Here is a 55276-nt window from a genome sequence, read left to right as displayed (position 1 = left end):
GCTCCAGCATGAAGGTTGAATCAGAACCGCAGTGATTTGGGAATCCCACGACTCCCATAAATCTCATCCCGCTCTAGAATTGCTCTGGTTCGGTTTTGGATGGCGACCTGATCGGGTTCTGGAAGAGAAATTCCGTGCAAGCCTCACCGGCAGATATCCTGACGAGCTCGAAATCGAACCGTTTCTTCAGGAAATCGATCACGGCCTGGTCTTCGGCAAACTCCATAGGCCAGCCGCCCAGCCAGTCGCGGATATCGGTCATGTAGCTCATGCCGCGACCTTTTTTCTTTTGGTGGATCTGCTTCACAAGCGAGGGCAGTTGAAGTGGATTGCGACCGAGCCCGAAGCGCCAGATGTACCAATATTCCATCCACCGCCTTTGACGAGGGTTGGCGCGGTTGTATCGCCGTTTCACGTCAAGCCAGAATTCCGCCGAAGGTTTCACCACATTCGACGAATAGAGAGCAATGAAGAAGAGACCGCCGGGCGCAACCGTGCGCACCGCATTTTCGATAGCTTGCCACATGGCACCTGTGTGGTGGAGTACGCCCCAGGAATAGACGAGATTCCAGGTGCCTAGCTTCTCCAGATAGTCGGCGTCGAGCACGTCGCCGCGTTCGACGGTCCAGTTCGGCGGGTCACCGGCCAATTGGCGCAGCTTGCCGGTTGTGCTTACCGAAAGCGGGTCAAAATCGAAGGAATGTATCCTATCCGCTTTTGCGTCCAAGGCGGCAAGCGAGTGCAGTCCGCTGCCGCTGCCGATATCGAGAAAGTCGAACCCTTCGAGGCTCTGTTTGCCGAGGAAGGACAAGAGCTTCTCCGCCGCCATCCGACGGCGTTCAGCCGAGTAGTGCTTGTCGATGAACGACGCCCAATTGGCTCCGAACTCGTATCGGTTCGATGATGGATTTCCTGCAAACGTCATTCTGCGGCTCGGTGCCCGGCTTCGATGATTTCCATCATATGAGCGGTAACTTTCTGAATATCATAGCGCTGTTCGGCAATCGATCGACTGTTCCTGGCCATGCATTCGGCTTCATTCGGGTTGTCGATCAGGCGGATCATAGCCTCCGCCAATGGGGCCGTGACACCGACCGGCACCAGCAGGCCGTTCACGCCGGGGACGATCGGCGCGCGACAACCCGGCGCATCTGTCGTGATCACCGGGCGCCCCATTGCCATAGCCTCCAGGACAGATCGCGACGTACCCTCGCGATAGGACGGAAGCACGAAGATACGCGAATCGGCGATCACTCGACGGACGTCTTCGACAGCCCCGTGATAGTGGATGGTTCCGTCCGCGACGGCTGCCTCAACTTCCGATACTGGAAATCCCGCGGGATTTGGATCCGTATCGCCGACCAGGTCGAAACGAGCTTCAGGTCGAATTGCCTTAACCAGCCTCGCCGCACCTAGATATTCGCCGAGGCCTTTGTCGCGAAGCAGGCGTGCGATCATAAGAAATCGCGGTTTCTCCGGTAATGGCACAACTTTGAATCGATCGAGGTCTACCCCTGAACCGTTGGCGACATTGGCTGGTGTGCGTCCGAGCAGTCCCAGACGACGGAAGTCATCTCGGTCATCGTCGTTCTGGAAGGTGGCCGTGGTGGCAACACGCAGGCTCGCGGCATAGAGAAGCCGGGCCACCGCATTGACCATCCTCCACCGTAGAGATTTGTGACGGTCCGTGAACGCATAGCCGAGGCCCGTGACAAGCGCGTGCCGGCGCGGTACCCCCGCAATCAGCGCCGCGGGCATGCCATAGACGATCGGCTTGATCGCGCAGGTCAGCACGGCCCGGGGTTTGAGCTCTCGTAGCTTCCTGTGAAGACGAAAAGCCAACAGCGTATCGCCGAATGGCGCAATAGCGGCACGCTCCATGGGCAATGGGTGAAAACGGATGCCGTTCTCGGTCAGCCAACCAACGGTCATGGCATCGACTGGCGCCAGGGCATGTACTTCGTATCCGGCTGTGCGCAACGCGAGCAGAAGATGTCCCCGCGTGGTTGCAAGGGATTTTGGTTCGCTCACGACAACAACGATACGATCCATATGGCGATACGTGCGTTGATCAAGCACTATTTTGAGTGGAGACTTCCCGCTTCGCAACTACACATCGTTGAATTCGCGTGCAGCCTGCCATACAAGCTCACTCATAAGCGACCTTGGGAAATCCGCGGATGTCCGAACGCATCGCCGTTATCGGCCTGGGATATGTCGGCCTGCCGGTAGCCGTCGCGTTTGGGAAGGTTTTCCCGGGCACGATTGCTTTCGATATCAGCGAACGCCGGATCGAGGAACTGCGTCGCGGTGTCGATCGCACGGGAGAGGTCGACACGGCGGCGCTCAAGGACTCCTCGATCGCGCTTACGACCGACCGGGAGATGTTGAAAGGCGCGACTTTCTTCATCGTTGCCGTGCCAACACCTATCGACATCAACCGTGCTCCCGATCTTGCGCCTTTGAAACTGGCATCCGAGCTTGTCGGCGAAGCGGTGAGCAAAGGCGCGGTCGTCGTTTTCGAATCGACGGTCTATCCAGGCGTGACCGAGGATTTTTGCGGGCCGATCATCGAGCATACGTCCGGCCTGCGGCACCCTCATGATTTCGCGCTCGGCTATTCGCCTGAAAGGGCAAACCCGGGCGATCGGGAACACTCGCTGCGACGGATCATCAAAGTCGTCTCCGGTGAGAACGCCGAGACGCTGGAGCGCGTGGCCGGCGTCTATGGCAGCATCATCGATGCCGGCGTCTACCGCGCACCGTCGATCAAGGTGGCCGAAGCAGCGAAGGTTATCGAGAACACGCAGCGCGACCTCAACATCGCGCTGATGAATGAACTGGCCATGATCTTCGCGCGGCTTGATATCCGGACGCAGGATGTCCTTGATGCCGCATCGACAAAATGGAACTTCCTTCCTTTCAAGCCGGGCTTCGTCGGCGGCCACTGCATCGGCGTCGATCCGTATTACCTGACTGCCAAAGCCGAGGCCGAAGGCTATCACCCGCAGATTATCCTCGCCGGCCGCCGCATCAATGACGGCATGGGAGCCTTCGTTGCCCAACAGGTCGTCAAACAGCTGATCCGCTCGGACATACCTGTCAAAGGGGCTTCAGTCGGCATTCTCGGACTGACCTTCAAGGAGGACGTGCCGGATTTGCGCAACAGCCGCGTTTTCGGCATGGTCAAGGAACTGAGGCAGTTCGGAATTGTCCCTAAAGTCCACGATCCCCTCGCCGATGCCGAATCCGCTCGACGCGACCATGGCGAAACGATCCTGCCGCTCGATGAGATAACTGATTTGCAGGCGCTTGTTTTGGCGGTACCTCACAAGGTTTATCTCACAAGCGAGAGAGCGCGTCTTTTTCAAATGATCAGGCCAGGAGGAACGCTGTTCGACATCAAGTCTGCTATCAAACCGCATGAAATTTCTGACAATCTAAAGTATTGGAGTCTGTAAGGCTCGGCCTGAATTTAACACTGGGATATACCGTGACATTAAGCAGGTCGATTCCGATCGCCGACGCAGCCTGCAAGAGTCAGGCGCGGCTCGACCGGCTGAACGCATTGGTTTGGGGACTTCTATCGAGCATCGGCCAAGGCTTCGGTCTTTCGGAAAGGACATGGTGGGAAGCTTATGAACGCGCGTTATGATTTCGGCCGCAACTGGTCCGAGCTTGCCGCGCGCTTCGAGGACGAGCATCTGGATCGGGCTTGCGAGGATCTTCGCCGCCTGGTGGGAGATCTGGAGGGGAAGACATTTCTGGACATGGGTTGCGGATCGGGCCTGCATTCAGCGGCCGCTCTTCGGCTGGGGGCAGCGAAGGTTCACGCCGTTGACTATGACGCGGGCTGTGTCGAAACAACCAAGGCCGTGCTTTCTCGCTTCGCGCCGGAAGCCGAATGGAGTGTGAAGCGAGCCGATATCCTCGACAGGGCGTCGCTTCCAACCGGAACATTCGACGTCGTCTATTCGTGGGGCGTCCTGCATCACACGGGAGACATGTGGGCGGCGATCAGCAACGCAGCCGGCCTCGTTGGTCACGGAGGAAGGTTTGGCATTGCGATCTACCTGAAGACACCCCTTTGCGGACTGTGGACAGTCGAAAAAAGGCTCTACTCCTCCCATCGGTGGCTACGGCCCCCGGTCAAAGCGCTATTTGTCTCGGCCTACATGTTGGCAAGGACGCTGCGCCATCGGGACACGATCTCATTTGTAAAGAGCTATCGCGCGCGCCGAGGCATGGAGTTCCTGGCGGATGTCGACGACTGGCTAGGCGGCTATCCCTATCAATCCACCACAGTCGAAGAGTTGGAGACGTCCGTCGAAAAACTTGGGTTTCGCACGAAGCAACGCTTCAATGTGGCGCCTGGAGTTGGCCTCTTCGGCACCGGCTGTGGTGAATGGTGTTTCGAGCGAATGAATTCATAGCGGCCGGTTTCCTCCTCTGATTTCGCGATAGAGAGAAGATCCGAGCCAGGTCATTGTGGAGCAGAAACGCCGGATGTGCGGTATCGTCGGCATTGTGGGTGGAGCAGCCGCGACCAGCAGCGGCCCGTTCAGCGTGCGCTGTATGGCGGACATGATCCGGCATCGCGGACCGGACGGCGACGGCGTCTGGACTGACGCCGAGGCCGGCGTTGCGCTCAGTCAACGCCGACTGTCGATCATCGACCTGTCGTCGGCCGGCGCGCAGCCGATGCTTTCGCATAGCGGTCGCCATGTCATCGTCTTCAATGGGGAAATCTACAATCACGGCGAGATGCGGACGCATCTCGATCGGGAATTCGGCGCTCATGCCTGGCGCGGCCATTCCGACACCGAGACCTTTCTGGCCGCGATCGAAGAGCTTGGAATAAAAAGGGCTCTCGAATTGGCCGTCGGCATGTTTGCTTTTGGGTTGTGGGACCGGCGGGAGAGAACGCTCATTCTCGGACGCGATCGCCTCGGGGAAAAGCCTTTATATTATGGCCGGATCGGCAAGGCCTTCGCGTTTGCTTCGGAACTCAAGGCCTTTCGACCGCTGCCGGATTGGCGCCCGGACATCGACCGGAATGCGCTGGCTTTGCTGATGCGCCACAACTACATCCCCGCCCCTTACTGCATTTACCAAGGCATTCGGAAATTGAGACCCGGCCACCTCCTCGTCCTTTCCGACCCGATGCGTGAGCCACACGTCGAGAGCTATTGGAGCGCCAGGGAAGTCGCTGAACAAGGCCAGCGCGATCCTTTTCAAGGGAGCCCCGAAGAGGCGGTCGACGAGGTCGAGCGTCATCTTCGCCGCGCGCTCGAAGGGCAGATGATCGCGGACGTTCCGCTCGGCGCCTTCCTCTCGGGCGGCATCGATTCTTCCGCCATCGTAGCGGTCATGCAGTCGATCAGTTCGCGACCGGTGCGGACCTTCACGATCGGATTTGACGAAGCGGGCTACAACGAGGCCGGCCATGCCCAGCAAGTAGCGCGCCACCTCGGCACCGACCATACGGAACTTTATCTCAGCGAGCGGGACGCGCTAGAGGTTGTGCCCCAACTGCCCGGCATTTATTGCGAGCCTTTCTCCGACTCCTCGCAAATCCCGACATTCCTCGTCTCCAAACTGGCGCGTGGCAGCGTTACCGTGGCTTTGTCGGGCGATGGCGGCGACGAGCTGTTCTCCGGCTACACGCGCTACGCACTCGCCGATGCGTTATGGAACAAGCTTTCCCGCATCCCGACGGGGCTGCGCCGCGCGTCGGCCAGCTTGGCGACACTGGCCTCGCCCGATCTCTACAACAATGTCGCGGGCGGGATCATGCCGCTTCTGCCGCAGCGCCTGCGCCGCGAGCGCGTCGGCGACAAGATCCACAAGGCGGCGTCGGTTCTTTCGCTGCGAACCATGGACGATGTCTACCGTCGCCTCTGCTCGCACTGGGAAGCGACCGAGATCATCCCGGACGCAGCCGAGCCGCCTACCATGCTGACGGGATTGGAGGCGCTTCCAGCGTTGCCGGGCAACGTCGAGCGGATGATGTACATTGATATGATGAGCTATTTGCCGGACGACATCCTGGTAAAGGTTGATCGCGCGGCAATGGCAGTCAGCCTCGAGACCCGCGTGCCACTGCTTGACCATCGCCTGATAAGCTTTGCACTTTCGCTACCGCTTCCCATCCTGCGAGCCGGCAGCCAGACAAAGTGGCCGCTCAGGCAACTGCTTTACCGACATGTTCCGAAGGCGCTTGTCGAACGTCCGAAAATGGGCTTCGGCGTGCCCATCGACGCCTGGTTGCGCGGCGCGCTTCGCGAATGGGCGGAGGCGCTGCTCGACGAACGTCGATTGCGGGAAGACGGTTTCTTTCGGCCCGAGGCAATCCGGCGCGCGTGGTCGGAACACCTCTCCGGACACCGTAACAACCAGTATCTGCTTTGGGACGTCTTGATGTTCCAATCCTGGCGGGAAGCAACCCAGGGAGCTTCATCGGCGGTCGCGGCCTGAACAGGCATCAGGGCCAGGGTTTTTTGCCTGTCCACTCATGCAGCCGGATGGCGAGCGAGACGGTTCCGCACTATCAGATACCTAAGCAAGCAGCTATACGGATTCGAGCACGGGGGCGAAGCACGGTGAGCAAGAATCGTTCGAACGATTCGCACGCGAGCCGGAAAATTGCGAAGCAAGGGCATTGGACGCGTTTACATCGCTGCGGCGCAACCTGACGGCAGAACGGGTCAACCGTTGGTTTTCGATCATCTGCTTCTTTTCGCCACCGGTGCTCGGGTCGGTGGTGAGCTTCGTATTTCATGGCGGAGCGCTCTGGTCGGTGGTGTTGCTGGTCGCCAAGCGACGCCGCTTGAACATCGACCGGCCGATGTTTGCCATGACCCTTGCGCTTTATGCCTATTGCGCGGCGATGGTCCTGGCGTCGATCGTCAACGGCACCCTGGGGGCCGATGTCACGCATTTCCTGCCGCTGATCACCTTGCTGGTGTTCCCGATCTCTTATTCGACCTGGAGCATCACCGACAAGGCGACGCTTGCACGCATTGCTGTGCTGGCCAGCGCGGCAGCGTGTGTCGGAGCGCTGGCGCTAACCATCGTCCAATATTATTGGATCGGGATGCTGAGAGCCGAAGGAGGGGCTGGAAATCCGATCGTGTTCGCGACGGTCACCTGCCTCGCCGTGATGATGTGCCTCGCGGGCGCCGTGTCGGGAATAGAGAAAGCCTGGAAGACACTCACCGTCGCCATACTCGCCGGCGCCGTGGCGACCGTCTATTCTGGCTCCCGCATGATCTGGGTGGCCTTGCTGATCGCCATTGCCGCCATCCTCGTGATCAATCGCCAGAGATTCACGCGATCGAATATGAGGCGGTTGCTGGTGATTGCGAGCGCTTGCTGCCTGCTCACCGCGGCAATCACGTCTCCAATCATCGTGGATCGCACTCATTTCCTGTTCGATGACTGGAAAGCTCTCGCCACCAAAGGTGACCATTCCACTCCGCTCGGACTGCGGGTTGGGCTCTGGGACATTGGGATCGATGCATTTCGCGAAGCACCATTTTTCGGCCACGGCATGTCCGCCAGCCGGGCGATTTCTCAGCAGGGTTTCAAAAAGCAATTTGGGGTGAGTCAGGGTTTCAACCATTTTCACAACGGCTTTCTGACAGCCTTGGTTCAGGCTGGACTTGTGGGCGCGTTATCATTGGCGGCGATCTTCATCATCGCGATCTGGAACGCGACGAAGGTCCTTCGCTTCAGTGCCGATCCGTTAGAGCGGTTCGGGGCGACCATGATAGTGGTCGCCGTCATAGTATACCTTGTTGGTGGGCTGACAGGCATCCTTGTCGGCCACGATATTCTGGATTCGACGCTGATGATCTTCCTGGTTTCAGGAACATACCTGGCTTGCGGACGAACAGTTTCGCCGATCAAAGGAGAGTCGGCCGACATAACCTCGATCGGCAGTACCGTCTCGGATATTCGGGGAGCCGGTTCCCCGTGAAACGTTCGTGACGGCTGGCACATTCCAGCAAGAGTGGGCGCTGTCTCAACTTCGGCCAGCATGCCGGATCATGCGCCGAAAGCTCATCGAGATATGGGCGCGCCTTATATGCCCGATCGACTCCCAGTCGCCGATCTCTGCCGCAGCCAGAACTTCCTCCATTTCACGCCGGAAGGCCGTGAACTCCTCCACCAAACCCAGTTGCGGCATCATCTTCAGGACGACACGCGCCACCTGGAAATATAATCTCTCACTGATCTCGCGCAGCGGCTGGTTCCCGGTCATGGCGGTCAGTTCCGAGAAGAAGTCCATGTTCAGCTGCAGGAAAGCGCGCTGATCTGGATTGAGCATATCGGAATCACAGCGCGCAATGAGCGCCCGGATCCGATCCAGGTCGGCCGCTGTTCGGGGGATCGGCGAAAGCTTGCCGACCAGAAGCGCCAATTCCAGGCGCAGGTGATAGACCTGCTGCAGTTCCTCGATATCGACATCGGTGACTATGGTGCCGACGCCGTGGACGGATTGAACCAGACCTTCGGATTCAAGGCGCGCCAGCACGCGGCGGACCGGCGTGCGGCTGATCTCGAATTCCTGGGCGAGTTCTTCCTCGGAGAGGCGGCTTCCCGGCGGGTAGTCGAGCAGGCAGATGCGGTCACGCAGGATCCGGTAGATGCGCTCGAACCGTTCCCGCGCCGAAAGCGGTCGTGGCGCCTCTGCGATCGCCGTGGTGGCCGAGGCATCCGTCTCCAGCGTCATCCAGCCTCCAGGACAGCGTGCAGGAACTGCCGCGTCCGCTCGTTCTTAGGGGCACCGAACAGTTCGCCTGGCGGTCCCTGCTCGCATATCTTGCCCTGGTAGAAGAAGCAGACGCGATCGGAAAATTCCTTGGCGAAGCCCATCTGGTGGGTGACCATGAGCATCGTCAAATCATGCTCGCGGCCGATCTGCCTTATCACCTGCAGCACTTCGCCGACAAGTTCCGGGTCGAGCGCGGAGGTCACCTCGTCGAACAGCATTATCTTGGGCCGCATCGCCAACGCCCTGGCGATGGCGACGCGCTGTTGCTGGCCACCGGAAAGCTGGGAAGGATAGTGATCCTTTTTCTGAGACAACCCGACCATGTCGAGAAGCTCGGCCGCCCGCGCCTCGGCATCCGCCCTTTTCATGCCAAGGACGGTTATCGGCGCCTCGATGCAATTGGCCATCGCGGTCATGTGCGGGAACAGATTGAAGGACTGGAACACCATGCCGATCTTCGCCCTGATGCGGCGAATGTGGGCAAGGTCGGCGGGAACCAGCGCGCCGTTTTTCTTCATATGCGTCAGCGGCTCGCCTTCGACCCAAATGACGCCGTCATTGATCGTCTCCAGCGTCATCAGCATGCGCAGCACGGTGGTCTTGCCGGAACCGGACGGACCGATGACGGAGACCTTCTCGCCGCGCGCGATTTCGAGGTTCAGGCCGTCGAGGACGGTCAACGCGCCGTAGCGTTTGGAAACATTGTCGAAGCGGACCATCGGTTGTTCCGTCATCGCGCGTTCCTCCGGTTGAGCAGGCGTTCAAGGGCACGAATAAGCGCGGCCGAAACCAGGCTCATCGCGAGGAAGAACAAGCCGACCAGCGTGATCGGTTCGGTGTAACGAAATGTCTCGGAGCCGATGATCTTGGCCGTCTGCATGAGTTCCAGCACGGCGATAGCCGAAAGCAGCGGCGTCTCCTTGAACAGCGCGACGAGATAGTTGCCGAGCGCCGGCACGATCGGCGGAATGGCCTGCGGGATGATGATGTCGCGAAAGGTCGTCCAAGACGAGAGATTGAGAGCGATCGAGGCTTCCCATTGGCCGCGATGGATGTTGTCGAAACCGGCGCGATAGACCTCGGAGCAATAGGCGGCGTAGTGGATGCCTATGGCGAGAACGCCAGCGGTGAAGGCGTCGAGCACGATGCCGAATTTCGGAAAGACGAAATAGAGAAAAAATATCTGGATGAGCAACGGCGTCGAGCGGATCAGCTCGACCAGCACCGAAATCGTCCAGCCCGTCCGTGGCACGGCGATGCGGACCACGGCCAAGACCAGACCGAGCGAAGCGGCGATGGCGAAACCGAGCAGTGTCGCCTCGATGGAGATGATTGCGGCGTGCGCCAGCACCGGTAGGATCTCGAGTGTAAAACCCCAATCCCAGATCATGTCGCCTTCCCCCTGGCGAGGCCGATCGAGGCCCGCTTTTCGAGAAGCCGCATGCCGATGGAGACGGTGAGCGACATGGCGAGATACATCAGCAGCACCAGCGTGAAGATCGGAATGGTCTTGAATGTATTCTGGTTCATCTGCTGCGCCTTGAAGGCGAGGTCCGACAGGGTGATCAACGACACCAGCGCGGTCGACTTCAGCAGTTCGATGAACAAATTGCCCCAGGGTGGGATCATGGCGATGAAGGCCTGCGGCAGGATGATCCGGCGCAGCATCTGCCCTCGGCTCATGTTGAGCGCCGTTCCCGCTTCCCACTGACCGCGCGCGACCGACTGGATGGCGCCGCGCACGCATTCGGATCCGTAGGCCCCGACATTCAGGCCGAGCGCCAGCACGGCAACGAGAAACGCGTCGAGCGTGACGCCGAATTGCGGCAGCACGAAAAACAGCCAGAACAGCTGCACCAGTGCCGAGGTTCCGCGAAAGATCTCGACATAGGCCGTCGCCAGCCATCTAAGCGGCGCGGGGCCGTACATGCGCGCCAACGCGGCGAGCACGCCCATGATAACCGCCAGCAGGCTGCCAAGAACGGCGATCTCGATTGTCAGGACAGCGCCCTGCAGCAGTCCCGGCAGGAACAGGCTGTATGTTGCCTGTGTCGCCAGCACGCCGATGACGGCGAGCGAGACGACCAGCATGGCAACAAGTGTGCGGATTCCCATCTGCTTCTCCGGAGAAAAAGAGGGCGGCGCGTTCACGCCGCCCAGCAGTTGGGAACTTTATTCGCCCTTGCAGAGCTGTGCAGTCGTCTTGTTCGGCAGATAGTCCTTGCCGAAGCCGAGCGGCTCGACCAGGGCGATGTGCTCGGGTGACCCGAGGAATTTCTTCAGTTCGGCGTTGAACGCTTTCTGCAGATCGGTGTCTTCCTTGCGGAAGCCGAAGCCGCCATGGCCTTTCACCGACTTGCCGGCGACTTCGCCGAAGGGCTTTGTCGATTCGACGCCATCGGCCTTCTTGGCCATGTCGGCGATGGACAGCGCGGTAAGCGCGGCCGCATCGGCGCGACCGGCCTGGACGGCGGCGACGAGACTGGATTGATCTGGCAAGGCGACGATTTGCCCCGGGGCGACACCGGCATCCTTGGCGTAGCCGCCCTCGACGGCGCCCGCCATCACGGCGAGCTTGAGGTCGGGATTGTCCTTGATGCTCGAATAATCCTTTATGCCTTTTGGATTGCCCTTCGCCACCAGCATGGCCTGGCCGATGCCATAAGATGGTTCGGAGAAATTGATCTCGGCGCAGCGCTTCGGATTGATGAACATGCCGGCCGCGATGATGTCGAAGCGTCCGGCTTTGAGACCGGGGATGAGCGAGCCGAATTCGGTCAGCACGCCGTCGACCTGCGGGATGCCCATCTTGGCAAGCACCGCTTTGGCGACTTCTGGCGCTTCGCCGGTCAGCTTGCCGTCAGGCGTCGCAAAACCGAACGGCGCCTCGTTGGCGAAGCCGACACGGATATAACCGTCCTTCTTGGCGCGTTCGAGGGTCGTTTCGGCCTGGGCCGGCAGCGCCGTGAACGCGGTCGCGACAAGTGCAAGGCAAGCAGCCGCCTTCATGGCCGTTCGACGAGATATCTGTGACATGAGCATGCATCCCCTTTTCTTTTTGACGATTGTCTTGCCCGGACGACGTTTCTCCTCCGTCGCAGCGAGTATGCAAGACGTATACAACTCATCTGGACATATCGCAAGACGCGCTGTACGAATCCTGGAAATAGATGATTATGATCGCACGTTCAGCCGAGATGGGCTGATAGTTGTGCACAATTACCCATGCTTGTCGGATTGACGTGGCGGTCAGGGGAACGAGTTTGAGCGGCTCAGGCAGCTTTACGAAGACGGAATATGCGCAGCGCCTGACCGGCGTGAAGCAGCGCATGGAGAAGGCCGGCTTCGATCTCATCGTCTGCCAGGATCCGGCGAACATGTGCTGGCTGACCGGCTATGACGGTTGGTCCTTCTATGTGCCGCAATGCGTGCTCGTCCATCTGGAAGAGGACAAGCCGATCTGGTTCGGCCGGGCGCAGGACGCCAGAAGCGCCCGCATGACCACCGGCTTGCCCGAACAAAACATCGTCCCGTTCTCGGAGCGGCTGGTGCAGCAGCCCGTCGAGCATCCCTATGACGAGCTCGCCGGTCTGATCCGGGCACGCGGTTGGGAACGGGCGCGGATCGGCGTCGAGATGGACGCGCACTACTACACGGCGCGCTGCCATGCCCATCTCGTAGCCGGCCTGCCCGCGGCGCGTTTCAGCAACAACCACGACCTCGTCAACTGGGCCCGGCTGGTGAAATCGGATGCCGAGCTGGCGCTGATCCGCGAAGCCGGCGCGATCTGCAGCAATGCCATGAACCGCGCTGTCGAAAAGATGCGGCCGGGCGTGCCGCAGAACCACGTGATTGCCGAGATCTATCATGCCCAGATCATGGGCGTGCCGGGCGCCGGCGGCGACTACGCCGCAATCTGCCCGCTGATGCAGGTGGGCGAAGGCACCAGCACACCACACCTGACCTGGTCGGACGCGCCACTTCCCGACACTGGGTTGGCAATCGTCGAAATCGCCGGCGTGCGACGGCGCTACCATGCGGCACTGACCCGGACGGTCCATTTCGGCAAGCCGCCGACCGCCCTCTCCGATATGGCCAAGGTGATCGTCGAAGGCGTCGATGCCGGCCTCGAACTGGCACGGCCCGGCAACACCGCCGAAGATGTCGAAGCCGCCTGGCAGGCGGTGCTGCGCAGAAATGGGCTGAAGAAGGAAAGTCGCGTCGGCTATCCCGTCGGCCTCGCCTATCCGCCGGATTGGGGCGAACGCACTGCGAGCCTGAGGCCCGGCGACAGGACCGAGTTGCGACCCGGCATGTGCTTCCACTTCATGGCCGGCGTCTGGCTCGAAGATTTCGGCGTCGCCATCTCCGAATCCTTCGTCGTTGCCGAAGGCGGCGGCGAGCGACTTTGCGACGTGACCCGCGACCTCATCATCATCGACTGAACCCGACACCAAAAGCCGGCAATCCAAGGATACAAAATGGACCGAAATCCTTTTTCCGAAGCAGAAATCGCCGGCCGCCTGTCGAAAGTTCGCACGGCGCTGGCCGGGCGCGGGCTCGACGCCGCCGTCTTTGCCTCGCCGGAAAATGTCTTCTATCTCACCGGGCTCGACCATTGGGGGTATTTCGCGCCGCACCTCCTGATCGTCCCACTCGACCATCAGCCGGTTTTGGTCACCCGGTCGATGGAGAAGGTGACGATCGAAAACCAGGTGAAGGCGGCAGAATTCCGCGGCCATTCCGACAGCGAGACGGCGGCCGATCTCGCCGCGCGCGTCATTTCCGAGCTTGGCCTGACCGGCAAGCGGATCGGGCTCGAACACTGGACCTCCGGGCTGAGCCATGGCCTCGCCTTGAAACTCGAGGCGCAGGCCGATGCCAAGTGGAGCGACGTTTCCGGGCTGGTCGACAGGATGCGGCTTGTGAAGAGTGCCGAGGAACAGGTGCTGATGCGTCGCGCCGCCAAGGTCACGGACGCCGCGGCAGGTGCCGCGATCGCGGCGATTTCCGACGGTGCCGCCGAGCAGGAGGTCGCCGCCCAATGTGTGGCGGCGATGATCCGCGCCGGCGGCCATGCCCCCGGCTTCGGCCCGTTCATCCGTCCCGCCGCCAGGCTTGGCGAAGAGCATACGACCTGGGGCGACGGACTCTATCGCGCCGGCGAGCCCGTATTCGTCGAACTCTCCGGCTGCGTCTCGCGCTATCACGCGCCACTCGGCCGGCTGGTCCGTATCGGCAGCATCAAGGACGAAGACGCGGCGATGGCCGAGGTCACAGCCAAGGCATTCGACGCCGTCGTCAAGGCGCTCGAGCCCGGTGTGAGGGCGCGCGACGTCTATGCTGCCTGGCAGGGCGTCGCCGATGAGGCCGGTCTTTCGCACTATCGCCGCCATCATTGCGGTTATCTGGTCGGCATCGGCCAGCCACCATCCTGGACCGGCGGCAATTCCGTGACCGGGCTGAGGCACGATTCCGATCTCGAGATCGAAACGGGAATGAGTTTCCATATCCTGTCCTGGTTGATGGGCACCGGCCGCGGCGACCATTTCATCTCAAATACCGTGCTGCTGGCCGATGCGGGCGCCGAAGTGCTGACGCGCACCCCGGCTGGCTCAATCGTTCGCTAGACCATCAGCATGGCACGCTATTCGGCGCTCTCGATTTTTCGCAACGGCCTGTCCGGCCACAAGAACTGGCAGCGCGCGTGGCGCGCTGCAGAGCCGAAGCCGGCTTATGACGTGATCATTGTCGGCGGTGGCGGACATGGGCTGGCCACGGCTTTCTATCTCGCCGAGAACCACGGCATCCGCAATGTCGCCGTGCTGGAGAAGGGCTATGTCGGCGGCGGGAATGTCGGCCGCAACACCACGGTGATCCGCTCCAATTATCTGCTCGACGGCAACACCCAGTTCTACGAATTCTCGGTCAAGCTGTGGGAAGGCTTGTCGCAGGCGCTGAATTTCAACGTCATGTTTTCGCAACGCGGCCAGATCGTCACCGCCCATTCGGCGGATCAACTCGACGCTTTCAGCCATCGTGCCAACGTCATGCGGCTGAACGGCATCGATGCCGACATACTCGACCGCGACGCGGTGCGACGGCTGGTTCCCTATCTGGATTTCTCCGAAACGGCGCGATTTCCGATATATGGCGCGATCCTGCAGGGCCGTGCCGGCACCGCCCGCCACGATGCCGTTGCCTGGGGCTATGCGCGTGCCGCCGACGGCCATGGCGTCGACATCATCCAGAACTGCGAGGTGACCGGTTTCGTCCGTGACGGCGAAAGGATCGTCGGCGTCGAAACGAGCAAGGGCCGGATCGGCGCCGGCAAAATCGGCCTCGCCGTGGCCGGCCATACCTCCGTGCTCGGACAGAAGGCAGGCCTGGAACTGCCGATCGAAAGCCACGTGCTGCAAGCATTCGTCACCGAGCCCCTGAAGCCGCTGGTCGACCATGTCGTCGCCTATGGCGCCGATCATTTCTATGTCAGTCAGTCCGACAAGGGTGGGCTTGTCTTCGGCGGCAATCTCGACGGTTACAATTCCTACGCCCAGCGCGGCAATCTCGGCGTCGTGCGCGAAGTGGCCGAGGCCGCGATCGCGCTGATGCCCTGCATCTCGCGCGTCCGGCTGCTGCGCCATTGGGGCGGCGTCATGGACATGACGCCCGACGCCAGCCCGATCATCTGCCCGACGCCGATCGACGGGCTCTATCTCAACGGCGGCTGGTGTTATGGCGGCTTCAAGGCGACGCCGGCCTCCGGCTGGTGCTTTGCGCACATGCTGGCGACCGGCAAACCGCATCCACTGATCGCCGCCTATGGGCTCGATCGTTTTCGCACCGGCCGCACGCTCGACGAGGCCGGCGCCGGTCCCTCGGCCTGGCTGCAATAGAGGGGGCGAAACAATGCTTCGCATCGAATGTCCGTGCTGTGGCCCGCGTGACCATGACGAGTTCCGCTATGGCGGCGACGCTTCCGCGGCGCGTCCGGCCCATGACGATCCCGATCCGGAAGCCTGGTATCGCCATGTCTATGTGCGGAAGAACCCGGCGGGGCTGCATCGCGAATTCTGGCAGCACGTCACCGGCTGCCGACAATGGCTGGTCGTCGAGCGCGACACCAGAAATCACGCCATCGCATCGGTCGGCTTCGCCAGGAAAATGCCCGCATGAACGAGAACCGGAAACGTTTGCCGGCCGGCGGGCGCATCGATCGCACGCAGCCGATCGACTTCAGCTTCGACGGCCGCACGCTGAACGGCTACCGAGGCGACACATTGGCATCGGCGCTGCTGGCCAACGGCGTCACACTCACAGGACGCAGTTTCAAATATCACCGGCCGCGCGGTATCTTCTCGGCCGGACCCGAAGAACCGAATGCGCTGGTCACGCTGGGTGCTGGTGGACGACGCGAACCGAACCTGCCGGCCACCACGCTTGAACTAACGGAAGGCATGGCTGTTGAAAGCCAGAACCGCTGGCCCTCGCTCGGCTTCGACCTGCAGAGCATCAACGGGCTGTTTGCGCCGTTCCTCTCCGCCGGCTTCTACTACAAGACCTTCATGGGGCCGACGCGGCGCGCCTGGATGTTCTATGAGCATTTCATCCGCCGGGCGGCAGGACTGGGCCGAGCCGGCACCGAGCCGGACCCAGACCGTTACGAGGTGCGTCACTTATTTGCCGACGTGGCGATCGTCGGCGGCGGCGCTGCCGGCCTCTCGGCGGCGCGCGCCGCAGCAATGGCCGGCGCAAGCGTTGCGCTGGTCGAGCAGGACTTCTTGCTCGGCGGTCAGCTTCTGTCGGAGCGTTCCGAAGACGAGGCGGCAGCCTGGCTGAAGGCGATCGAGACCGAACTGGCAGGACTGCCCAACGTCACCGTGCTGCGCAAGACGATGGCGTTCGGCACCTATGACGGCAACACCCTGGGGTTGATCGAACGAAACGATGATCCGGTCGCGGAAGGCGCTGCGCGGCAGGTGTTCACCATGCTTCGCGCGCGCTCCATCGTCTTTGCGGCCGGTGCCATCGAGCGCCCGCTGGTGTTCGCCAACAATGACCGGCCCGGTGTCATGCTGGCATCGGCCGCCCGGACCTACCTCAACCGCTTCGCCGTTCTGCCGGGGAGACGGATCCTGGTCGCTACCACCAATGACGGCGCCTATCGCGCCGCCTTCGATCTTGCCGCCGCCGGTGCGGACGTGACGGTCGCGGACCAGCGCGGCGACCCGCCCGCTGCTCTGGCCGCTGAAGCCAAGCGTTTGAACATAGCGATCCGATCCGGAACACCAATCGTCGATCTGCGTGGCGGCCATGCAGTGAAGGCAGCAAAGCTCGCCCGGCCAGGCGGCAATTCGGAAGTAGCCTGCGACATCGTCTGCGTGTCAGGCGGCTGGTCTCCGACTGTGCACCTCACCGCGCATCTCGGCGTCAAACCCGCTTATCGCGACGACATGGATTGCTTCATCCCCGGCAGCTTTCCGGCATGGCATTTTGGCGCCGGCTCGATAATGGGCCGCTTCTCGACCGCCGATGCCATCGAGGGCGGCCACCGCGCCGGCATCGATGCGGCAGCCTTCTGCGGAAAATCGGCGGCGCCAGCGGCCCCGGTTAGGCTCGATCTCGGTGAAACCGCTGCCAACGCGTTCCGCGCGATCCCCTTTTCGGGACGTGGAAAGGCCTTCGTCGATTTCCAGATGGATGTGACCGCCAAGGACATCGAGCTGGCGCATCGCGAGGGGTATGAATCGGTCGAGCACCTGAAGCGCTACACCACGCTCGGCATGGGCACAGACCAGGGCAAGACCAGCAATTTTGCCGCACTTTCGATCATGGCGGTGTTGCGCCAGGCGACCATCCCGCAAACCGGGACCACGACCTTCCGTCCGCCCTATGCGCCTGTTGCTATCGGCGCTCTCGCCGGTCGCGCCGTCGGCCACCATTTCAAGCCGTTTCGCCGTACGCCGATGCATGACTGGCACCTAGCCAACGATGCCGAGATGCTCGAAGTCGGGCTGTGGATGCGTCCGTATTTCTACCGCAGCGCCGGCCGCGACGTGAACGAAGCCTATGTCGCCGAGATGCGCATCGTGCGCGAAGCCGCAGGGCTGATGGACATCTCCACCCTCGGCAAGATCGACGTGCAAGGGCCGGACGCGGCCATTTTCCTCGACCGGGTCTATGCCAACGGCTTCGCCAAGCTGCCGGTTGGCCGCGCCCGCTACGGGGTCATGCTGCGCGACGATGGCATCGTCTTCGATGACGGCACCACGACGCGGTTGTCGGAAACCCGCTTCTTCATGACCACCTCGACCGCGAAGGCGGCCGATGTCCTGTCGCGGCTGGAATTCCTGCTCGATACCGCCTGGCCGGACCTGCGGGTCGCGGTCACCTCCGTCAGCGATGAATGGGCGGCGATGTCGGTCGCCGGACCGAGGAGCCGCGATATCCTCGCCGCTGCCTTTCCGAAGCTCGACATTTCGAACGACGCGCTGCCACATATGGGTTTCATCGAAGCGGAGTTCGAGGGACGGGCGTTGCGCATCATCCGCCTCAGCTATTCCGGCGAACGCGCCTACGAAATCTATGTCGGCGCCAGCAACGGCGAACAGATCTGGAGCCGCCTGCTGGAAGCCGGCGCGCCGTTCGGCCTCAAACCCTATGGGGTCGAGGCGCTTGGCGCGCTGCGCGTCGAGAAGGGCCACGTCGCCGGTCCAGAGATCGATGGCCGCACCACGCTCGACGACCTCGGCCTCGGCCGTATGGTCGGCAAACGTGCGGGATTCGTCGGCGACGTCCTGCGTCGCCGCACGGCGTTTGGGGCGCCTGACCGCCAGCGCCTTGTCGGGCTGGAATGCATCGAGGACGGCAAGCGCCTGCGCGGCGGCGCGATATTGTTCATGCCCGACGATACCGTCGCCGGGCATGGGCGCGGCCGGATAACTTCGGTGACCTTCAGTCCGGAACTTGGCCGCTATGTCGGCCTGGCGCTGCTTGCGGGCGACGCAGCGGTCGAGGGACGCGAAGTCCTCGCCGCCTATCCCATGAAGGCCGAAACCGTTCGCGCGCGCATCGTCTCGCCCGTCTTTCTGGATCCGAAGGGAGAACGGCTGCATGGTTGAGGTTTTGGCATTGAAAGATTTCAACCTGTCGATGGCTGATTGCCCGATCGTTCAGATCGAGAGTTGGGACGGGATGCTGACCCGGTTCGAAATGACCGTTTCACAGATGCTGGGTACCGCCCTACCCATCTCGGTCGGCGAAACGGCCCGCAATGCCGACACCCTCACCGTCCGGATCTCTCCCCGCCGTCTCTGGCTGATGAAAGAGGCAGGTGCAAAGCCATCCCCCCTGACAGTCGATCCCGGATTGGGCTGTTCGGTTGCTCTCGACGAGGGACGCGTACGCTTCAGGTTGAGCGGGGCGCGCGTCCTGGAAGCTCTCTCCAAATGCATCGCTGTCGACTGGCGCTCGCCAGCCTCAGCGTCAGGCCGCGCGTTCCAAACGGCCTTTCATCACGTGCCGGTGCTGGTATTGCGCACCACCGAGACTGGCTGCGACATGATTGTGCAGCGAAGCTTTGCGCGGAGCCTTGCCGACTGGATAGTGGACAACGCCGGTTAGCTGTCCTGACCTATGGTCTGCTCGACGGGATGGAAGATCGCCGTACCGATATTGCCGGCCTTGCGGGTAAGGTCTTCGTCGCTGTCATATTGCGTGCCGGGCAGCATCTCTTCGGGCACAAAACGTGCCACAAGGGGCGCGAGTGCCCGACATAACCCACCTGTTCAAGCGCAAACCGCGTGAACTTTCAGGCGGGCAGCGGCAGCGTGACCCGACGCGGGTCGAATTTATCCGGCCACGATGACTTGGCGAAGCCAGTCGCCCGCTGCTGTCGCGCGAAGCCCCAAATCACGTACGCTATCCATGTGGTTGCGCGCCTGGAGCACGCCTTTCGACACACTTAGGCCCTGCCCCGTCAGGCGGTCGGCAAACAGCCTGGCCTGCTGGTGAAAAGGGTCCGTCTCCCGCTCGCCGACCAACACCGTGACTTTTGTCCGGGACGAGAGGAATTTGCTCATCGGCGAAAATGCCTCAACTTCCGTGTCGGTCAGGCCTATCAAAGGCTCCAGGAAAGAATGCTGAAGGGGCTTCAAATCGTAGAGCCCGCCGAGCAGGAGTGCCGTCGACGGGGGATGTGCCGAATCCCCGTTGAACAAGAAGGTCGCCAGGTGCGCCCCGGCGGAATGGCCACTGACGCTTAGCCGACCGGCATCGCCGCCATGGTTGGCGATATTATCCAGCACCCACTGCCTCGCGCGCCGGACCTGGTCGACGATTGTCGCCATCCTGACGGCAGGCATCAGCGCATAGTCGATCACGACCGCGATTGCTCCTGCACTCGTCACCGTTTCGGCAATGTAGGAATAATCGCTTCTGGTGAACATGCGCCAGTAGCCGCCATGGATGAAGATGTGCACCGGGAGGCCCTTACGCGGCCCCTCCGGAAAGAACAGGTCGAGGCGTTCGGCCCCGTCCGGACCATAGGCGATGTCCGCCAGCATGGGCAGCGCTGCCCGCGTTGCGGCGCTGCGGGCGACGATATCGGCCACGATGTCATCGAAATCGGCAACGTGGTCGCGCGTGCGAAAAGGATCCTTCGACATGATGTCCGCTCAGAAAGTTACAGCGATGTATTTGGCCTCCATGAACTCGGCGATGCCGTGATGCTGGCCCCCTTCCCGCCCGAGGCCACTCTGCTTGACTCCGCCGAAAGGCGCGGCGGGATCCGACATCAGGCCGCGGTTGAGGCCGATCATGCCGGCCTCGATCTCCGAGGCCACCCGCATGCCGCGTGCCACATCACGCGTGTAGAGATAGGCGGCGAGACCGTATTCGGTGTCGTTGGCGTGGAGGATGGCTTGCGCCTCGCTCTCGAAGCGGGTGATGGGCGCTACCGGGCCAAAAATCTCCTCATGTGCCATATCGGCCTCCGGCGAGACTTCGGACAGGACCGTCGGAGGATAGAAAAAGCCATCTCCTTCGAGCACCGAGCCGCCGCACAGCACCTTGGCACCCCGGCTGACCGCGTCCTTGACCAGCCGGTCGATCTTGTCGACCGCCTTTTTGGTGATCATGGGTCCACATTCCGTTTCTGCCTTGGTCCCGGCGCCGATCTTGAGCGCAGCCATGCGCCGCGCAAGGCCGTCGGCGAACGCATCGTGGATGCCCGACTGGACGTAGATGCGGTTGGCGGCGGTACAGGCTTCGCCGGCATTGCGCATTTTGGCGATCATGGCGCCGTCGAGGGCCGCATCGAGGTCGGCATCGTCGAAAACGATGAAGGGCGCGTTGCCGCCAAGCTCCATGGAACAGGAAATCACATGTTTGGCGGCCTCGGCGAGCAAGGCCCGGCCGACCCCGGTCGAGCCGGTGAAGGAGAGCTTCCTGACGCGCGGATCGGCCAGCATGGCCGACGTCAGAGGGTCGGGCGTCGAGGTCGTCAGCACGTTCACGACGCCGTCCGGGACACCTGCTTCGCTATAGAGCGCGGCGAGTGCATAGGCGGTCAGCGGCGTCTCGCTGGCCGGTTTCAGAATGACCGTGCAGCCTGCCGCGAGGGCCGGTGCGATCTTGCGTGTCGCCATCGCGGCAGGGAAATTCCACGGCGTGATGAGGACGCAGATGCCGATCGGCTGATAGTCGACCACGATCCGGTTGGTTCCGGATGGAGCGGTGCCGAACTCGCCGGTGATACGAACAGCTTCCTCGGCGTTCCAGCGGAAGAATTCGGCTGCGTAAGCCACCTCGCCGCGCGCGTCGCGTAGGGCCTTGCCGTTTTCCAGCGAGATCAGCATGGCAAGCGTCTCCGACCGCTCGACCATCAGCTCGAAACAGCGCCTGAGAATCTCCGAGCGCTTGCGCGGCGCGGTCTCGCGCCACCCCTTGGCGGCCTTGGCCGCTGCTTCGACAGCGGCGGCGGCGTCCTCCAAGGTCGCATCGGGAACTGCCGCGATCACCGCGCCGGAGGATGGATCGGTGACCTCGACGAGCCCGCCGTCGGAAGACGGCAGCCATTGTCCGCCAATGTAGAGCCGGTGCGGAAAGCCCCGCACCTCGTAGAGATCCTGATCGAGTTGGGAGGCATTATAGGGAAGGTTCATCGTCTTGTTCCTGACGTTCACATGGCGCAGGCGTTGAGATCGCCGTCATAGGCCGCCTGGACAAGACGGCGCATGGCGGCGAGGTCGAATGGGCGCGGGTTGTTCTTGATCAGGCGATCGATGCCGAGCGCCTGCTCGGCGGTCCAGCCGAGCTTGTCAGCCGGAAGCCCCAGACCGGCCAGCGTCGGAGTGATGCCGATCGCCGCAAACAAGCGCCTGATCTCCTCGATGGTCGCGCCCGCCATTTCGTCAGCGCCACGACCGTTCGGATCGAGGCCAAGAGCAATCCCTATCTCGGCGATCTCCGCCGCGGCCACACGGCTGTTGTAGCTCATGACATAAGGCATCATCGTCGCCACCCCCAGCCCATGCGGCGTATGTGTGAGCGCGCCGGCCGGGTATTGCACCGCGTGCGCCGCCGCCGTGCCGGCGGTGCCGAAGGCGCAACCCGCCGCCAGCGCTCCCATCATCACGTCGGCGCGCGCCTCTGCGTCGCCGCCGTCAGTGCACGCCTTCTCCAGGCTGCGGCCGATCAGTTTGACGGCCAGCAGCGCGAAATGGTCGGTCAGCGGCGTCTTGCCGATGAAGACGTGGCGCTGCGGCAGGCTGAAGTCCCCGTCCCGGCGCATGGCCGTGAAGGCCTCGATCGCATGCGTGAGCGCGTCGGCGCCAGCGATCGCGGTCAGGCCCGGCGGACAGGTCATTGTCAGTTCGGGGTCGCATATGGCAACGGCGGCAATGAGATGGGGGCTCGATATCCCGACTTTGAGCGTCCGGTCCGGATCGGATATCACCGCGACTGGTGTCACCTCGGATCCTGTGCCCGCGGTGGTCGGCACGGCGATGAGCGGCAGCATCGGCCCCGGAACCTTGAACTCGCCGTAGTAGTCCTGGAGCTCGCCGCCATGGCTGATCAGCAAGGCGGCGCATTTGGCGAAATCGAGACAGCTGCCGCCGCCGATCCCGATCACCATATCGGGCCCAAAGCCCCGCGCTTCCTCGACGCAGACCGCCACCGAATCGCGCGGCACGTCCGGGAGGACACCGTCGTGAACCAGCACTTCGATCGACGCTGCCTGCAAGGATGCCATGACTTCGGCGGACACGGCCGTGCCGGCGAAACGCTCGTCGGTGCAGACCAGGGCGCGTCGGCCGTAGCGACCGGCCACGACCGGCAGTGCCTGGCGTTGGCCCTTTCCGAACAGAATTTCGCGCGGGAGCCGGAGGGCTGTGAGAAGGCTCATGACAGGCTGCATCCTCGAGGGGTGTCGGAGAAACTCACATTGCAAAATCCGCACCGAAGATCCTGAACTGAGGGGTGCCGATAAAATCGTATAGGATATCGTATTGCATCGGTCAAACCCTCGTGTTAGCAATCTCCCCTGTCGAGAGGCGAAAGAATGCAACCTGTCATTTTGAGCAATAATGATGAAGCACCCACGGGAGCGGGTCGCATCCACCGCGCGAGCAGCCTGGCCGAGGACGTCTACGAAGCCATCTTCGCGCAGCTGATGTCGCTGAAGATCGCACCCGGTTCACGCATCACCGTCGACAATCTGGTCAAGGAGTTCGACGTTTCCCATACGCCGATCCGCGAGGCGCTCGGGCGTCTCGAAGGCGAAGGCCTGGTTCTGAAGACGCATCTGATCGGATACCGCGCCGCACCGCAGATCACCCGGCGCCGTTTCGACGAATTGTACGAGATGCGTCTCCTGCTCGAACCGCACGGCGCGGCGAAGGCCGCTGCCGCGATGGACGAGGCCAAGCTCGGCACACTGCTGGAGGCAGCAGGCGTGATGTCGCGCCGCGAGGGCAAGGACGAGCGCCTGCGCTATTCAAATTTCGCCAGGCAGGACGCGATCTTCCACGACAAGATCATGGAATATGCCGAAAACGAGCTCATTCGCGAGACGCTGGGTTATCAACACACCCACTTCCACATATTCCGCCTGATGTACCACTCCCGCGTGACCGAGGAGGCGCTGGACGAACATGAGGCGATCCTGGCCGCGTTCGGCGCGGCCGATCCCGATGCCGCCGCCAAAGCAATGCGCGCCCACATCGAGCACTCGCGCGATCGCCTGCTGCCGGCCTTCGATTGAGGCGAAACCGATGTCCGCGCCGCTGACCACCAACGACAACGCCGAGGAACACTACTTCCCCGACTCTCCATCCTGAGGGCGGACAAAGCCAAGGCGGGGCGCAGCATGACTCGCTCAGCTTTTTTCACACGACAGAGGGACCGACTATGTCAGGCAAAAAAATATTGATGCTCACCGGCGAGTTCACCGAGGAGTACGAGATCTTCGTCTACCAGCAGGCGATGGAAGCCGTCGGTCACACCGTCCATGTGGTATGCCCGGACAAGAAGGCCGGAGACCTCATCAAGACCTCCCTGCACGACTTCGAGGGCGACCAGACATACACCGAAAAGCTCGGCCATTTTCAGGTGATCAACAAGACGTTTTCGGAGGCGGAAAAGCAGCTCGATCAATACCACGCCGTATACTGCGCTGGCGGCCGCGGCCCGGAATACATCCGCACCGACAAACGGGTGCAAGCCATGGTGCGCCACTTCCACGACACCCGGAAGCCGATTTTCACCATCTGCCATGGGGTCCAGATTCTGATTGCCGTGGACGGCGTCGTGCGCGGCAAGAAGGTAGGCGCGCTCGCCGCTTGCGAACCGGAAGTGACGTTGGCAGGCGGAACCTATGTCGACCTCTCGCCGACGGAGGCCTATGTCGATGGCACCATGGTTTCCGCAAAGGGCTGGACCGCTTTAGCCGCCTTCATTCGCGAATGCCTCAAGGTGCTCGGGACTGAAATCCGGCATAGCTGATAGCTACAGCATGTCGTGGCGAACAGAATTCGCCCGACCTGCTGTAAGCTTCTGATTTTATGCATGTCGTTATCCCGGAACCGAGGACACTTCCGGGCGACATGCATTAGACCGGCCTATTGCGAGATGCGCCGGCCCGCTTTCACCCTGAGGTGATCAAGTCTACCGCCGTCTCGATGCCAGGGCAAAACGCGCTGCGGCAGCCGTTCATGCGCAGGCCGCGCAGCCTACCGGTTTGCAATGACAGCTTTTATGAGCCCCGATTTCTCATTTGCCCATTGGGAGATGTAGCGGGGGCTGTCTTGCAGCGTCGTGCGATGCGTCACCAGCTTGGCAAGCGGAATAGCACCGGTGCGGATCGCCGCCATGACGCGGTCGAAATCCGTGGTCAGGGCGTTGCGGCTGCCGATCAGTGTCATTTCGCGTTTGTGGAATTCCGGATCGGAAAAGGTAATGTCATCCTTGATGACGCTTACCATTACCATGGTGCCGCCATGCGCCACGTAGGTGAACGCGGCCTCAATAGAAACCTTGCTGCCGGTTGCATCAAAGACCAGGTCGAAGCAATCGCCGTCCGTGCGGGCTCTCACCAGATCGCCGGGCGACGCCGCAGCACCGTCGATGACGGGAAAACCCAATTGGTCCTGCGCAAAGTCCAGCCGCTCGCGGCTCGTGTCCATGATCGTGACCGTCTGTCCGGCAAGCCGTGCAAACAAGGCTGTGCCGAGGCCAATGGGGCCAGCGCCTATGACCAGCGTGCGCGTTCCGACCGAAAGCATCGACCGTCTTACCGCATGCGCGCCGATGGCGAGGAATTCGACCGCCGCCGCATCGGAGAGCGAAAGACCGACTGCCGGATAAAGGTTCGCCGCCGGCACCAGCAGTTGATCACACATGCCGCCATCGCGATGCACACCCAGCACCTCTATTGAGACGCAGCAATTCTGCTTGCCCTGCCGGCAGGCAATACATTTGCCGCAGTGCAGATATGGATTGATGACGACCTTCTCGCCAAGCTCGATATTGGCCCCCTCACCGACCATCAGTACCGTCCCCGAGAGTTCGTGGCCCATGATCCGGGGGTATGCGAGATAGGGATGCTTGCCCTCGAAGATGTGGTAATCGGTGCCGCATATGCCGATATGGCTTATGCCCACCAGCACCCAGCCGGCGGAGGGCATGCCCGGGTCAGGACGGCTTTCGAGGACCAGTTCACCCGGACTACGGCACACCACCGCTTTCATTCGACATCCATGTTCTGAGAAAAGAGGACCCGACGGCGGGTAGACACCGCCGGGCCAGGGTCTGGGAGCTATTCGAAGTCCTTGACGTTCTGCAGCGTGACGAGCCCGGCGCCGGTATCGACATTGGCTTCGACGGCTTCACCGCGAATGGCCTTGACGACGGTGTCGATGCCAAGTTCACCCATCTTTGCCGGGAATTGCGCAACGCTGGCGTCTTCCGCGCCAGACTTTATCGCTTCGATTTCACCGCAGCAGGCATCGAAGCCAACCAGGATGAGCTTGTGTTTGGCGATGCCGGCATTGCTGATCGACTTGACGGCACCGGGGATGGGCGGACCGCAGGCAGAATAGATCGCCTTGAGATCGGGATTGGCTGTCAGAATGTCTTCCGCAACCGAGGTGCCGAGTTCAAGCGTGCAGTTGGTGGCGCCCTTGCCGACCACGTCGACCTTGACGTCGCCGAGCCCTTCCATCATGCCGGTGACGCGATCATCCAGCGCCGGAACGCCCGGTACGCCTTGCAGGATACCGATCTTGTCGCCGCTCTTGAGAACGGTTTTCAGATATTCTCCGGCGATCTTGCCACCATTGAGATTGTTCGTCGAAACCAGCGCCGTCTGGCCTTTCCAGTTCGGAATGCTGTTATCCACGAGCACCACCTTGATGCCGGCGGCGACGGCCTTGTCGAGCGCCGGGGCAACTGTTGGATCGACCGGCGTGATTGCCAGGCCTTTCACGCCTTGCGTGATCATGGACTCGATCAAAGCGATCTGGCCCTCGATGTCCGTGGCCGCCTGGCCCTGGCCGGTGACCAGCTCGATCTCAGGATGGGCGGCGGCGTATTTTTTGGCCGCATCCTCCATGGTCGAATAGAATGGCACCGGGAATTTCGTGATTAGGCCGACCTTGATCTTGTCGGCGGCCGAAGCAGGCATTGCGAATGCGATGGCAATCGCAAGTCCTCCCAATAGTCTTCTGTGCATCAGCATTCCGTTCCTCCCTTGGAATTGAGACGCCTTCCGGCGGAAGACGCTTCAGGCATTTGCGGACCGAGGCGGTCCGCAAAATCTCGAATGCGTTCAGGCCCCCACGATCATGGAAACCAACTCCTGCTTGTTGTCCTTGGTTGGCACCAGTTCGCCGACCTTGCGGCCCTGGCGCAGGACCACCGCACGGTCGGCGAGCTCGATGACGTGCTCCATATTGTGGGTGATCAGAATGACGGCGTTGCCCTGGTCGCGAAGCGTCGCCACCAGATTGAGAACCTGACGCGATTCACGCAGTCCAAGGGCTGCCGTCGGCTCGTCGAGGATGACGACCTTGCGGGCGAAGACCGTGGACCTCGCCACGGCGATGGCCTGTCTTTGTCCACCCGACATCATGGCGACGACCGCGTCCAGCCGGGGCAGCGTCACCTTCAGCCTTTCCAGCAGGATCCGGGTTTCGGCGTCCATCCTGCGCTGCTGCAGGAAACGCAGGCCGCGCGGCAGCCATTGCGGACCGGCGAGTTCGCGGCCGGCGAAGAAGTTCTGCCCCGGCGTCAGATTGTCGAACAGCGCCAGGTCCTGATAGACGGTCTCGATGCCGGCAAAGCGCGCGTCGGCCGGCGAGCGTATCTGCGCGGGCAACCCGTCCAGCACGATCGCGCCGGCGTCGAGCTGATGGACGCCACTGATGCATTTGGTCAGCGTCGATTTCCCGGCGCCATTGTCACCGAGTAGCCCCAGAATTTCGCCTCGCCGCACCTCGATGCTGACATCGTCGAGAGCCATGACAGAGCCGAAGCGCTTGGTTGCACCGCTTACGGCGAGCACAGGATGGTCTGAAGTGCCGGGACTGCGGGCTTCGGCCGCGGGCGCGGTCATGGCTGCCTCCCGGCCTGCATGACACGCACGCGCCCTTCCAGGTAATTGCGCAGCACGTCGGCCTCGACCGCGATGACGATGACCACGCCGATGACGATGAGCTGGAAGAAGATATTGACGTTGAGCAGGTTGAGCGCGTTGCGGATGACGCCGATCATGATGGCACCGATCAGGGCGTGGCCAAGGTGGCCGCGACCGCCGAGAAAACTGGCGCCGCCGATGATCACCGCGGCGATCGTGTCAAGCTCGAGCAAATTGCCGAACAGCGGCGAACCGGCGTCGGTGCGGCCGGCAAGGATGACAGCGCCGATACCGGCGCAGAGGGCAGAAATCACATAGGCCGAGACCAGAACCCAAGACACCGGAATGCCCATGCGCAACGCAGCATCCGGTCTGCCGCCGACGGCATAGATCCAGCGCCCCCACACCATCGTCTTGGCCATGACAAACAGGACCGCGGCGACACCGACCACGACGAAGACCGAACCCGGCAAGCCCCAGATCGCCTCGCGGCCGAGCACGTCGATCGCATCTGGCATTCCAGGGATCGCACGCCCGTCGGCCAGTTCGAGGGCCAGGCCCTTGGCGATGCTCAGCGTTGCAAGCGTGATGATGAACGGATGTGGCAGCCGGCCGAAGACGTAGACCAGTCCATTTATCGCGCCCACCGCCGCGCCGCTTCCAACCATTACCGCGATCACGACGACCGCGGTAGCGCCGGCATGAAAACTCAACGCTCCAAGAACGGAGGCCAGCGCAAGGTTCGATCCAACCGAGAGGTCGATGCCACGCGTCAGGATGACCAGATGCTGGCCCATTGCGACGACCGAAATGACAGCGGTCTGGGCAAGGATATTGCTGAGGTTGCGGCCGGTCAGAAAATAGGGCGACAGGAAGCCGAGGATGACAATCAGCAGCAGCAGGATCACAGCCGGGCCGGCGCTGAGCAACATCAAGCCAAGCGCCAGACCCGGCGCCGCCTCCGCTTTCCTCGACGCTTGAGCCGTGCCTTCGTCAGCAGTGGCGCTGCTGTTTCCCACCTCAGGCAAAACTTTCCTCCCCGCGCGAACTCTTGCGAGCCGCGCGCCACCAAGTCGTGTCAATTTCGATCTTCTTGTTATCGATAAAAAACATCTTGGAGTATCGGGTCAAGTTGTTTTTTATGGATAAAGGTCATGCTAGAAAGGACAAGACTTTCTCTGGAGGCCCCGATGAAAACCGACACCGTTTACAAGAAGGCGTTCAATCGCGTGGCCCACATGATGCGCGACGGGCAGTTGGCCGGTCAGCTTCCATCCGAGAACGAGCTGCGGCGGCGGGTGGGCGTCAGCCGCACGACGATACGCAAGGTGCTGGAAGAACTTGTCCACCGAGCCATGGTCAGCGAAGAGAACGGCATTCGGGCAGTTGGGCGACCGGCCAACGATGACGACTGCTACCCGGACGCGGAAACCACGCCCCGCGCGACGCACGTCGAACAGCAATTCATGGAGTGGATGCTGCGTGGCGACACCAGGCCCGGGACCAGCATCAACGAGCTTGACCTCGCCCGGCAATTTGGCGTCGCAACCAACGGCATCAGGGAATTCCTGATCCGTTTCAGCCGCTTCGGCCTGATCGAGAAGCGGCCGAATTCCGGGTGGCTTTTCAAAGGCTTCACGGAAGACTTCGCACTCGAACTGTTTGAAATCAGAGTGATGTTCGAGGTGCGGTCGGCGCGCCTGTTTTCACAGCAGCCCGACAGTTCTCCGCTGTGGGCGAAACTCGCCGCGCTCAAGTTATCGCACATTGAACTGCTCGAGCACATGGAAAGCCGCTTTCACGACTTCTCCAGGCTGGACAATCGCTTTCACCGGCTCATCAACGAGGCATCGCCGAACCGGTTCATCGATGACTTCTACGACATCATCACGTTCATTTTTCACTATCACTATCAGTGGAACAAGCAGGACGAAAAGCAGCGCAATCAGGCAGCCATCGTCGAACACATCGTTTTTATCGATGCGCTGGAAAGCCGCAATGCAACGCGGATCGAGATCGCCTGTCGCGCGCACCTCGACTCGGCAAAGGAAACGCTGACGCGTTCTCTGCTGGTATTTGATGAGATTCCGACAGGATAATTACCCGACATATGGCGGCGCATTACTGCCCGGAAGCTAAGGCGAGATGGCGGACGGGCACACTTTAGTCCGAATGACCCAAGCTGCCGTGAAGCGATTGGCGTCGTGCGCAAAGAAGGTGGTTCAGTCGAAGAAGCCCGCATCCTCTTCCCTGAGATACTTCCTGGCACCTTCGGCGTCGATGTCGAGGCCCAGCCCCGGTGCTTCGAGCAGATCCACCATGCTGTCCTTCACGATCTGCTTGGGCAGGCCGATGACGATGTCGTTCCACCAGGGATCGGAGGCGCTGGGATATTCGAACGCCACGTAGTTGGCGGGCAAGGTGGCGCAAACATTGATCAGTGCGCCGAGGCCAAGCAGGCCGTTCGCGGTACCGTGCGGCGCCATCAGGATCGAGTGCATATAGGCGTGCTCGGCGACCCATTTGAGCTCGGCAATGCCGCCAATGTCGGCAGGATCGGGGCCGATGACGCGCACCGCCTGCGTCTCGATCAGCTCCTTGAAATTGTGCCTCAGGTAGATCTGCTCGCCGGTATGGATCGGCGTCGAGGTGGAGGTGGTCAGCTCCCGGTAGGCCTGCGGATTGACCCACGGCACGTAGTCGCCGGTCAGCATGTCCTCGAGCCACATCAAATTATACTTTTCGACCGCGCGCGCAAACTTGATCGCATCGGGCAGCATCCAGCCCGGGCCGCAGTCGAGCGCCAGGCTGACCTTGTCGCCCAGCACTTCCTTCATCGCGATCACGCAGTCGAGCATGTGGTTGAAACCGCGCTCGCTGATCACGCCCTGATCCATGGCACCGTGATAGCCGGCCTTCCTCTGCGTTACGCCGTAATGGAAGCCATCGACCGTGTCCTTCATGTTGGAATGGAACGAGATTCCTTGCTTGACCATGAAGAAATTCTGCGGCTGCTCCATCATCCATTTGACATCGGCGGCGTAATCCTCCGGCCGGTCGCCCGTGCGCTTCTGGCGGATCGAGCCGTTGTAGACGCGAACCTTGTCGCGCACCTTGCCGCCGAGCAGCTTGTAGGCCGGCACGCCCGCCGCCTTGCCGGCAATGTCCCACAGCGCATGTTCGATGGCGCTGACCGCCGCGCCATAGGGCTTGAAAGAGCCGCGTTGGCGGATCTTCAACATGACCCGCTCGACGTCGGTCGGATCCTCGCCGATCAGGGCCTCGCGGAAATGCAGCACCCAGGGTTTGAGATAAGGCTTGGTGTACTCGACCTCGCCAAGGCCGTAGAGACCTTCGTCGGTGACGATACGGACGATGGGATGTTTGCCGATAACGGCGCACCGCAGGTCGGTGATCTTCATGGCGCAGTCCTATTTCACAGACGAGAAAGCTGTCGGCGTGAGCAGCTGGCTGCTGATATTGGCAATGATCTGCCCGTCGCGCTCAGACTCGTCCCGGGCCCTGTGCCATGCCGGATCGGTGACGAAAGCCGCCCATTTCGCCTCACGCTCGGCCAGCGATTCCCAGGCGAGGAAATAGGTGAGGCGATTGCTGTTTTCGCCGATTGCCGTGGTGAAAAACCCGGCTTGGCGGATGCCATGCCTCTCCCAGATGGCCAGCGTTTGGTCGGAAAAGCGCTTGAGCAAAGTCGGCAGCCTGCCCGGCAGGCAGTCATAGATACGCAGTTCGTAGATCATGGTTTCGTCCGTTTCTTTCTTCGCCTCTCCCTTGGGAGAGGTCGACACGAATGGTCGGTCGCTGGCCCTGTGGGCCTGGGGGAATGAGGGCAAGGGGTCTGGGCTAACTCCAGGTCCGGTCCCAGCTATATTCATTGTCCCAATGCTCGGTGGATTGCCATATCCCCGTGACACCGGGCTGCAGATGCTGGCTGATCACCTCGTCGACCACATCGTCTATGCCCAGCCCCGGCTTGTCGGGCACGGTGATGAAGCCGTCCTTCACAAGCGGCTTGGGCAGACCCGTGACGATATCGTCCCACCAGTCCACTTCGACGCTGTGAAACTCGAGCGCCATGAAGTTCTCGGTCGCGGTGGCGACATGCGCGGCGGCCATCGCGGCGATCGGACTTTCGGCCATATGGATCGCCATGGCGACACCGTGATCCTGCGCCATATCGCCGATCTTCTTGGTCTCGAGAATGCCCCCACTGGTGAGCAGGTCCGGGTGGATGACCGAGAGGCCGCCGCTCTTGAGCAGCGGCTCGAAGCCTTCCTTGAGGTAGATGTCCTCGCCGGTGCAGATCGGCACCGTGGTAGCCTGCTGCAATTGCCGGTACTGCTCGGTGTATTGCCAGGGGATCACATCCTCCAGCCAGGCCGGAGCGTATTTCTCGATACGGCGCGACAGGCGTATGCCATCCTGCAGCGAGATGTGGCCGACATGGTCGATGGCAAGCGGGATCTCGTATCCGATGACCTCGCGAACCTCGTGGATATACTGCTCGAGCAGGTCTATCCCCTTTTCGGTGAAATGCAGGCCTGTGAACGGGTGCTGCACGTTCTGCGCGTCATAAGCGAGATTGCGGGCCTTTCGCTCCTCGAACGAGCCACCGCGGCCGCGCGGGTTGCCGTGAAACCCTTCGAGCGCGCCGGCGGGTGCGACCACGGCGCCCGGGACATGGGCGATCTGCATCAAGCCCAGATCCATCTTCAAGAAGGTGAACCCGCGGCCCATGCGTTCCTCGAGGCGCTTGCCGGTTTCGGTGCCGCTGGGTTTCTCGGCGTCGGTATCGCAATAGACGCGCACGTGATCGCGAAACTTACCGCCCAGCATCTGGTAGATCGGGACGCCATAAGCCTTGCCGGCGATGTCCCACAGCGCGATTTCGACCGCCGAGACGCCGCCGCCCTGCCGGCCGTGCCCGCCGAACTGCTTGATCCGGCGAAACAGGCGGTCGATGTCGCAGGGGTTCTCGCCAAGCAGCCGGCTCTTCAACATCAGCGCGTAGGTGGCGCTGGCGCCGTCGCGCACCTCGCCAAGCCCGACGATGCCCTGGTTGGTATAGATCTTGAGCAGCGCCGAGGTGAACGGCGCACCGACGATCTCGGCCACCCGCATGTCGGTGATGCGAAGCTCGGACGGCTTCGAATTGGTGTTGACCCGGTTGAGGGCCTCGTCGGCTCCATCCGTCCTTGGCATAACTTATCCTCGTTCTGGTCGGCGGGCCTGTCGCCCCGCATGCTGCCGATGGCGCTAGCCCAGTTCGATCTCATGGGCTTGCAAATAATCGCGGTTCATCTCGATGCCGAGACCCGGCCTCGACGAAAGCTTGAGGCTGCCGTTCGAAACGTCGAGCGGCTTGTCGATGAGATGATTGTACTTACCCAAATTCCACTCCGACGTTTCGAGCTTGTAGAAGTTCGGAACGGTCATCATCACCTGCGCTCCCGCAACCACGTTGATCGGCCCCGCGGCATCATGGGGCGAGACCGGGATGTAGTAGGCTTCGCACAGGGCGGAAATCTTCTTGAGTTCGGTAATGCCGCCGGTCCAGGTGACGTCGGGCATGATGTAGTCGGCGAGCTTGTTTTCGAGCACCGGCACGAAATCCCACTTCGTGTGGCCGCGCTCGCCCCACGAAATGGCGGCACTGACCTTCTCGCGCACCTGCTTAAGGGCGTTAAGGCTCTCGGGCGGACAAGGCTCCTCGAACCAGTCGATCTGGCCGGCTTCCTCGAGGCTGCGACAGAGGCGAATGGCGGTCGGAACGTCGAAGCGGCCATGCGCATCGATGAGAATGTCGACATCTGGTCCCGCCGTTTCGCGGATCAGAGCCGTGAGTTCGGCAGCCTCGCGCTCGTCCTTGCGGGTCATGCTGCCATCGAGGTAGCCGTCCCGCTGTTCGCGCGACACGCCGCCGGCACCGCGACCCTGGTGAGGGAAAGGATCGAACTTGAGAGCAGTGTGTCCGGATTCGACGATGTCCAGGATTTCGCGGGCCACAGCATCCTTGCTGGTGAATTTAGCCTGGTTGGGATGGGTGTAGAGCGCGATTTCATCCCGGACTGGCCCGCCCAAGAGCTCGTAGACCGCCTTGCCGAGAGCTTTGCCCCTGAGATCCCAGAGGGCTATGTCGATCGCGCTCACGCATTCGACCGCGGCGCCGCGGCTGCCCATATAGGTGAAGCTGCGGAAGATCTTGTGCCAGAGATGCTCGATACGCGCCGGATCCTCGCCCGTCACCGCGGCTCCGATCTGTCGAAGGATCGTGCAGAGGGCACGGTTGGCGAGCTTGGTGGTGGTGGTGATCTCTCCCCAGCCGCTCACCCCCTCGTCTGTCGTCACCTCGACGAACAGGAATTCTCCCCAATAGGAAGCATCGGACTTGATCAGCCACGGCCGAACGCTCGTGATTTTCATTTCAACTACCTTTGTCAGTAATGGTCAGCCACGATACTCCAGACCTCCTCGTCCTATCCGGCCCGAGCGGCGTTGCGCGCACGCATCTGTTCGAGAACATGCCGGCCGGAACCCTCGACATGGCGGGAAATGAGTTCGGCTGCCTTGTCTGCCTCTCCCGCCTTGATGAGCGCAATGAGTTCGCGGTGCTCGCGAATGATCGCGGCACGCCGCGCGAGCGTAAAATTGAAGCGTCGGCTCACCGCTCGCAGCACTTCGCGATGCTTCCACCAGAGCTCGGCCGCATGGCGGTTATAGTGCCGCTGGTACATCACGGTGTGGAAGGCTGTATCCAGTTCGCTGTGCCTGAACGTGTCGGCGAAGTTGTTCTCTTCGATCAGGCCTTGGATACGTTCCAGTTCGGCGATGTCCTCGCCGGTAGCCATACCCACGAACCATCGCGTCAAGGCTGGTTCGATCAGAACACCGATTTCGTAGATGTCGCGAACAAAATCCTGATCGATGGGCCTTACACGCGCCCCGCGATTGGGCGAGAAGATGACGAACCCCTCGCCGCGCAACAGTTGCAGGGCCTCGCGCACGGGATTGGTCGAAGTGCCGTGGCGGCGGGCGAGATCGGTGACAACAAGCCGTTCGTTGGCGGCGAGCCGTCCCTCGATGATGTCTTCCCTTATCAGTTCGTAAAGCGAGGCGCCCTCGCTGGAGGCTCCGATGGCGTCGACCCCCGCAGGTGGCTTCGCTTTGAAATCGCTTGTTTCGGCCAAGGCCGGCTCCCCAAATTAATACACAGTCTGTCCGATATCACGCACGGTTCCCACAAACAATGTACGATCTGGCGCGTTGACAGGCAATTCATGATCTGAAAACGTACTAACCGATCGAGGGGGTACATTATACCGAAAGAACCATCCTCGCGATCGCAGGGCGGAGAACCAGGGAGGATACCTATGACGAGGATCATGCTCGGCAGTGCGGTCCTGCGCGGCACTGTCGTCGGAGTTTTGGCGGCATCGCTTATGTCCACGTCGGCGCTGGGTGCGCCGCCGGTCGACCTGAGCAAATGGTCGCCCGAATATGTGCGCTCCATCGCCGGAACACAGGATTTCGACACGGCCGGCGATTGCGCCAAGATCACCCCGCTCGATTACAAGGGGCGACTGACTTTCTGGTATCAGGGCGTGTTCGAGGGCGACCCCGACCTCCTGCGCCAGTACTACAAGGATTTCTTCGAGACTTTCCGCAAGACCTATCCGAACATCCAGCTCGAGGAACAGGCACTCACCTATAACGACCTTCTCGACAAATTCCGCACGGCACTCCTGGGCAATGCCGCGCCGATGGCGGTGCGCCTGCAAATCCTGGGCGGTACCGAATTCGCCTCGAAGGGCTACCTGCAGCCACTCGAACCCGAGGATGTCGGCTATTCGACCGAGGATTTCTGGCCCGGCGCCATGAAGGCCGTGACCTGGGATGGGGTGACCTACGGCATACCGACGAACAACGAGACGATGGCGTTCATCTGGAATGCCGACATCTTCAAGCGTGCGGGCCTCGATCCGGACAAGGCTCCGGCAACCTGGGACGACGTCGTCAAATACTCCAAGCAGATCCACGACAAGCTCGGCATTGCCGGTTACGGCCTCGTGGCTCGCAAGAATGCCGGCAATACGCCCTATCGCTTCATGCCGCAGTTGTGGGCCTATGGCGGCGGCGTCTTCGACGAAGCCACCGCGAATCCGACTTACAAGGAAGTGGAGCTCGACAGCCCGCAGAGCAAGGCGGCGCTGCAAGCCTCATACGACATGTATGTTCGCGACAAGTCTGTTCCGGTTTCGGCACTTACCAACCAGCAGGCCGACAACCAGCCTCTGTTCGTCGCCGGCCAGTTGGGCATGATGATCTCGCACCCGTCCGACTACAACGTCATGCTCGACCTCCAGGCCAAGGCGACCGGAACCGACAAGGACAAGGCGCAGACCGTCATCGACAACATGCGCTACGGCCTGATCCCGACCGGCCCCGACGGCAAGCGCGCCGTCGTGTTCGGCGGCTCGAACATTCACATCCTGAAGCCCGAATATGTAGAGGGCGGCAAGGTGGACGAGCCGGCGGCGAAGGCGATCATCTGCATGTGGACGAGCCCTGAATGGTCGCTGAAGATGGCCTATGCCGGCTCGAACCCGGGCAACCTCAACGGTTTCAAGACCAAGTGGATGAAGGAACGTCTGGACAACATCAAGTTCCTCGATGTCACGACCTCGATGCTGCCGTATGGCATCCCGTTTCCGGCGCTGCCGGAGTCCCCCGAGATCATGAACATCATCGTCCCGGACATGCTGCAGAATGCCCTGACCGGAGCGATGACCGTCGATCAGGCAGCGGACGACGCGGCCAAGAAGGTGAAAGACCTGATGGGCGGACTCTAGTCCGGACCTGACCTCCGATCTGGCCGGCTGCGCCGAGAGCGCAGCCGGTTCATTCCGAAGAACAAGGGCACGCCACAGTGACGATCGTGACCGGCAAGGCCGAGGCTCGCCGAAAATTGCAACCCGGCAGGTCCGGCGCGTTGCGGAACGTCTGGGAGCATCGCGCCGACTATGCATACGTGCTCCCGGCGATCGCCGTGATGCTCATCGTCATCGCCTATCCGATCTACTACACGATCGAGTTGTCGTTCTATAAGACGCCGCCTGGTCTGCAGCTCCGCGACAAGACATTCATCGGCTTCGAAAACTACACCACCATCCTCACCAGTGAGGTGTTCTGGAAGGTAACCTGGAACACCCTGATCTGGACATTCGGGTCCACCTTCATCTCTTTTGTCCTGGGGTTTGCCACGGCGCTGGCGCTCCACCGCGACTTTGTCGGCCGCGGTGTCCTGCGTGCCATCCTGATCATTCCTTGGGTGATCAGCGCCGTCGCCGCCTCCTATATCTGGAAGTGGATCTACCATTCGGATTTCGGCATCATTGGCGCGGTGCTGGTGGGCTTCGGACTGACCGACCGGCCGCCCAATTTCATCGACAACGTCAGCACCGTGCTGCCCTCCCTGATCGTCGTCAATATCTGGCGCGAGTTCCCGTTTGCCATGATCATGATGATGGCCGGCCTGCAGACTGTCCCCGACCAGTTGTTGCGTGCCGCCAAAGTCGACGGGGCCAACGCATGGCAGCGCTTCTGGCACGTCACCTTCCCGCACTTGCGCAACGTCTCGGTGGTGACGATCCTGCTGCTTGCGGTAGCCAACTTCAATTCCTTCATCATCCCCTGGATCATGACCGGCGGCGGGCCGTCGAACGCCTCGCATATCTGGATAACCCACATTTACGAACTCGCCTTCGGCCGCCAGCGCTGGGGCGTGGCATCGGCCTATTCGGTGCTCCTGTTCCTCATCCTGATGGCGCTGGGCTATTTCTACGTCCGTGCGCTGAGCGGCAACGAGCGGAAAGAGGGGAGCGCATGAGCACGATCGCCGAAACAGCCTCTCGAGGCCGGACCCGTCGCCGCATGCGCGTCGACGGATGGCGGTGGTCCGGGCGTATCTTCCTGTTGTTCATGCTGCTCTACACCGCGGTGCCGATGCTCTGGATGCTGGTCACCTCGATCAAGTCGGGCTTCGCGGCGACGCAATTCCCGCCGCAATGGTGGCCGGACGAGCCTACGCTTGCCAGCTACCAGAAGCTGCTCGATCCGCAGAACAGTGTCGGCCAGGACTTCCTGCGCTTCTTCTGGAACAGCCTGTTCGTGTCGAGCGCCACGACAATCCTTTCGGTGATCGTGGCCGTCCCCGCGGCCTATGCGTTTTCGCGTTTCACTTTCCCGGGCCGGAACTTCCTGTTCTTCGCCGTGCTGCTGCGCAACATGTTCCCGGCGGTGATCTTTCTCGTGCCGCTCTTCATCCTGATGCGCGCGATCGGGCTGGTGAACACGCATGGCTCGCTGATCCTGACCTACCTCACCTTCGGCCTCCCCCTGGCGATCTGGCTGCTCAAGGGCTTTTACGACAATATCCCGGTGCAGCTCGAGCAGGCGGCGCGCATCGACGGGGCAACGCGGTTCCAGGCCTTCATCATGATCGTGATGCCGCTCTCGACGCCGGGGATCATTGCCACCGCGATCTATTCCTTCATCGGCGCGTGGAACGAATACATCTACGCCTACACCTTCCTCTCCAAGAACGACCAGTTGACGCTGCCGGTCGGCATCCAGCGCTTCTTCTCGGAAAATACGACGGACTTTCCGGGCCTGATGGCGGCAAGCTTCATGATGAGCGTGCCCGTCGTGGTGCTGTTCCTTGTCCTGCAACGATACTTCGTACGCGCCCTGACAGAAGGCGCGGTCAAGCATTAGGGAGTTGCCGATGGCCCACGTGGTCCTCAAAGATCTCGTCAAGACCTACGGCAACTTCAAAGCCGTCAACGACGTTTCGCTGACGGTCAGCGACGGCGAGTTCGTTGCGCTCGTCGGCCCTTCAGGCTGCGGCAAGACAACCACGCTCAATCTCGTCGCGGGGCTGACCCCGATCACCTCGGGCGACATCGTCATCGGGGACCGGGTGGTCAACGATCTCGACCCCAAGGACAGGGACATCGCAATGGTGTTCCAGAACTACGCGCTCTATCCGCAAAAGTCGGTCTATATGAATCTCGCTTTCCCGCTGCAGATGCGCAGACTGCCCAGGGACGAGATCGACAAGAAGGTCAAGGAAGCGGCGCGCGTGCTCGACATGACGCACCTGCTCGAGCGCAAGCCGCGTGAACTTTCGGGCGGCCAGCAGCAGCGCGTCGCCCTGGGCCGCGCGCTCGTGCGCGACCCAGCGGTGTTCCTCATGGACGAGCCGCTCTCCAACCTCGACGCCAAACTGCGCGTGCAGATGCGGTCGGAGATCAAGCGCTTCCACCAGGATCTGAAGGCGACGATCATCTATGTGACGCACGACCAGCTCGAAGCCGTGACGATGGCCGACAAGATGGCGGTGATGAACGGTGGCTTCCTGCAGCAATACGATTCACCGGCGCAGGTCTTTGCCCATCCGGTGAACATGTTCGTCGCCAGCTTCATCGGCAGCCCGGCGATGAGCCTCATTCCGCTGGAGGCGTCCTCCGCGAACGGCGGAACCGTGTTGACCAGCGCGGAGGGTTGGAGCCTCGGGCTCTCGCCGCGCAACGTCCAGAAGGTCACGAAGGCAACGACCAAGAAAGTCGTACTCGGCGCACGTCACTCGACGATCAAACTGCACAAGAGTGCGGTGCCGGGCAGCATCCCGGCCAAGGTCTACACGGTGGAGCCAACCGGAGACGTCACCTTCGTGCAGGCGTTCCTGTCCGGCGCCATAGTCAACGTCAGCGTGCCGCCGAACATTGCCGTCGCGCCCGACGAGCGGATCTGGCTCGAGTTCGACCAGGAGCGGATGCATCTGTTCGACGGCGAAACCGAAATGGCCCTCGAGGCCGACTGAGACAGGGCGGAATGCTTGTGGGACGTGGATGACTGCGAAGCTTAAGATCACCGCGATCAAGCCCTATCCGGTGTGGGTGGGAACGCGCAACCAGATGCTGGTCAAGGTCGAGACCGACCACGGCATCTTCGGCTGGGGCGAGAGCGGCCTGAGCGGACGCGAGAAGGCCGTGGCCGGCGCGGTCGAGCACTATAGCGAGTTTCTGGTCGGCCGCGACCCCATGCAGATCGGGCGGATCTGGCAGGAGGTATACCGCAGCCAGTACTTCGAAGGCGGGCGCGTTCTGCAGGCCGCGATATCCGCCATCGACATCGCCCTTCACGACATCAAGGGCAAGGCGCTGGGGGTGCCGGTCTACGAGCTGCTGGGCGGCAAGCAACGGGACCGGATCCCCACCTTCGCCTCGACCGGAGACGAGGCCGAGGGCGATGTTGCCATCGAGCGGGCCCGCGAACTGCGCGCCCAGGGCTGGCAGGCAATCCGCTTTTTCCCCGTCGGGCAAAACAGCAGGGACATCTTCGAGCCCCGCGAGTCGATCGGCGCTACAGCGACTATGCTGAACAAGGCGCGCGGGGCGCTGGGCGACGATGTCGTCCTCGGCATCGACTATCATCATCGGCTGTCGGTGGCGGAGGCGGCGAGCTTCTGCAACAAGCTCGACCGCGGCGTGCTCGATTTCCTCGAGGAGCCGATACGCGACGAGACGCCGGAGGCCTACGAGTCCCTGCGCACCATGACCGACATCCCCTTTGCAATCGGCGAGGAATTTGCAAGCAAGTGGCAGTTCCTGCCTTATATCGAGCGCGGCATCCACCAGTTCAACCGGCTCGATATCTGCAATGTCGGCGGGTTCACCGAAGCGATGAAAGTCGCCGGCTGGAGCGAGGCGCACTATGTGGACCTGATGCCACACAATCCGCTTGGTCCAGTATGCACGGCCGCGACCGTGCATCTGGCCGCCGCGGTACCCAATTTTTCGTGGCTGGAGACAAGGGCGCCCGAAGCAAAGCTTGGCTTCGACAATTCCGAATTCTTCCCGGTGCAACCACGGCTCGACGGCCCCGATTATCTCGTCACCGATCTGCCGGGGCTCGGCGTCGAGGTCAACGAAGAGGCGGTCCGCGCGCAGAGCTTCCGTTTCTGGGAAGCGCCCCACCTCAAGCGCCGCGATGGTTCTGTCACGAACTGGTAGTTCCCTTTCAATCGGAGTCCACAATGACGCATACTTCCGACATCACGCGGCCGCCCAAGGATCTGATCGACGCGCTAAGGGAGATCGGCGCCGCGACGGTCGCCGGCACGCTTGGCCATATGGGCTTCCGCAATCCGCACATGGTCGGTCCGGTGGCGCAGAACCACGGCAAGTCGATCGTCGGGCCGGCGCTGACGCTGCAGTTCATGCCGCAGCGGCCGGACCTCTTCACCGAGGGCGAATATGCCGACCCGGAGACGCAATTGCACCGGCATGTGCTCTACCACGCGCAGGAAGGCGACGTGGTCGTGGTCGACGCGCGCGGCGACATGAGCTCGGGCGTCTTCGGCGATATGATGTCGACGTATTTCAAGGGCAGAGGCGGCGCGGGTATCGTCATCGACGGGTGCATGCGCGACCGGCCCAATGTCGAAAAGCTCGATCTGGCGCTATGGCTGCGCGGCTGGACGCCCAACTACCATGTGCAAACCAGCATCTATCCCAATGCCGTCAACGTTCCGATTGCCTGCGGCGGTGTCACGGTGATCCCCGGCGACATCATCGTCGCCGACGATGACGGGGTGGTCGTGCTGCCCGTCGCAATGGCCGCAAAGGTGATCGATGAATCACAGAAGCATCACGACTGGGAGGAATTTTCGCGCATGAAGCTCATGGAGGGCGGGTCGTTGCAACGCTATTATCCGCTGCACCCAAGTGCCAACGAAGAGTATGAGGCTTGGCGGAAAGCCAACCCCAAACTTCAATAAACGGGGTCCAATTGTCCATTGCCTTGTCAGGCAGGGACTCTTTTTGACGCAAAACTCCGCGGCCGCCGATAGCGTTGATGCGCGAACAAGCAGCTGTGCCGATCTTCTCAGTGAAACTCGAGGTGGAAAAAGCTAACCCATATCAAGTTGCGTGAGGTGGCAGACAGCTCCACCGTCGGCCAACGACCTCTCGCACCAAGCTGATCGCGTCACCGATACCTTGCCTGGTTCCATTTGTGGCCAAGCAGCGAAAGGATGATGATCAGCCCGTTGAAGAACTGAACGTAGAAGCCGCTCAGGCCAGCCGCCACGACGCCGGTCTGGATGAACGACACCGTGACCGCGCCGATCGCGCCGCCGGCCACTGTGCCGATACCGCCCCAGGTCGGCGTGCCGCCGACGAACACCGAGGCCAGCACCGGCAAGAGATAGCCGTCGCCTGCCGTCGGCCACCAGGTGAAGTTGATCATCACCGAGAAGGTGCCGGCGATCGCGGCCCCGATGCCGACGAAGACGAATACTTTCACCCGCACGCGCTTGACGTCGATGCCCATCTGCTGGGCACTGTCGGGATTGTCGCCGACCACCTTGACCTGCGCACCGAAGCGGTGGCGGTTGTAGAGCAGCGCCGAAAGGACGACGAAGGCGATGGCCCAGAATATTTGCACTGGGATGCCCAGGATCTGGCTGGAAAAGATCCTGTAGGCCCAGCTATCGGCAAGGCTCGTCAGCGAAGTCGATCTGCCCTCATTGATGATCTGGATCAGTCCGCGCAGCAGGAAATTCATGCCAAGCGTGGCGATCAGCGACGACAGCCCGCCATAAACCACCAGCGACCCGACGAGGAAGCCGAGCAGCGTGCCGGTGACCAGCGCTGCCGCAATGCCGAGGAACGGATCGTAGCCGGCCTGCACCACCAGCGCGAAGACCCAGGAGGCAAAACCCATCGTCGCGGGAAACGACAGGTCGATCTCGCCGCAGGTGACGACGAAGACCAGCGGCACGACCACGAACAGCGCCACGGGAAGCGTGGTGAGCACGGCGCTGTAGAGATACCAGGTTGTGAAGACCGTCGGGTTGGCGATCATGAACACCGCCATCATGACGATGAACACGCCGAGCGTGCCAAGCGATGCGCGGTTGTCAAGGATGAAGCCGCGCATCCAGTGATCGGACGGGTGCTTCCACTCGTTCTGGGAACTGCCTTGGCGGGAAGTGCCGGCCGACGGCTTGCGCAGATCGGGCTCCATGGTCTTGCTCATCGTGCTCTCTGCTCCGCGTCGCCGGTGTCGTGCAACCCGGCCAACCCACCCGGATGCGCGACGTCTTCCATGAAATTGATGAGATCTTCGGCCGACTTGACTTCGCTCCGGTCGGCTGTGAGCGCGACCTTGCCGCGATCCAGCACCACGAAGCGATCGGCGATGTCGAAGACATGATGGATGTTATGGCCGATGAACAGGATCGAGCGGCCGCTCGCCCGCACCTGGCGCACGAAATGGAAGACCTTCGCGGTCTCGGTCAGAGACAGCGCCGTCGTCGGCTCGTCGAGGACGATCAGTTCCGCCTGCTTGTAGATGGCGCGCGCGATCGCCACGCCCTGGCGTTCACCGCCCGACAACTGGCCGACGATCGAGTGCGGCGTGAATACTTTCGAGGTGAAGCCTATCTCACGCATCAGCCGACTCGCCTCTTCGATTTCCTTGCCGACCTTCAGCCAGCCGAGAAAACCGGTGAGTTCGCGGCCCATGAAGATGTTGCGCACGATCGTCTGCTGCACGGCCAGCGCCCGGTCCTGGAACACCGTTTCGATGCCGGCCTCGCGCGAACGTGCCGCACTCCATCCGGTCACCGGCTTGCCGCGCACGAGGATCTCGCCGCTGGTCGGCTTGACCACGCCCGACAGGATTTTGATCAGCGTCGACTTGCCGGCCCCGTTGTCGCCGATAAGGCCGACCACCTCGCCGCGGTCGACGCTGAGATTGACCCCGCCAAGTGCGTAGACGTGGCCGTAGGACTTGGCGATATTGCGCAGTTCTATGAGACGTTCGGCCATCGGATCCTCGCTTGATTGTTACGCATCAGCGGTCCCGCCGGCCGGGGCCTGATCCCGGCCGACGGCTTGGGAGCTCAGCGCAGCGCCTGCTTGGCGAGTTCCGCGACGATCTCGTAATTCTCCGGCGTGACGAAGCCGGCGCCGGTGTCGACATTCATCGGCGCCAGACCCAGCACCACTTGCTGGCATAGGCTGAGGATCGGCAGATAGCCCTGCAGGAACGGTTGCTGGTCGGCCGTCAGCTGCACCCAGCCGCCCTTGAAGCCTTCGACGATCTGCGGGCTGGTGTCGAAACCGAAGTTGAAGATATCGCCAGGCTTGCGCCCTGCCGCCTGCATGTAGGTTGCGACATTGCCGAGCATCTGGCCGCCGGGATAGCCGACCGCCTTGATATCCGGGTGATTGAGGAGCGCCGCCGTGATCACCGGAATGGCGAGGTTGGGGTCGGAAGCCCATTCGCCGCTCGGCGGCGAGGACAGCTGGATGACCTCGACCCCCGCTTCCTTCAGCGCCGCCACCGTGGCGCGTTCGCGCGCGCCGCGGTTCTCGTTCTCGAACGGGCCGATCATGATTGCCTTGTCGCCGGCCTTGAGCTTGCCGAGCTTGAACGCTTCGACGCCGAGCGCGCGACCCTGCTGTTCCTGCTGCGCGCCAATATAGCCGCCACCGAATGCGGCCGTCACCTTCGGCACCGGAACGTTCTGGTACATCATCTTGATGCCGTCCTTATGCGCCTCTTCGGCGAGCGGCATGATCGCGGCGTCGCCCGGATGGCCCATCATGGCGATGCCCTGAGGCTTGACCGCGACCGCTTCACGCAATTGCTGCACCATCTTCTCCGCGTCCCACTGGGAGAAGATGTAGTCGACCTTGGGCCCGAGATCGGCCGCGGCCTGCTTGGCGCCATTGTAGACGATGGTGCCGAAGGCGTCGCCCTCGGCGCCGCCGACGAAGAAGCGGATGTGAACGTCCTTGCACCATTGGGCGTCCAGCGCCTGCGCCGGCAAGGTGGAGATTGCGGCGGTAAGCGCCGTGGCCGCCGCCACGACGGTCGTGCGCAGAAGTGTCGTTCTGATCGCGATGCTCATGCACGTTCCTCCCATTGTTTCCCTCGTCAGCCGAGGGGCCTTTGAACGATTGCTTTGGCAGTACCACTTGCGGCCGGCTCCTCCCGCCGACCGATCCTCACGCCGGATTTGGCAGGTAGCTCGCACCTCCCCGGCATAGCTTGAGATACTCCAGCGCCCGCGCCTGCCCCGTGATCTCGAGGTCGCCGCGATAGACCGGATCGTGCCAGCCTTCGATGTCGATGGCGCCCTTGTACCCGGCCAGCCGCAATTCGCTGATCACCCGCGTCCAGTCGCTGTCGCCGAAGCCCGGCGTGCGCATCTGTACGAACGGCAGCCGGCCGAACACGCCGTGCTCGCGAATGACATCCCAGCGCACCGTCGCGTCCTTGCCATGGACGTGGAAGATGCGCGGTGCCCATTTGCGGATCTGCGGCATCGGATCGATCAGATACACGAGCTGGTGGCAAGGCTCCCATTCGAGGCCGAGATTGTCGTCAGGCAACTCGTTGAACATCAGCTCCCAGGCATCCGGATTGTGGGCGATGTTCCAGTCTCCGGCAGCCCAATTGCCGTCCATCGCACAGTTCTCGAAGGCGATGCGAACGCCCTTGTCGGCGGCGCGCCTGGCCAGCGGCCCCCACACTTCGCGAAAGCGCGGCAGGCTGTCTGTCAGCGGCTTGCCGCGGAGCCGGCCGGTAAAGCCGCAGACCATCGAGGCGCCGAACAAATGCGCATTGTCGATGACCGTCTCCCAAGCCTGGAGCACGCCACGATCGACATCGCCGCTCTCCAGCGGATTGCCGAACACGCCGAGCGAAGACACCGTGACATCGGCATCGCCGATCGACTCGCGGATCTGGCCGGCCAGCCGGGGCAGGTCCTTGCCGCCCAGCGTCTGCCAGAAGAAGGGCTGAATGCTCTCGAAGCCGAGCGGCAGGATTGCCTTGATGTAGGCGGCCGGGTCGTCGAGGTTGGCCCGCACCATGGTGCCGATCCTGATGTCGAGAAGCGGGTTTGGCATCATTGTGCTTCCTTTGCGATCATCACGCGACGTCCGGTTTCGGCGCTCTCGATGGCGCCAAAGACCATGGCCAGGCTCTTGATGTTGTCGGCGCCGCGCGTTTCCGGCTCGGTGCCGGTCTCGATGGCATGCATGAAATCCCTGATGATGCCGAGATGGCCCTCGACGCGGTCGGCGGGATCGAGCGCAGGCACCTCGAGTGGCTGGATTTTGTCGAACATGCCGTCGCGGCCCGGCACCACCACTTCCGCCTTCAACCCGTCATGGCCGTCCCAGATCAGGCTGCCGCGCTCGGCGACGACGCGCCAGCTGCCCTCCCAACTGGTGCGGAAGCCGGCCGCGCACCAGCTGCCCGCATAAGTGAAGACCTTGCCGCCACCGAGATCGAAGACCGCGCTGGCCGACGAGCCCTGTCGGTACCAGGAATTGGCCGGTTCCCATTCCTGGCAATGGACGCCGGCCGGCTCGCCATCGACCATGTAGCGGGCGGCGTCGAATGTGTGGATCGCCATGTCGAGCAGCAGCACATGCGCCATCTCCTCGCGAAAACCGCCGAAATGCGGCGCAACGAAAAAGTCGGCGTGGATGCTGGTCGGCTTGCCGATGGCGCCGGAGTCCAGAAACCTCCGGATGCGTCTGACATTGGCGACGTAGCGGCGGTTTTGGACGACGGCATGGATGCGCCCGGCCTGGCGGGCGGCCTCGACGATGGCGCGGGCATTTTCCGGGCTATCGGCGAGCGGCTTTTCCGTCAGCAGATGGCAATGATGGGCAAAGGCGGAAAACGCAACGTCGCGCCGGGCGGCGGGAACCACTACATCGAACACCGCTTGCGGTCGGGTCTGGTCGAGCACGGCGTCGAGGCTGGTGCCGATGACGGCACCACCGAGGTCGTATTCTCGCGCCCTCGCCTTCGCCCTGTCGGCATCGAGGTCGACAAGGCCGACAATGGCAAGCCCATCGATCCGCCGCGCGGCATCGAGCCAGGCCTTGCTCATCGCTCCGCAGCCGACCAGGACGGCGTCGATCATCCAGCACTCCTCCCTCTCGGCCCCTCCAGGCCGATCGTCCCGGCGTTCACGGCATTACCGTAAACGTTTTTCCGTAAACGTTTACGAGAACACACCCGAAGGCGTAGAATGTCAATCGGCAGCCCACGAAAATCGTCGTTGCGCCTTGGCCCGGGCGGCCACCGGTGCTAGCCAAGCATGGGGAGAAACAGTCACTTGGCGTCCAGCATTCACGACCTTGCCCGTCACCTGAACATTTCGATCGGCACGGTATCGCGGGCGCTGAACGGTCGCGCCGACGTCAATGCCGACACGCGCCAGCGCGTGCTCGAGGCGGCCAGGGCTCTCAACTATTCACCGAACCAGTCCGGCCGCAGTCTCAGGCAAGGCGCCACTCGTTCGATCGCCTTCATGCTGCAGCCGCATCCGGGCGACCAGGAATATGGCGAGCCGTTCTTCATTCCGTTCCTGACTGGGTTGCAAGGCCGGCTCGCCGAAAGCGGGCTTGACCTGATCGTGGTGATGGGCGCGCCGGGCGACTATCAGCAGGAGCGCCTGCGGCGTGTCGTCGAGACGCGTCGTGCCGACGCGGTGGTGCTGGCCTGGACGCGGCGCGAGGACGAACGCATCGACTATCTCACCCAGGCCGGCTTCCCCTTCGCCACGCTCGGTCGCAGCCGCTCCGGCGACAAGACCTATCCCTCGCTCGATCTCGATTTCGAAAAAGCAGGCGCCGACGCGGTCGACCGGCTGGTGGCGCGCGGCCATCGCCGCATCGCCGCCATCCGCCCATCGCTCGATCTCAATTTCGGCTATCTGTTCGTCGACGGCTATCGCAAGGCCTTGCGCAGGCATGGCATCGCCGTCGATCCCGGTCTGATCGCCGACGGCTTCATCAACGAGGCCGGGGGCTACGAAGTGACACCGCGGGTGATGCGCTGCAAGGACCCGCCGACCGCCATCATCTTCAACAATGACGCCATGGCGCTTGGCGGGTGCAAGGCGCTGGCCGAGATGGGCATCAAGCCGGGTCACGACATGGCGGTGACCGTCATCGTCGATACGCCGCTCTGCCGCTATTTCTCGCCGGCGCTGACTGCTTTCCGCCCGGCGCTGCAGCCGATGGGACGGCGGCTCGCCGAAATGCTGCTGGCGTCGCTTCCTGCCTTCGCCGGCGCGGAGGGCCCGCGCATCATGCGCGAGGTCTGGCCGCTGGAGCTAATTGCGCGCGATAGCGATTGATCATACTGATCCCGGTGCGGATCGAGGCTGCGGCTGCCTGAAGCAAAGCGACGCCTGGGAGGAACCCTCACGAGTGAACCTCAGGGAGGGTGCGCCGCTGCCGTATGGCGCTTTGTGGCGTTTGCATCCGATGACTGGCGCGCGTACGCGAAGCCTGTCCACGACCGCTCTTTCGCTCGCTTTGAGGTCTCGTTGGCCGCGAGGTAGACTGCTCGCATGACCTTCAGGCTTGTCTTCCTTGGCACCTCGGCCAGCGTGCCCTCGGCCGAGCGCAACCACCCGGCGCTGCTCATTGAAGCCGGCAGTCAACGGGTGCTGGTCGATTGCGGGGAAGGCACCCAGCGTCAGCTTCTGCGTAGCGGCGCCGGATTCAGGCGACTTGATCGCCTGCTCCTCACGCACGCGCATTTCGACCACGTGCTCGGGATTCCGGGCTTATTCTCGACGCTTCGGCTCCGGCAGAGCGAGGACCTTGTGACCATTCATGGCAGCGCCGACACTCTCGACGTCATCGCCCGCATGCTCGCTGGCCTTTGGGGTGAGGGACGCGCGCCGATCCCGCTGCAACTCGTGCCGCTTATTCCCGGACGCGTGTTCGAGGTGGATGAGTTCACGGTCGACTGCTTTCAAGTTCGCCATCGCGACACCGACAGCTACGGCTTCATCTTCGAGACGCCGGCGCGTCGTCACCTCCGCCCGGACCGCTTGGTGGCTCTGGGCGTGCCAGCCGGTCCGATCCGGAAGGACCTGGCCGAAGGCCGCTCGATTTCTCTCCCCGACGGCAGAATGATTGCACCCGAAGCCGTCCTCGGACCACCCGAAGCTGGCAAGAAACTGATCATTGTAGGCGACGTCGAAACCATCGATGGATTGGCCGACCAGGTGAGCGGCGCCGACCTGCTGGTCATCGAAGCCACATTCCTGGAACGAGATGCAACGATGGCGCGCGACTACGGACATCTGACAGCTGCGGAGGCAGCTTCGCTCGCAGCGACCAGCGATGTAAAGCAGCTCGTTCTTACCCACATCTCCGGCCGCTATCGCGACGAAGAAATTCTCGCGGAAGCCGTCCGGACATTTGCGAACAGCCTTGTCGCGACGGATTTCATGACCCTCACCGTCTAGTCCCGCGCTATGGACAGCCCCGCGAGAAGCGGAGCGTATGCGGCGAGCCTGCGGGATACGAATTCCGTGAGGAGCCGCACGCGCTTCGTCTTGCGTGTCTCCCCCTGCGTGAGAAGCCAGAGCGTTCCATACATGTGCAGGTCGGTGCCCGGCACCCTCGCCAGCAGGGGGTCGGCATCTCCGACGAAGCACGGCAGCGTCGTGATCCCGAGCCCTTGCCGTACCGCAACGATCTGCGCCGCGCTGTCCGTGGTCCTGAACGGAACCCCCGTGGTGCGAACCTCACCCTCGCGGGCCCAATCCGGAATTCCATGAATGCTTATGACGATCCACCGGATGGGGTCCCGCGCCCCCGCTCGCCACGCAGCCAGTAGATCGCGGGACATGTAGACGCCGCCGAGCAGCTCCGGTCCTTTCAGGCCGTGAAGATTGAGCGGCAGGGTTTTGCGGTCGTAGACGACGCGGATCGCCACGTCGGCCTCTCGATTGGTCAGATTTGCCAGTTCGCCGGCCGACAAGATTTCCATCTCGATGTCCGGATGCAGACGCGCGAAATCGGCGAAATCCGGCATCAGCAGGTGTGTCGCGAGGGGCGGTGCCAGCGTCACCCGCAGAAGCCCGCGCACGCTCTCGTCGCGCCCGAAGACGCGCGTCTCCAGCAAGTGCGACGACGCTTCCATCTGGTCCGCGAACTCGAGGACCTCCTCGCCCGCAGCCGTCAGGCGGTAGCCCGAAGGCAGCTTTTCGAACATCCGCGCCCCGAGGCGTTCCTCAAGTTGGGCGACGCGTCGCAGCACGGTCGAGTGGTTCACACCGAGGCGCTCGGCGGCGGCCCGCACCGAGCCTCCACGCGAGACGGCAAGAAAGTGGCGAATGTCATCCCAGTCGATCATGGTGCAATCCCGCACCGCGTGGTGCGCTTTCCAAAGTCCGTATCGAATGCATCGTACAGCAGTACGGCCGCCATCATAGCTTATATCGACGAGCGCGACCCAATTCCGAACGACTGATTCCGATCGTCGCGGCCGGCGTCAGTCGTCCAGCCGGATCGATTTTGCACCACCGATGTGCGCGCTTCCGCACTCAACAACTGACGCCGGCGGACCCATTTCGAGGTTCTCGGAGGCAGATGCTGTCCGACATCACAAAAGGAGAAGTCATGGGAAAGCTAGACGGTAAAGTTGCAGTCGTCACAGGCGGATCGAGCGGCATGGCGCTGGCGAGCGCCAAGCGGTTCGTCGAAGAAGGCGCCTACGTTTTCATCACGGGCCGGAGGCAGGAGGCGCTGGACGAGGCCCTCAGGCTGATTGGCCGGAACGTGACCGGCGTGCGCGGCGATGCGGCCAATCTCGACGACCTCGACCGCCTGTTCGACACGGTCAAGCGGGAAAAAGGCAAGATCGATGTCCTGTATGCGAGCGCCGGCATGGGCGAAGCCGTCCCACTGGGCGAGATTACCGAGCAGCATTTCGATGCGACCTTCGGCCTGAATACGCGCGGCACGCTGTTCACGGTTCAGAAGGCGTTGCCGCTGTTCAACGATGGCGGATCGATCTTCATGACCGGATCAGTGGCTTCGGCGAAAGGTTTTCCTGGTTACAGCGTGTATGCGGCGAGCAAGGCGGCGTTGCACGCATTCGCACGCGGGTGGCTCAACGAACTGAAGAGCAGGAATATCCGGGTGAACGTGCTGCACCCGGGGCCGATCGCCACACCGATGCAGGACCAAGTTCTCACCGAGGAGGCGAAGCGGATGTTCGAATCCCTGATCCCGCGGGGAAAGATGGGGCGTCCCGAGGAAATTGCGGCGGCCGCGCTGTTTCTGGCTTCAGACGATTCGAGCTTCGTGAATGGGCTGGAGTTGTCTGTCGACGGAGGTTTCTCGGCCATCTGAAATCGCGTCGCCATGAAGCGAAACGGATAACCCCAGCGCCGTTGAGGCAGGGGAATCAATATCAACATGGATCAGAGAAGTATCATGAGCTATGCGATTGTAGGATTCGGTAAGATTGGCCAGGCCCTCGCCCACGCCTTCGCCCGTAAAAACATCGAGGTGGCCGTCGCGAGCCGCCGGCCGCCCGAGGCGTTGGCGCCGCAGGCTGGGGCGATTGGACCCACGGTCGTCGCCAAGTCGCTGCGGGACGCGCTCGAGGCCGACACGATCATCTTGGCGGTCCCGTTCGGCGAGCATCGCGAGGTTGCGAAGGCCCTGCCGAGTTGGAAAGGCAAGACGGTCATCGACGCGATGAACGCGTTAGTCCCCCCTGAGGAGTTGGACGGTCTCCCGTCCTCCGCCTTCGTCGCGAAGGCGTTCACCGGCGCCAAGTTCGTGAAAGGCTTCAATCACCTGATTGCGGCCACTTTGGCAGCCGATCCGATCGTCGAGGGCGGGCACCGGGTCGTCTTTCTGTCGAGCGACGACGAGGACGCGATCGCTCCCGTGGCGGCCTTGGCCAAACAACTCGGGTTCGCACCCGTCAAGCTGGGAAAGCTCAACGAGGGTGGCGCGCTGGTGCACGCACGCGGCCGCGTTTGGGGCCAGCTCATCTTCCAGGATTTGTTCAAGAAGGAGCAGTAATCGATGTACGATCGTGTGATTTGGCCCGAGAAGCACGATCCCAAAACGTCGGCCATCTATGCGCTCAATGACATCGACGCGAAGGCGCCCCCTCAAGTGGTATGGAGGCTGCTGGCCCACGCCGAGAACTGGTCGAGCTACTTTCCTGCCGAGGATCAGGTCAAGATCCTGACCGATGAGCCGGAACTTGCGCTCGGAGCCAAATACAGCCGGGTGACGGTCGGATTCCCGATGAGTCTGGTCGTGACGGAATGCGAGCCCTTCCGCAGGCTTGCATGGGCGACGACCGTCGATGGCGACGAGACCGGCTCGAGCGCGTACCACGGCTGGGTCATCACTCCCACGAGCGATGGTTGTCATGTGCTGACCGAGGAGACACAGCAAGGCCCCCGGTTCCTCGAGGAACTCGGACGCAAGCATCCCGGTGCGCTCTACCGCTATCACCAGAAATGGGTCGAAAGCCTCGCCCGCGCGGCGGAGGCGGATGTCGCGAAAAAGGCAGGTTAGTGCATTTGTCCTGAAGCCTGGGCCGCACGGGCCAGGTTTCAAGGCTCTCGGTCGAGGGGAACGATGCGCTTCAGCGCATCGATCGCCTTAGCCGCTCACAACAACAACAGGAGATGAATGACATGAATATCAAACTCAAGGGCCGGACGGCGATCGTCACCGGGTCGACGGCAGGCATCGGCCGCGCCACCGCGGAGGGTTTAGCTCGCGCCGGGGCGTCGGTCGTCATTAATGGCCGTGGGAATGCCCGGGTCGACGAGGCGGTGCGGCAGATGCGCCAGTCTTTCCCGGACAGCGAGATCTCCGGCGTCGCCGCCGATCTGTCGACCGCGGAGGGCGCCGACACATTCTTCGCGCAGGCGCCCGACGCCGATATCCTCGTGAACAATGTGGGTACGGCTCACATCCGGGACTACAACGGCGTCGAGGACATCGCGAAGATCCCCGACGAGGACTGGCTTGGCCTGTTCCAGCTGAACGTGATGAGCGGCGTGCGCATGACGCGTCACTACGTGCCGCGCATGGTGGCGAAGGGCTGGGGCCGCGTCGTGTTCGTGAGCAGCGAGTCCGCGGTCAACATTCCCAAGGAGATGCTCGACTACGGCATGACCAAGACCGCGCAACTCGCGATCTCGCGCGGTCTTGCCGAGGCGGTCGCGGGCACGGGTGTCACCGTCAACGCCGTCCTGCCGGGACCTACCCGGTCTGAGATCCTGGGTGACTTTATGGCGAAGCAGGCTGAGGCAAACGGAACCATGCAAGAGGAAGCCGAACAAGGCTTCTTGAGGACTATGCGTCCGACCACCCTCATCCAGCGTTTCGCGACCACCGACGAGGTCGCCAACATGATCGTCTATGTGTGCTCGGAGCAGGCCTCCGCAACCACTGGCGCGGCTCTGCGCGTGGATGGCGGCGTGATCCGCTTCGTCGCCTAAGCGTCTAGCCTCGCCCGGCAGCGGCGGTGTCGGTCTGTGTCAACAGCCATGCAAACAGTGCCAGCGACGTAACACCAGGCGCGAGCCACCACCCGCCCTCCCTTCGCGAACCCACGTCCAGAAGCTGAAACAGCCGGCGATCTCGAAGAACGCGGCGGCGAGATAGACAATCGCGGTTTTGATCACCGGCGCTTCCTTCGACCTGTAAGGGGCGCGTCGCCGGACACCGGCTCCGCCATGTCCTTGAGGATCACGCAGTCCGGTCCTGGGCCTCCGCAGCAGATTGCATCGCAGCGTTCGATGAAATCGGCCAAGGTGCGTTCCAGTCCTTTCAATTCCACGACCTTCTCGCGTACCGCGCCGAGATGAACCTGCGCGATGGAGCGCGCCTCCATGCACGACCGGTCACTATCCTCCGTCAGCTTGACCAGCGAGCGGACCTGTTCGATTGGAAATCCGAACTCGCGACATTGCCGGACGAAAGCCAGCCGTCTGCGGTCGGGCTCGTCGTAGGTCCGTTGGCCGCCGGCACGCCGTGCCGGAACAGGTAGCAGCCCGATCTCCTCATAGTAGCGGATAGTGGGCGCGTTCGTGCGGGTTCGCTGCGCGAGTTCGCCTATTTTCATGACGTCGGCTCCTTGTTCGAAAGGACTTGAACCTCAAGCTACTTGAGGCCTTATGTTCTGGCTAGAACCGATCGCCAGGAGAGGGAACGAGAATGAAACCGCACGAAGCCCTGGCCGGCCATCGAGCCGATCGTTGTCGCTGCGCTTATCGCGCGATAGCCGCCGAGCGATATTTGACACTCGAAGGAGGAAGTCGATGACAAACACTAACGCCAATGGCCGCTCATGGCGGAGAGCCATCGGCATCGGCGTGGTCATTGCGGTGATTACAGCCATCGTGATGCTTGCACTGACAGCTGCCGGCGCATCGCCTTTTCCAAAACCACCTTCGCTGGCTTTCGCGGAGACCTTGTTGGGCCGGTCGCTGCCGTTGCCGGTAGGCTTGCTGTTCCACGCCGCCTACGTGACATTCTGGGCGGTGATCTTCGTACGCTATTTTTCGCGGCGCGATCTCACGACGGCATTGGCGCTCGCCGGAGCACTTTGGCTGGTGATCCTTGTGGTCTTCTTCCCGTTCGTAGGGTGGGGGCTTGCAGGATTCAATGTCGGTCCGAAACTTATTCCGGCGTCGTTCGTGCCGCACTTGGTGTTCGGACTATTGCTCTGGGGACTGGACAAATATCTGCCACACAAAGCCTTGCGCACTTCGCATTCCAGTTGAACTGCGGTTGTTTCAGCAAATGCGTCGTTCGACGACTATCGATGTCTATCGCTGAGCAGCACTTTCCTGGAGCCCGCTACAACGCCGAGCGAATGCCGACATGAAGACCGTCAAAAAGTTACGCTTCTGATTTTAAAGAGAAAATCGTCGCAAAAAATTTAGGGGTTTCACCAACTATCGGAGAACGGTCGGTTGATTTCCAGAACTCGGAACGTTTGGCTGCGCCCCGACGCCGCCTGCAAAAATACCGTCAGCTTAGGCAGCCGCGACGGCCCGCATCCTCGGCTGACCTATCCGAGAGTTTGACTGGCCAGAGCATAAGTTACCGGTGTAGCCGCACCGTCGACCGCAAAATCGACGAGGCGTTTGCCCATCGACATGGTCAGTACGGTGTCGAAGACCGGCATTCCGCTGTGCGCCAGAAAGGCGGCGAATTCGCCGCTTCCCATATGCGTGTCCACCCGGAGGAAACTGCCCGAATGATCGGCGATGTGCGGCCGGACCACGGCGATGGCATCGGTATCTCGCTCCGCTAGGACCGGACCGATGACATGGCCGCGGCCGAAGGGCCGGCAGAGAGCGAAGGCCTTGAGCGCCCCCTCGTCGAAGAGCCCGTAGCCAAGAGATTGTTCGAACAGCTTTTCGACAAGTGCCGCTCTATGCACTCCGAAAC

55 protein-coding genes (1 of these 55 running past the window's edge) are annotated in these 55276 nt (G+C 62.1%); 26 read left to right on the top strand and 29 right to left on the bottom strand.

Going from position 1 to position 55276, the window contains the following annotated elements; all coding sequences use genetic code 11:
- Positions 1-73: 73 nt before the first annotated feature.
- Together LB543_RS19695 and LB543_RS19690 are read right to left on the bottom strand one after the other, a co-directional pair.
- Positions 74-925, bottom strand: a complete 852-nt coding sequence (locus tag LB543_RS19695) for a class I SAM-dependent methyltransferase (protein ID WP_224615256.1) — start codon at positions 923-925, stop codon at positions 74-76.
- A complete protein-coding gene (locus LB543_RS19690) occupies positions 922-2052 on the bottom strand; it encodes a glycosyltransferase family 4 protein (protein ID WP_224615255.1) in 1131 nt (376 codons plus the stop codon). The genes LB543_RS19695 and LB543_RS19690 overlap by 4 nt, the downstream gene beginning before the upstream one ends.
- Positions 2053-2180: 128 nt before the next feature.
- On the opposite strand from LB543_RS19690, the gene LB543_RS19685 reads away from it, so the two are divergent.
- The 4 genes from LB543_RS19685 to LB543_RS19670 all read left to right on the top strand — a co-directional run bounded on the left by LB543_RS19685 (position 2181) and on the right by LB543_RS19670 (position 7981).
- On the top strand, positions 2181-3461 hold the full coding sequence (locus LB543_RS19685) for a nucleotide sugar dehydrogenase (protein WP_224615254.1): 1281 nt from the start codon (positions 2181-2183) through the stop codon (positions 3459-3461).
- A gap of 177 nt (positions 3462-3638) precedes the next feature.
- Positions 3639-4433 (top strand): class I SAM-dependent methyltransferase, encoded by a 795-nt coding sequence (locus LB543_RS19680; protein ID WP_140765153.1) that lies wholly within the window; start codon positions 3639-3641, stop codon positions 4431-4433.
- A 73-nt stretch (positions 4434-4506) separates the two neighbouring features.
- Positions 4507-6477 carry an asparagine synthase (glutamine-hydrolyzing) gene (asnB, locus tag LB543_RS19675; RefSeq protein ID WP_224615253.1) on the top strand — a complete coding sequence of 657 codons (1971 nt, stop codon included), beginning with the start codon at positions 4507-4509 and terminating at the stop codon, positions 6475-6477.
- 184 nt (positions 6478-6661) lie between these two features.
- Entirely contained in the window at positions 6662-7981 is a 1320-nt protein-coding gene (locus LB543_RS19670) for an O-antigen ligase family protein (RefSeq protein WP_224615252.1), read from the top strand.
- A gap of 45 nt (positions 7982-8026) precedes the next feature.
- Here LB543_RS19670 and LB543_RS19665 read toward each other — a convergent pair whose 3' ends face one another.
- Genes LB543_RS19665 through ehuB form a run of 5 tightly spaced genes read right to left on the bottom strand, consistent with a single transcriptional unit; the run spans position 8027 to position 11815 of the window.
- Positions 8027-8737 (bottom strand): GntR family transcriptional regulator, encoded by a 711-nt coding sequence (locus tag LB543_RS19665; RefSeq protein WP_224615251.1) that lies wholly within the window; start codon positions 8735-8737, stop codon positions 8027-8029.
- Positions 8734-9513 carry an ectoine/hydroxyectoine ABC transporter ATP-binding protein EhuA gene (gene ehuA, locus LB543_RS19660; protein ID WP_140808112.1) on the bottom strand — a complete coding sequence of 260 codons (780 nt, stop codon included), beginning with the start codon at positions 9511-9513 and terminating at the stop codon, positions 8734-8736. Before ehuA ends, LB543_RS19665 begins: the two co-directional genes overlap by 4 nt.
- Positions 9510-10169, bottom strand: coding sequence for an ectoine/hydroxyectoine ABC transporter permease subunit EhuD (ehuD, locus tag LB543_RS19655; RefSeq protein ID WP_224615250.1), 660 nt, complete (start codon positions 10167-10169; stop codon positions 9510-9512). Before ehuD ends, ehuA begins: the two co-directional genes overlap by 4 nt.
- Positions 10166-10894, bottom strand: coding sequence for an ectoine/hydroxyectoine ABC transporter permease subunit EhuC (gene ehuC / locus LB543_RS19650; protein WP_224589875.1), 729 nt, complete (start codon positions 10892-10894; stop codon positions 10166-10168). Before ehuC ends, ehuD begins: the two co-directional genes overlap by 4 nt.
- Positions 10895-10951: 57 nt before the next feature.
- On the bottom strand, positions 10952-11815 hold the full coding sequence (ehuB, locus tag LB543_RS19645; RefSeq protein WP_224589876.1) for an ectoine/hydroxyectoine ABC transporter substrate-binding protein EhuB: 864 nt from the start codon (positions 11813-11815) through the stop codon (positions 10952-10954).
- A 227-nt stretch (positions 11816-12042) separates the two neighbouring features.
- On the opposite strand from ehuB, the gene LB543_RS19640 reads away from it, so the two are divergent.
- The 6 genes from LB543_RS19640 to LB543_RS19615 are packed head-to-tail and all read left to right on the top strand — an operon-like array spanning position 12043 to position 19402.
- On the top strand, positions 12043-13224 hold the full coding sequence (locus LB543_RS19640; RefSeq protein ID WP_224615249.1) for a M24 family metallopeptidase: 1182 nt from the start codon (positions 12043-12045) through the stop codon (positions 13222-13224).
- A gap of 36 nt (positions 13225-13260) precedes the next feature.
- Positions 13261-14409 carry a M24 family metallopeptidase gene (locus tag LB543_RS19635; RefSeq protein ID WP_224615248.1) on the top strand — a complete coding sequence of 383 codons (1149 nt, stop codon included), beginning with the start codon at positions 13261-13263 and terminating at the stop codon, positions 14407-14409.
- A 9-nt stretch (positions 14410-14418) separates the two neighbouring features.
- Complete coding sequence (locus LB543_RS19630) at positions 14419-15675, top strand: sarcosine oxidase subunit beta family protein (RefSeq protein WP_224615247.1); 1257 nt, start codon at positions 14419-14421, stop codon at positions 15673-15675.
- A 13-nt stretch (positions 15676-15688) separates the two neighbouring features.
- A complete protein-coding gene (locus LB543_RS19625) occupies positions 15689-15955 on the top strand; it encodes a sarcosine oxidase subunit delta (protein WP_140765173.1) in 267 nt (88 codons plus the stop codon).
- Positions 15952-18900 (top strand): sarcosine oxidase subunit alpha family protein, encoded by a 2949-nt coding sequence (locus tag LB543_RS19620; RefSeq protein WP_224615246.1) that lies wholly within the window; start codon positions 15952-15954, stop codon positions 18898-18900. Before LB543_RS19625 ends, LB543_RS19620 begins: the two co-directional genes overlap by 4 nt.
- Positions 18893-19402: a sarcosine oxidase subunit gamma family protein gene (locus LB543_RS19615; protein ID WP_224615245.1), complete on the top strand. Its 510-nt coding sequence runs from the start codon at positions 18893-18895 to the stop codon at positions 19400-19402. The genes LB543_RS19620 and LB543_RS19615 overlap by 8 nt, the downstream gene beginning before the upstream one ends.
- Here LB543_RS19615 and LB543_RS33925 read toward each other — a convergent pair.
- The 4 genes from LB543_RS33925 to LB543_RS19600 all read right to left on the bottom strand — a co-directional run bounded on the left by LB543_RS33925 (position 19399) and on the right by LB543_RS19600 (position 23186).
- The gene (locus LB543_RS33925) at positions 19399-19533 is read right to left on the bottom strand and encodes a hypothetical protein (protein ID WP_263488786.1); all 135 of its coding nucleotides are present in this window, start codon (positions 19531-19533) and stop codon (positions 19399-19401) included. The genes LB543_RS19615 and LB543_RS33925 overlap by 4 nt on opposite strands.
- A 96-nt stretch (positions 19534-19629) precedes the next feature.
- Positions 19630-20445: an alpha/beta hydrolase gene (locus LB543_RS19610; protein ID WP_224615244.1), complete on the bottom strand. Its 816-nt coding sequence runs from the start codon at positions 20443-20445 to the stop codon at positions 19630-19632.
- Positions 20446-20454: 9 nt separating this feature from the next.
- Positions 20455-21942, bottom strand: coding sequence for an NAD-dependent succinate-semialdehyde dehydrogenase (locus tag LB543_RS19605; RefSeq protein WP_224615243.1), 1488 nt, complete (start codon positions 21940-21942; stop codon positions 20455-20457).
- Between the two features lie 17 nt (positions 21943-21959).
- Positions 21960-23186 carry an iron-containing alcohol dehydrogenase gene (locus tag LB543_RS19600; protein ID WP_224615242.1) on the bottom strand — a complete coding sequence of 409 codons (1227 nt, stop codon included), beginning with the start codon at positions 23184-23186 and terminating at the stop codon, positions 21960-21962.
- A gap of 156 nt (positions 23187-23342) precedes the next feature.
- Between LB543_RS19600 and LB543_RS19595 the strand changes: the two genes are divergently transcribed.
- Positions 23343-24044 carry a GntR family transcriptional regulator gene (locus tag LB543_RS19595; protein WP_224615241.1) on the top strand — a complete coding sequence of 234 codons (702 nt, stop codon included), beginning with the start codon at positions 23343-23345 and terminating at the stop codon, positions 24042-24044.
- Positions 24045-24190: 146 nt separating this feature from the next.
- Positions 24191-24784 (top strand): DJ-1/PfpI family protein, encoded by a 594-nt coding sequence (locus LB543_RS19590; RefSeq protein ID WP_224589885.1) that lies wholly within the window; start codon positions 24191-24193, stop codon positions 24782-24784.
- 227 nt (positions 24785-25011) lie between these two features.
- Here the strand turns inward: LB543_RS19590 and LB543_RS19585 are convergent, their stop codons facing one another.
- The 4 genes from LB543_RS19585 to LB543_RS19570 all read right to left on the bottom strand — a co-directional run bounded on the left by LB543_RS19585 (position 25012) and on the right by LB543_RS19570 (position 28846).
- Positions 25012-26028: a zinc-binding alcohol dehydrogenase family protein gene (locus LB543_RS19585; protein WP_224615240.1), complete on the bottom strand. Its 1017-nt coding sequence runs from the start codon at positions 26026-26028 to the stop codon at positions 25012-25014.
- Positions 26029-26096: 68 nt separating this feature from the next.
- Positions 26097-27014 (bottom strand): sugar ABC transporter substrate-binding protein, encoded by a 918-nt coding sequence (locus tag LB543_RS19580; protein ID WP_140808388.1) that lies wholly within the window; start codon positions 27012-27014, stop codon positions 26097-26099.
- Between the two features lie 93 nt (positions 27015-27107).
- The gene (locus LB543_RS19575; protein ID WP_140757007.1) at positions 27108-27893 is read right to left on the bottom strand and encodes an ATP-binding cassette domain-containing protein; all 786 of its coding nucleotides are present in this window, start codon (positions 27891-27893) and stop codon (positions 27108-27110) included.
- Positions 27890-28846 (bottom strand): ABC transporter permease, encoded by a 957-nt coding sequence (locus LB543_RS19570; RefSeq protein ID WP_224615260.1) that lies wholly within the window; start codon positions 28844-28846, stop codon positions 27890-27892. The genes LB543_RS19575 and LB543_RS19570 overlap by 4 nt, the downstream gene beginning before the upstream one ends.
- A 258-nt stretch (positions 28847-29104) precedes the next feature.
- Here LB543_RS19570 and LB543_RS19565 point away from each other — a divergent pair, with 258 nt between their 5' ends.
- Positions 29105-30013: a GntR family transcriptional regulator gene (locus tag LB543_RS19565; RefSeq protein WP_224615239.1), complete on the top strand. Its 909-nt coding sequence runs from the start codon at positions 29105-29107 to the stop codon at positions 30011-30013.
- A 123-nt stretch (positions 30014-30136) separates the two neighbouring features.
- Here the strand turns inward: LB543_RS19565 and LB543_RS19560 are convergent, their stop codons facing one another.
- The 5 genes from LB543_RS19560 to LB543_RS19540 all read right to left on the bottom strand — a co-directional run bounded on the left by LB543_RS19560 (position 30137) and on the right by LB543_RS19540 (position 35119).
- Entirely contained in the window at positions 30137-31336 is a 1200-nt protein-coding gene (locus LB543_RS19560) for a mandelate racemase/muconate lactonizing enzyme family protein (protein ID WP_224615238.1), read from the bottom strand.
- Positions 31337-31345: 9 nt separating this feature from the next.
- Positions 31346-31672 carry an NIPSNAP family protein gene (locus LB543_RS19555; RefSeq protein ID WP_140505846.1) on the bottom strand — a complete coding sequence of 109 codons (327 nt, stop codon included), beginning with the start codon at positions 31670-31672 and terminating at the stop codon, positions 31346-31348.
- Positions 31673-31775: 103 nt separating this feature from the next.
- Positions 31776-33134: a mandelate racemase/muconate lactonizing enzyme family protein gene (locus LB543_RS19550; protein WP_224615237.1), complete on the bottom strand. Its 1359-nt coding sequence runs from the start codon at positions 33132-33134 to the stop codon at positions 31776-31778.
- Between the two features lie 54 nt (positions 33135-33188).
- Complete coding sequence (locus LB543_RS19545) at positions 33189-34355, bottom strand: mandelate racemase/muconate lactonizing enzyme family protein (protein WP_224615236.1); 1167 nt, start codon at positions 34353-34355, stop codon at positions 33189-33191.
- A gap of 53 nt (positions 34356-34408) precedes the next feature.
- Positions 34409-35119 carry a GntR family transcriptional regulator gene (locus tag LB543_RS19540; protein WP_224615235.1) on the bottom strand — a complete coding sequence of 237 codons (711 nt, stop codon included), beginning with the start codon at positions 35117-35119 and terminating at the stop codon, positions 34409-34411.
- A gap of 183 nt (positions 35120-35302) precedes the next feature.
- Between LB543_RS19540 and LB543_RS19535 the strand changes: the two genes are divergently transcribed.
- The 6 genes from LB543_RS19535 to LB543_RS19510 all read left to right on the top strand — a co-directional run bounded on the left by LB543_RS19535 (position 35303) and on the right by LB543_RS19510 (position 41772).
- The gene (locus tag LB543_RS19535) at positions 35303-36781 is read left to right on the top strand and encodes an ABC transporter substrate-binding protein (protein ID WP_224615234.1); all 1479 of its coding nucleotides are present in this window, start codon (positions 35303-35305) and stop codon (positions 36779-36781) included.
- A 77-nt stretch (positions 36782-36858) separates the two neighbouring features.
- Positions 36859-37818 carry a carbohydrate ABC transporter permease gene (locus tag LB543_RS19530; protein WP_140756993.1) on the top strand — a complete coding sequence of 320 codons (960 nt, stop codon included), beginning with the start codon at positions 36859-36861 and terminating at the stop codon, positions 37816-37818.
- Positions 37815-38705 carry a carbohydrate ABC transporter permease gene (locus LB543_RS19525; protein WP_224615233.1) on the top strand — a complete coding sequence of 297 codons (891 nt, stop codon included), beginning with the start codon at positions 37815-37817 and terminating at the stop codon, positions 38703-38705. The genes LB543_RS19530 and LB543_RS19525 overlap by 4 nt, the downstream gene beginning before the upstream one ends.
- A 10-nt stretch (positions 38706-38715) precedes the next feature.
- Positions 38716-39813 (top strand): ABC transporter ATP-binding protein, encoded by a 1098-nt coding sequence (locus LB543_RS19520; RefSeq protein ID WP_224589896.1) that lies wholly within the window; start codon positions 38716-38718, stop codon positions 39811-39813.
- 28 nt (positions 39814-39841) lie between these two features.
- The gene (locus tag LB543_RS19515) at positions 39842-41005 is read left to right on the top strand and encodes a mandelate racemase/muconate lactonizing enzyme family protein (protein ID WP_224615232.1); all 1164 of its coding nucleotides are present in this window, start codon (positions 39842-39844) and stop codon (positions 41003-41005) included.
- 23 nt (positions 41006-41028) lie between these two features.
- Entirely contained in the window at positions 41029-41772 is a 744-nt protein-coding gene (locus LB543_RS19510; RefSeq protein WP_224615231.1) for a ribonuclease activity regulator RraA, read from the top strand.
- A gap of 209 nt (positions 41773-41981) precedes the next feature.
- On the opposite strand, the gene LB543_RS19505 is transcribed toward LB543_RS19510, so the two are convergent.
- The 5 genes from LB543_RS19505 to LB543_RS19485 form a co-directional block, all read right to left on the bottom strand.
- On the bottom strand, positions 41982-43034 hold the full coding sequence (locus tag LB543_RS19505) for an ABC transporter permease (RefSeq protein WP_224615230.1): 1053 nt from the start codon (positions 43032-43034) through the stop codon (positions 41982-41984).
- On the bottom strand, positions 43031-43828 hold the full coding sequence (locus LB543_RS19500; protein ID WP_224615229.1) for an ATP-binding cassette domain-containing protein: 798 nt from the start codon (positions 43826-43828) through the stop codon (positions 43031-43033). The genes LB543_RS19505 and LB543_RS19500 overlap by 4 nt, the downstream gene beginning before the upstream one ends.
- A 74-nt stretch (positions 43829-43902) precedes the next feature.
- Entirely contained in the window at positions 43903-44916 is a 1014-nt protein-coding gene (locus tag LB543_RS19495; RefSeq protein ID WP_224615228.1) for a substrate-binding domain-containing protein, read from the bottom strand.
- A gap of 97 nt (positions 44917-45013) precedes the next feature.
- Entirely contained in the window at positions 45014-45922 is a 909-nt protein-coding gene (locus LB543_RS19490; protein WP_224615227.1) for a sugar phosphate isomerase/epimerase family protein, read from the bottom strand.
- On the bottom strand, positions 45919-46950 hold the full coding sequence (locus tag LB543_RS19485; protein WP_224615226.1) for a Gfo/Idh/MocA family protein: 1032 nt from the start codon (positions 46948-46950) through the stop codon (positions 45919-45921). Before LB543_RS19485 ends, LB543_RS19490 begins: the two co-directional genes overlap by 4 nt.
- 195 nt (positions 46951-47145) lie before the next feature.
- Here LB543_RS19485 and LB543_RS19480 point away from each other — a divergent pair, with 195 nt between their 5' ends.
- Positions 47146-48171, top strand: coding sequence for a LacI family DNA-binding transcriptional regulator (locus tag LB543_RS19480; protein ID WP_140756975.1), 1026 nt, complete (start codon positions 47146-47148; stop codon positions 48169-48171).
- A 216-nt stretch (positions 48172-48387) separates the two neighbouring features.
- Complete coding sequence (locus LB543_RS19475) at positions 48388-49296, top strand: MBL fold metallo-hydrolase (protein ID WP_224615225.1); 909 nt, start codon at positions 48388-48390, stop codon at positions 49294-49296.
- Here the strand turns inward: LB543_RS19475 and LB543_RS19470 are convergent.
- Complete coding sequence (locus tag LB543_RS19470) at positions 49293-50189, bottom strand: LysR family transcriptional regulator (protein WP_224615224.1); 897 nt, start codon at positions 50187-50189, stop codon at positions 49293-49295. The two genes, LB543_RS19475 and LB543_RS19470, sit on opposite strands and share 4 nt — an antisense overlap.
- Positions 50190-50455: 266 nt before the next feature.
- Between LB543_RS19470 and LB543_RS19465 the strand changes: the two genes are divergently transcribed.
- The 4 genes from LB543_RS19465 (at position 50456) to LB543_RS19450 (ending at position 53316) form a co-directional block, all read left to right on the top strand.
- Positions 50456-51190 carry an SDR family NAD(P)-dependent oxidoreductase gene (locus LB543_RS19465; RefSeq protein WP_224615259.1) on the top strand — a complete coding sequence of 245 codons (735 nt, stop codon included), beginning with the start codon at positions 50456-50458 and terminating at the stop codon, positions 51188-51190.
- 84 nt (positions 51191-51274) lie between these two features.
- The gene (locus tag LB543_RS19460; RefSeq protein WP_224615223.1) at positions 51275-51874 is read left to right on the top strand and encodes an NADPH-dependent F420 reductase; all 600 of its coding nucleotides are present in this window, start codon (positions 51275-51277) and stop codon (positions 51872-51874) included.
- Between the two features lie 3 nt (positions 51875-51877).
- A complete protein-coding gene (locus LB543_RS19455; protein ID WP_224615222.1) occupies positions 51878-52381 on the top strand; it encodes an SRPBCC domain-containing protein in 504 nt (167 codons plus the stop codon).
- Positions 52382-52503: 122 nt separating this feature from the next.
- On the top strand, positions 52504-53316 hold the full coding sequence (locus LB543_RS19450) for an SDR family NAD(P)-dependent oxidoreductase (protein ID WP_140808176.1): 813 nt from the start codon (positions 52504-52506) through the stop codon (positions 53314-53316).
- Between the two features lie 39 nt (positions 53317-53355).
- Here the strand turns inward: LB543_RS19450 and LB543_RS19445 are convergent, their stop codons facing one another.
- Both LB543_RS19445 and LB543_RS19440 read right to left on the bottom strand, forming a co-directional pair.
- Complete coding sequence (locus LB543_RS19445; protein WP_181182802.1) at positions 53356-53502, bottom strand: hypothetical protein; 147 nt, start codon at positions 53500-53502, stop codon at positions 53356-53358.
- Complete coding sequence (locus tag LB543_RS19440) at positions 53499-53942, bottom strand: MerR family transcriptional regulator (RefSeq protein WP_140756963.1); 444 nt, start codon at positions 53940-53942, stop codon at positions 53499-53501. Before LB543_RS19440 ends, LB543_RS19445 begins: the two co-directional genes overlap by 4 nt.
- Before the next feature lie 133 nt (positions 53943-54075).
- Here LB543_RS19440 and LB543_RS19435 point away from each other — a divergent pair, with 133 nt between their 5' ends.
- Complete coding sequence (locus LB543_RS19435) at positions 54076-54603, top strand: hypothetical protein (protein ID WP_224615221.1); 528 nt, start codon at positions 54076-54078, stop codon at positions 54601-54603.
- Between the two features lie 290 nt (positions 54604-54893).
- Here LB543_RS19435 and LB543_RS19430 read toward each other — a convergent pair whose 3' ends face one another.
- Positions 54894-55276 carry the final stretch of a GNAT family N-acetyltransferase gene (locus tag LB543_RS19430; RefSeq protein ID WP_224615220.1) on the bottom strand. It continues 520 nt past the right edge of the window, so 383 of the gene's 903 nt are visible here — the last part of the coding sequence; the start codon falls outside the window, past its right edge; the stop codon is at positions 54894-54896.

It is taken from the genome of Mesorhizobium sp. ESP7-2 (assembly GCF_020164715.1).
Classification (GTDB): Bacteria; Pseudomonadota; Alphaproteobacteria; order Rhizobiales; family Rhizobiaceae; genus Mesorhizobium.
The sequence above is the reverse complement of the archived record's forward strand: the minus strand, read 5'-3'. Positions and strand labels throughout refer to the sequence as shown.

Excerpts from the sequence above, each read along its gene's own strand:
- LB543_RS19585 (WP_224615240.1), bottom strand. The coding sequence starts at position 26,028 with ATGAAAGCGGTGGTGTGCCGTAGTCCGGGTGAACTGGTCCTCGAAAGC.
- LB543_RS19450 (WP_140808176.1), top strand. The coding sequence starts at position 52,504 with ATGAATATCAAACTCAAGGGCCGGACGGCGATCGTCACCGGGTCGACG.
- ehuB (WP_224589876.1), bottom strand. The coding sequence starts at position 11,815 with ATGTCACAGATATCTCGTCGAACGGCCATGAAGGCGGCTGCTTGCCTT.
- LB543_RS19545 (WP_224615236.1), bottom strand. The coding sequence starts at position 34,355 with ATGAAAATCACGAGCGTTCGGCCGTGGCTGATCAAGTCCGATGCTTCC.
- LB543_RS19630 (WP_224615247.1), top strand. The coding sequence starts at position 14,419 with ATGGCACGCTATTCGGCGCTCTCGATTTTTCGCAACGGCCTGTCCGGC.
- LB543_RS19485 (WP_224615226.1), bottom strand. The coding sequence starts at position 46,950 with ATGATCGACGCCGTCCTGGTCGGCTGCGGAGCGATGAGCAAGGCCTGG.
- LB543_RS19475 (WP_224615225.1), top strand. The coding sequence starts at position 48,388 with ATGACCTTCAGGCTTGTCTTCCTTGGCACCTCGGCCAGCGTGCCCTCG.
- LB543_RS19465 (WP_224615259.1), top strand. The coding sequence starts at position 50,456 with ATGGGAAAGCTAGACGGTAAAGTTGCAGTCGTCACAGGCGGATCGAGC.
- LB543_RS19455 (WP_224615222.1), top strand. The coding sequence starts at position 51,878 with ATGTACGATCGTGTGATTTGGCCCGAGAAGCACGATCCCAAAACGTCG.
- LB543_RS19550 (WP_224615237.1), bottom strand. The coding sequence starts at position 33,134 with ATGCCAAGGACGGATGGAGCCGACGAGGCCCTCAACCGGGTCAACACC.
- LB543_RS19610 (WP_224615244.1), bottom strand. The coding sequence starts at position 20,445 with ATGTCGAAGGATCCTTTTCGCACGCGCGACCACGTTGCCGATTTCGAT.
- LB543_RS19600 (WP_224615242.1), bottom strand. The coding sequence starts at position 23,186 with ATGAGCCTTCTCACAGCCCTCCGGCTCCCGCGCGAAATTCTGTTCGGA.
- LB543_RS19470 (WP_224615224.1), bottom strand. The coding sequence starts at position 50,189 with ATGATCGACTGGGATGACATTCGCCACTTTCTTGCCGTCTCGCGTGGA.
- LB543_RS19605 (WP_224615243.1), bottom strand. The coding sequence starts at position 21,942 with ATGAACCTTCCCTATAATGCCTCCCAACTCGATCAGGATCTCTACGAG.
- LB543_RS19635 (WP_224615248.1), top strand. The coding sequence starts at position 13,261 with ATGGACCGAAATCCTTTTTCCGAAGCAGAAATCGCCGGCCGCCTGTCG.
- LB543_RS19625 (WP_140765173.1), top strand. The coding sequence starts at position 15,689 with ATGCTTCGCATCGAATGTCCGTGCTGTGGCCCGCGTGACCATGACGAG.
- LB543_RS19565 (WP_224615239.1), top strand. The coding sequence starts at position 29,105 with ATGAAAACCGACACCGTTTACAAGAAGGCGTTCAATCGCGTGGCCCAC.
- LB543_RS19460 (WP_224615223.1), top strand. The coding sequence starts at position 51,275 with ATGAGCTATGCGATTGTAGGATTCGGTAAGATTGGCCAGGCCCTCGCC.
- LB543_RS19515 (WP_224615232.1), top strand. The coding sequence starts at position 39,842 with ATGACTGCGAAGCTTAAGATCACCGCGATCAAGCCCTATCCGGTGTGG.
- asnB (WP_224615253.1), top strand. The coding sequence starts at position 4,507 with ATGTGCGGTATCGTCGGCATTGTGGGTGGAGCAGCCGCGACCAGCAGC.
- LB543_RS19590 (WP_224589885.1), top strand. The coding sequence starts at position 24,191 with ATGTCAGGCAAAAAAATATTGATGCTCACCGGCGAGTTCACCGAGGAG.
- ehuA (WP_140808112.1), bottom strand. The coding sequence starts at position 9,513 with ATGACGGAACAACCGATGGTCCGCTTCGACAATGTTTCCAAACGCTAC.
- ehuD (WP_224615250.1), bottom strand. The coding sequence starts at position 10,169 with ATGATCTGGGATTGGGGTTTTACACTCGAGATCCTACCGGTGCTGGCG.
- LB543_RS19685 (WP_224615254.1), top strand. The coding sequence starts at position 2,181 with ATGTCCGAACGCATCGCCGTTATCGGCCTGGGATATGTCGGCCTGCCG.
- LB543_RS19495 (WP_224615228.1), bottom strand. The coding sequence starts at position 44,916 with ATGAGCATCGCGATCAGAACGACACTTCTGCGCACGACCGTCGTGGCG.
- LB543_RS19615 (WP_224615245.1), top strand. The coding sequence starts at position 18,893 with ATGGTTGAGGTTTTGGCATTGAAAGATTTCAACCTGTCGATGGCTGAT.
- LB543_RS19505 (WP_224615230.1), bottom strand. The coding sequence starts at position 43,034 with ATGAGCAAGACCATGGAGCCCGATCTGCGCAAGCCGTCGGCCGGCACT.
- LB543_RS19560 (WP_224615238.1), bottom strand. The coding sequence starts at position 31,336 with ATGAAGATCACCGACCTGCGGTGCGCCGTTATCGGCAAACATCCCATC.
- LB543_RS19510 (WP_224615231.1), top strand. The coding sequence starts at position 41,029 with ATGACGCATACTTCCGACATCACGCGGCCGCCCAAGGATCTGATCGAC.
- LB543_RS19520 (WP_224589896.1), top strand. The coding sequence starts at position 38,716 with ATGGCCCACGTGGTCCTCAAAGATCTCGTCAAGACCTACGGCAACTTC.
- LB543_RS19665 (WP_224615251.1), bottom strand. The coding sequence starts at position 8,737 with ATGACGCTGGAGACGGATGCCTCGGCCACCACGGCGATCGCAGAGGCG.
- LB543_RS19570 (WP_224615260.1), bottom strand. The coding sequence starts at position 28,846 with ATGTTGCTCAGCGCCGGCCCGGCTGTGATCCTGCTGCTGCTGATTGTC.
- LB543_RS19595 (WP_224615241.1), top strand. The coding sequence starts at position 23,343 with ATGCAACCTGTCATTTTGAGCAATAATGATGAAGCACCCACGGGAGCG.
- LB543_RS19620 (WP_224615246.1), top strand. The coding sequence starts at position 15,952 with ATGAACGAGAACCGGAAACGTTTGCCGGCCGGCGGGCGCATCGATCGC.
- LB543_RS19690 (WP_224615255.1), bottom strand. The coding sequence starts at position 2,052 with ATGGATCGTATCGTTGTTGTCGTGAGCGAACCAAAATCCCTTGCAACC.
- LB543_RS19695 (WP_224615256.1), bottom strand. The coding sequence starts at position 925 with ATGACGTTTGCAGGAAATCCATCATCGAACCGATACGAGTTCGGAGCC.
- LB543_RS19680 (WP_140765153.1), top strand. The coding sequence starts at position 3,639 with ATGAACGCGCGTTATGATTTCGGCCGCAACTGGTCCGAGCTTGCCGCG.
- LB543_RS19440 (WP_140756963.1), bottom strand. The coding sequence starts at position 53,942 with ATGAAAATAGGCGAACTCGCGCAGCGAACCCGCACGAACGCGCCCACT.
- LB543_RS19500 (WP_224615229.1), bottom strand. The coding sequence starts at position 43,828 with ATGGCCGAACGTCTCATAGAACTGCGCAATATCGCCAAGTCCTACGGC.
- LB543_RS19525 (WP_224615233.1), top strand. The coding sequence starts at position 37,815 with ATGAGCACGATCGCCGAAACAGCCTCTCGAGGCCGGACCCGTCGCCGC.
- LB543_RS19555 (WP_140505846.1), bottom strand. The coding sequence starts at position 31,672 with ATGATCTACGAACTGCGTATCTATGACTGCCTGCCGGGCAGGCTGCCG.
- LB543_RS19575 (WP_140757007.1), bottom strand. The coding sequence starts at position 27,893 with ATGACCGCGCCCGCGGCCGAAGCCCGCAGTCCCGGCACTTCAGACCAT.
- LB543_RS19535 (WP_224615234.1), top strand. The coding sequence starts at position 35,303 with ATGACGAGGATCATGCTCGGCAGTGCGGTCCTGCGCGGCACTGTCGTC.
- LB543_RS19490 (WP_224615227.1), bottom strand. The coding sequence starts at position 45,922 with ATGATGCCAAACCCGCTTCTCGACATCAGGATCGGCACCATGGTGCGG.
- ehuC (WP_224589875.1), bottom strand. The coding sequence starts at position 10,894 with ATGGGAATCCGCACACTTGTTGCCATGCTGGTCGTCTCGCTCGCCGTC.